At 66.4% G+C, this 50883-nt stretch carries 37 protein-coding genes and 4 pseudogenes; 26 read left to right on the top strand and 15 right to left on the bottom strand.

Features of this window, described 5'->3' with window-relative positions; all coding sequences use genetic code 11:
* Positions 1–337: 337 nt before the first annotated feature.
* The 3 genes from DIE06_RS32935 to DIE06_RS32925 all read left to right on the top strand — a co-directional run bounded on the left by DIE06_RS32935 (position 338) and on the right by DIE06_RS32925 (position 3856).
* Positions 338–847, top strand: a complete 510-nt coding sequence (locus tag DIE06_RS32935) for an Lrp/AsnC family transcriptional regulator (RefSeq protein ID WP_124665013.1) — start codon at positions 338–340, stop codon at positions 845–847.
* A gap of 22 nt (positions 848–869) precedes the next feature.
* A complete protein-coding gene (gene ribB, locus DIE06_RS32930; RefSeq protein ID WP_124665012.1) occupies positions 870–2018 on the top strand; it encodes a 3,4-dihydroxy-2-butanone-4-phosphate synthase in 1149 nt (382 codons plus the stop codon).
* Between the two features lie 200 nt (positions 2019–2218).
* A complete protein-coding gene (locus DIE06_RS32925; protein WP_124665011.1) occupies positions 2219–3856 on the top strand; it encodes an acyl-CoA synthetase in 1638 nt (545 codons plus the stop codon).
* 37 nt (positions 3857–3893) lie between these two features.
* Here the strand turns inward: DIE06_RS32925 and DIE06_RS32920 are convergent, their stop codons facing one another.
* Positions 3894–4715, bottom strand: a complete 822-nt coding sequence (locus DIE06_RS32920) for a helix-turn-helix domain-containing protein (RefSeq protein ID WP_124665016.1) — start codon at positions 4713–4715, stop codon at positions 3894–3896.
* A 218-nt stretch (positions 4716–4933) separates the two neighbouring features.
* Here DIE06_RS32920 and DIE06_RS32915 point away from each other — a divergent pair, with 218 nt between their 5' ends.
* The 7 genes and pseudogenes from DIE06_RS32915 (at position 4934) to DIE06_RS39655 (ending at position 13017) form a co-directional block, all read left to right on the top strand.
* Positions 4934–5698: an enoyl-CoA hydratase/isomerase family protein gene (locus tag DIE06_RS32915; RefSeq protein WP_124665010.1), complete on the top strand. Its 765-nt coding sequence runs from the start codon at positions 4934–4936 to the stop codon at positions 5696–5698.
* Positions 5699–5700: 2 nt separating this feature from the next.
* Complete coding sequence (locus tag DIE06_RS32910) at positions 5701–6480, top strand: creatininase family protein (protein WP_124665009.1); 780 nt, start codon at positions 5701–5703, stop codon at positions 6478–6480.
* Positions 6481–6648: 168 nt separating this feature from the next.
* A complete protein-coding gene (locus tag DIE06_RS32905) occupies positions 6649–7923 on the top strand; it encodes an LLM class flavin-dependent oxidoreductase (protein WP_260433855.1) in 1275 nt (424 codons plus the stop codon).
* A gap of 8 nt (positions 7924–7931) precedes the next feature.
* Positions 7932–8714, top strand: coding sequence for an enoyl-CoA hydratase/isomerase family protein (locus DIE06_RS32900; RefSeq protein ID WP_124665008.1), 783 nt, complete (start codon positions 7932–7934; stop codon positions 8712–8714).
* Positions 8715–8716: 2 nt separating this feature from the next.
* Positions 8717–10624 carry a long-chain fatty acid--CoA ligase gene (locus DIE06_RS32895; protein WP_124665007.1) on the top strand — a complete coding sequence of 636 codons (1908 nt, stop codon included), beginning with the start codon at positions 8717–8719 and terminating at the stop codon, positions 10622–10624.
* A 164-nt stretch (positions 10625–10788) separates the two neighbouring features.
* Complete coding sequence (locus tag DIE06_RS32890) at positions 10789–11295, top strand: flavin reductase family protein (RefSeq protein WP_260433854.1); 507 nt, start codon at positions 10789–10791, stop codon at positions 11293–11295.
* 402 nt (positions 11296–11697) lie between these two features.
* Positions 11698–13017, top strand: a pseudogene (locus DIE06_RS39655) (MFS transporter).
* Between the two features lie 166 nt (positions 13018–13183).
* Here the strand turns inward: DIE06_RS39655 and DIE06_RS32875 are convergent.
* From DIE06_RS32875 to DIE06_RS32870, 3 genes are all read right to left on the bottom strand, one after another.
* Positions 13184–15289: a TonB-dependent siderophore receptor gene (locus DIE06_RS32875; RefSeq protein ID WP_124665005.1), complete on the bottom strand. Its 2106-nt coding sequence runs from the start codon at positions 15287–15289 to the stop codon at positions 13184–13186.
* Between the two features lie 298 nt (positions 15290–15587).
* A complete protein-coding gene (locus DIE06_RS38550; protein WP_185733534.1) occupies positions 15588–15758 on the bottom strand; it encodes a hypothetical protein in 171 nt (56 codons plus the stop codon).
* A 61-nt stretch (positions 15759–15819) separates the two neighbouring features.
* The gene (locus DIE06_RS32870) at positions 15820–16755 is read right to left on the bottom strand and encodes a DUF72 domain-containing protein (RefSeq protein WP_260433857.1); all 936 of its coding nucleotides are present in this window, start codon (positions 16753–16755) and stop codon (positions 15820–15822) included.
* On the opposite strand from DIE06_RS32870, the gene DIE06_RS32865 reads away from it, so the two are divergent.
* The gene (locus tag DIE06_RS32865; protein WP_260433853.1) at positions 16741–17229 is read left to right on the top strand and encodes a substrate-binding domain-containing protein; all 489 of its coding nucleotides are present in this window, start codon (positions 16741–16743) and stop codon (positions 17227–17229) included. The genes DIE06_RS32870 and DIE06_RS32865 overlap by 15 nt on opposite strands.
* Positions 17230–17305: 76 nt before the next feature.
* On the opposite strand, the gene DIE06_RS32860 is transcribed toward DIE06_RS32865, so the two are convergent.
* The 7 genes from DIE06_RS32860 to DIE06_RS32830 all read right to left on the bottom strand — a co-directional run bounded on the left by DIE06_RS32860 (position 17306) and on the right by DIE06_RS32830 (position 26750).
* Positions 17306–19264 carry a phosphatase PAP2 family protein gene (locus tag DIE06_RS32860; protein ID WP_124665003.1) on the bottom strand — a complete coding sequence of 653 codons (1959 nt, stop codon included), beginning with the start codon at positions 19262–19264 and terminating at the stop codon, positions 17306–17308.
* Between the two features lie 236 nt (positions 19265–19500).
* A complete protein-coding gene (locus DIE06_RS32855) occupies positions 19501–21021 on the bottom strand; it encodes a GGDEF domain-containing protein (RefSeq protein WP_124665002.1) in 1521 nt (506 codons plus the stop codon).
* A 201-nt stretch (positions 21022–21222) separates the two neighbouring features.
* On the bottom strand, positions 21223–22695 hold the full coding sequence (locus DIE06_RS32850; protein WP_124665001.1) for an NAD-dependent succinate-semialdehyde dehydrogenase: 1473 nt from the start codon (positions 22693–22695) through the stop codon (positions 21223–21225).
* A gap of 109 nt (positions 22696–22804) precedes the next feature.
* Positions 22805–23296 (bottom strand): Lrp/AsnC family transcriptional regulator, encoded by a 492-nt coding sequence (locus tag DIE06_RS32845; RefSeq protein WP_006749694.1) that lies wholly within the window; start codon positions 23294–23296, stop codon positions 22805–22807.
* An 85-nt stretch (positions 23297–23381) separates the two neighbouring features.
* Complete coding sequence (locus DIE06_RS32840) at positions 23382–24782, bottom strand: aspartate aminotransferase family protein (protein WP_124665000.1); 1401 nt, start codon at positions 24780–24782, stop codon at positions 23382–23384.
* A gap of 168 nt (positions 24783–24950) precedes the next feature.
* Positions 24951–25877 carry a glyoxylate/hydroxypyruvate reductase A gene (locus DIE06_RS32835; protein ID WP_124664999.1) on the bottom strand — a complete coding sequence of 309 codons (927 nt, stop codon included), beginning with the start codon at positions 25875–25877 and terminating at the stop codon, positions 24951–24953.
* A 12-nt stretch (positions 25878–25889) separates the two neighbouring features.
* Positions 25890–26750 (bottom strand): GNAT family N-acetyltransferase, encoded by an 861-nt coding sequence (locus tag DIE06_RS32830; RefSeq protein WP_124664998.1) that lies wholly within the window; start codon positions 26748–26750, stop codon positions 25890–25892.
* 467 nt (positions 26751–27217) lie between these two features.
* Between DIE06_RS32830 and DIE06_RS32825 the strand changes: the two genes are divergently transcribed.
* The 10 genes from DIE06_RS32825 to DIE06_RS32775 all read left to right on the top strand — a co-directional run bounded on the left by DIE06_RS32825 (position 27218) and on the right by DIE06_RS32775 (position 39868).
* Positions 27218–27886: a haloacid dehalogenase type II gene (locus DIE06_RS32825; RefSeq protein ID WP_124648630.1), complete on the top strand. Its 669-nt coding sequence runs from the start codon at positions 27218–27220 to the stop codon at positions 27884–27886.
* 172 nt (positions 27887–28058) lie between these two features.
* Positions 28059–29597: a methyl-accepting chemotaxis protein gene (locus DIE06_RS32820; RefSeq protein WP_124664997.1), complete on the top strand. Its 1539-nt coding sequence runs from the start codon at positions 28059–28061 to the stop codon at positions 29595–29597.
* Between the two features lie 675 nt (positions 29598–30272).
* The gene (locus tag DIE06_RS32810) at positions 30273–31856 is read left to right on the top strand and encodes an ABC transporter substrate-binding protein (protein ID WP_124664996.1); all 1584 of its coding nucleotides are present in this window, start codon (positions 30273–30275) and stop codon (positions 31854–31856) included.
* A gap of 79 nt (positions 31857–31935) precedes the next feature.
* Positions 31936–32889, top strand: coding sequence for an ABC transporter permease (locus DIE06_RS32805; RefSeq protein WP_124664995.1), 954 nt, complete (start codon positions 31936–31938; stop codon positions 32887–32889).
* 30 nt (positions 32890–32919) lie between these two features.
* A complete protein-coding gene (locus DIE06_RS32800; RefSeq protein WP_124664994.1) occupies positions 32920–33876 on the top strand; it encodes an ABC transporter permease in 957 nt (318 codons plus the stop codon).
* Positions 33876–35756: an ABC transporter ATP-binding protein gene (locus tag DIE06_RS32795; protein WP_124664993.1), complete on the top strand. Its 1881-nt coding sequence runs from the start codon at positions 33876–33878 to the stop codon at positions 35754–35756. Before DIE06_RS32800 ends, DIE06_RS32795 begins: the two co-directional genes overlap by 1 nt.
* Before the next feature lie 139 nt (positions 35757–35895).
* Positions 35896–37230, top strand: a complete 1335-nt coding sequence (locus tag DIE06_RS32790; RefSeq protein WP_124664992.1) for an FAD-binding oxidoreductase — start codon at positions 35896–35898, stop codon at positions 37228–37230.
* Positions 37231–37253: 23 nt separating this feature from the next.
* Positions 37254–37685: a helix-turn-helix domain-containing protein gene (locus DIE06_RS32785; RefSeq protein ID WP_069250084.1), complete on the top strand. Its 432-nt coding sequence runs from the start codon at positions 37254–37256 to the stop codon at positions 37683–37685.
* 120 nt (positions 37686–37805) lie between these two features.
* Positions 37806–38540, top strand: a complete 735-nt coding sequence (locus DIE06_RS32780; RefSeq protein ID WP_124664991.1) for a cupin domain-containing protein — start codon at positions 37806–37808, stop codon at positions 38538–38540.
* A 2-nt stretch (positions 38541–38542) separates the two neighbouring features.
* On the top strand, positions 38543–39868 hold the full coding sequence (locus tag DIE06_RS32775; RefSeq protein WP_124664990.1) for an FAD-binding oxidoreductase: 1326 nt from the start codon (positions 38543–38545) through the stop codon (positions 39866–39868).
* Here DIE06_RS32775 and DIE06_RS38545 read toward each other — a convergent pair.
* On the bottom strand, positions 39865–40002 hold the full coding sequence (locus DIE06_RS38545) for a hypothetical protein (protein WP_185733533.1): 138 nt from the start codon (positions 40000–40002) through the stop codon (positions 39865–39867). The genes DIE06_RS32775 and DIE06_RS38545 overlap by 4 nt on opposite strands.
* Position 40003: 1 nt before the next feature.
* Here DIE06_RS38545 and DIE06_RS32770 point away from each other — a divergent pair, with 1 nt between their 5' ends.
* The 4 genes from DIE06_RS32770 to DIE06_RS32755 all read left to right on the top strand — a co-directional run bounded on the left by DIE06_RS32770 (position 40004) and on the right by DIE06_RS32755 (position 45186).
* The gene (locus DIE06_RS32770; protein ID WP_124664989.1) at positions 40004–41281 is read left to right on the top strand and encodes an FAD-binding oxidoreductase; all 1278 of its coding nucleotides are present in this window, start codon (positions 40004–40006) and stop codon (positions 41279–41281) included.
* The gene (locus DIE06_RS32765) at positions 41278–42747 is read left to right on the top strand and encodes an aldehyde dehydrogenase family protein (RefSeq protein ID WP_124664988.1); all 1470 of its coding nucleotides are present in this window, start codon (positions 41278–41280) and stop codon (positions 42745–42747) included. Before DIE06_RS32770 ends, DIE06_RS32765 begins: the two co-directional genes overlap by 4 nt.
* A gap of 76 nt (positions 42748–42823) precedes the next feature.
* On the top strand, positions 42824–44011 hold the full coding sequence (locus DIE06_RS32760; RefSeq protein WP_124665014.1) for a M20 aminoacylase family protein: 1188 nt from the start codon (positions 42824–42826) through the stop codon (positions 44009–44011).
* 272 nt (positions 44012–44283) lie between these two features.
* The gene (locus tag DIE06_RS32755) at positions 44284–45186 is read left to right on the top strand and encodes a GNAT family N-acetyltransferase (protein ID WP_124664987.1); all 903 of its coding nucleotides are present in this window, start codon (positions 44284–44286) and stop codon (positions 45184–45186) included.
* A 112-nt stretch (positions 45187–45298) separates the two neighbouring features.
* On the opposite strand, the pseudogene DIE06_RS32750 reads toward DIE06_RS32755, so the two are convergent.
* Positions 45299–46420 (bottom strand): annotated as a pseudogene (locus DIE06_RS32750) (LamG-like jellyroll fold domain-containing protein); the annotation flags it as partial.
* Between DIE06_RS32750 and DIE06_RS32745 the strand changes: the two are divergent.
* Positions 46416–47081: pseudogene (locus DIE06_RS32745) on the top strand (YadA family autotransporter adhesin); the annotation flags it as partial. The pseudogenes DIE06_RS32750 and DIE06_RS32745 overlap by 5 nt on opposite strands.
* 117 nt (positions 47082–47198) lie before the next feature.
* Here the strand turns inward: DIE06_RS32745 and DIE06_RS32740 are convergent.
* The gene (locus tag DIE06_RS32740; protein WP_124664986.1) at positions 47199–48572 is read right to left on the bottom strand and encodes a TolC family outer membrane protein; all 1374 of its coding nucleotides are present in this window, start codon (positions 48570–48572) and stop codon (positions 47199–47201) included.
* Positions 48573–48579: 7 nt separating this feature from the next.
* Positions 48580–50883, bottom strand: a pseudogene (locus DIE06_RS32735) (Ig-like domain-containing protein); the annotation flags it as partial.

The raw sequence follows: 50883 nt of genomic DNA, 5'->3' as shown, positions 1-50883 counted from the left end.
TCCGCACCCGACGCTCGGCGAATCGGTGGGCATGGCCGCCGAGCTGTACGAAGGTGTCTGTACGGACCTGCCGCCGCCCAGAAAGGCCTGATCGTCATCTCGGCTTACGTGTCGCAAGTATGACGAATACCGGGTTTTCCCGAGCGGGCGCGAGAATGGCTGTTTTTGGTGATAACTCGACTTTTTATCGGAATTTTCCGCGGAGTAGGCTGGCATAAACTCGTTCATCAGGTGATGTTGTTCGAATGCGTGCTGGAGCGGAAATCGATGTTCCGCTCGACAGCGAGCGTTCGAACCTCAGGGCACCGGAGCCTTAGGTAAAGAGGAGACCCAGGCCATGAACGTTGCGCTGGACAGAATAGACCTTAGCATCCTGAGTGAACTTCAGGAGGACTCAAGTTTGACGAATCTCGAACTGGCGGCTCGAGTCAACCTGTCGCCGTCTCCCTGTCTCGTCAGAGTCAGGAATCTCGAGCGTCTCGGTGTGATCAGCCGGCGCGTCGCGGTGCTCAATGCGTCCCTGCTCGGCCTGGGCGTGATGGCGATCGTCGAGATCAGTCTGGAGCGGCAGGGCATGCAGGCGCGGGAGAGTTTCGCCGATACGGTGAGAGGCATCACCGAAGTCATGGACTGTTTCATGATGACCGGACAAACCGACTATCTGCTGAGGGTGGTGGCGAGGGATCTCGTCGAACTGGAACACATCATCACGCACAAGCTGACGTCGCTTCCCGGCGTGGCCAGCGTTCGCTCGAACGTCGTCCTCAAACGGCTGGCCAACAAAACGACGCTGCCTATCGACAAGACACGGCCTATCCAGATTCACGGCATGGCGCAGGCGTCGTGATCACATCGCTCGAGGTGGTTTCATGAGTAACGCAACATCGATCCGCCAGCCGGTGGATTCGCGCGCCGACATCGCGACGGCGTCGGACATTATCGAAGAAGCACGCGCCGGCCGCATGTTCATCCTGGTCGACGACGAGGATCGCGAGAACGAAGGTGACCTTATCATTCCCGCGCAATTCGCCACGCCCGATGCCGTCAACTTCATGGCGACGCATGCGCGTGGCTTGATCTGCGTCGCGATGACACGCGCGCGCTGCGAATCGCTGGGCCTGCATCTGATGAGCCGGATCAACGGCTCGCGGCACGAGACGGCCTTCACGGTGTCGATCGAGGCGCGTGACGGCGTGAGCACGGGCATCTCGGCGGCCGACCGTTCCCGCACGATTTCGCTTGCGATCAATCCGGAAACGGGGCGCGACGAGCTCGTGTCCCCCGGGCATGTGTTTCCGCTCATGGCGCGCGACGGCGGCACGCTCGTGCGCGCGGGGCATACAGAGGCCGCGGTCGATATCGCCCGCCTGGCCGGGCTCGCGCCGGCCGGTGCGATCTGCGAAATCATGAACGACGACGGCACCATGGCGAGGCTGCCCGACCTCATCGCCTTTTCACGGCGACACAAGCTGAAGCTGGGCACGATCGCCGATCTCATCGCCTATCGCCGACGAACGGAAAGGCTCGTGGAGGCCGTCGAACACGGCAGCTTCACCGAGCCGAATGGAAGACATTGGCGGATCGTCGTCTACCGGAACCGGATCGATCAGGTCGAGCATATTGCGTTCGTCATGGGCGATCTTCGGGGCGCCGACCCCGTGCTCGTGCGCATGCATGCGATGGACACCATGAACGACGTCATGGGCGGTCACCACCTCGCGTCTCTACGCGGCGCCGCGCGTTTGCTGGCGGGCGAGAACCGCGGCGTGATCGTGGTGATCCGCGAGTCGCGTGCCACGGCCGTGTCGGAACGTGTGCGTTCGATGATGCATCCGAAGCCTGCCGAGCCGGAACTGCGCGACTACGGAATCGGCGCGCAAATCCTCACCGAACTCGGCGTGAAGAACATGATCCTGCTCTCCAATCACGAACGAACGATCGTGGGCCTGGAGGGCTACGGTTTGAACGTGGTGGAGCAGAGAAAAATAGAGCGTATCCACGACTATCAGGAAGTTTGACGCCATTCAACCGCGCCCCGTGCAGATCAAGAGATCGGGTGCTCTCGTTCGAGTCACGGTGGCGTCGTTCCGAATGAATTCGTGCCGCTCGTTTCAGAGCGTTTCGTGACCATAAAAGCAACTGGAGGAGAGATGAGATACGCAGAAAACCTGGGCATCTTCGGCGAGCGCGCGAGTGCCATAGCCATGGGGCGGCACGCATGAAAACGACGGCAGACAATCCCTATACGATCGGACTCGAGCGCGACCCGGCGAACTTCGTCGCGTTGTCGCCGCTGACGTTTCTCGAACGCGCGGCGTCCGTCTGGCCGGAGCGCACGGCTGTCGTGCATGGCGCGATTCGCCGCGACTGGGCCGAAACGTATCGGCGTTGCCGGCTACTCGCCGGTGCGCTGCTCGGGCGCGGCATCGGCAACGGCGATACGGTGGCGATGCTCGCGGCCAATACGCCGGAACTGTTCGAGGCGCACTTCGGTGTACCGCTTTGCGGCGCGGTACTGAACACCATCAACACGCGGCTCGATGCCGATACGATCGCGTTCATTCTCGACCACGGCAACGCGAAGCTGCTGATCACCGACCGCGAATTCTCGCCGACAGTGAAGAGGGCGCTGGCGCGTCTTGGCCGCGCCATTCAGGTGATCGACATTGACGATCCGCAGTTTGGACAGGGCGATCTGCTCGGCGAGAAAGACTACGAAGCGTTGCTGCAGGAGGCCGCGCACACGGAATTCTCTGTCGCGATGCCTGAAGACGAATGGCAGGCCATTGCGCTGAACTACACGTCGGGCACGACGGGCAATCCAAAAGGCGTGGTGTATCACCATCGAGGTGCATATCTGAACGCCGTGTCGAATGCACTATCGTGGCATCTGGACGAGCACACGACCTATTTGTGGACCTTGCCGATGTTTCATTGCAATGGCTGGTGCTTTCCGTGGACCATGGCGTTGGTGGCCGGCACGAGTGTCTTTCTGCGCCATACGCGGGCCGAGCGGATTCTCGACGCCATCCGCACCGAGGTGGTCACGCATTTCTGTGGCGCATCCGTGGTGTTGAACATGATCAACAACGCCGCGCCGGAGCTGAAAGCGGGCATTCGTCACGGCGTCAAGGTCATGACCGGCGGCGCGCCGCCGCCCGCTGCGGTGATCGCCGGCATGGAACGCATGGGCTGGGACGTGACGCATGCCTATGGGCTGACCGAATCTTACGGGCCGGTCGTGCAATGCGTGTGGCGCGAGTCGTGGAATGCGCTCGATCTCGATGCGAAAGCGCGACTCAAGGCCCGCCAGGGGGTACGCGGCCCGATTCTCGACGCAATGATGGTGGCACACCCGGATACGCTGGAGCCCGTTCCACAGGATGGGCAGACGCTCGGCGAGGTCATTCTGCGCGGCAACAACGTGATGAAGGGCTACCTGAAGAATCCGAATGCCACGGTCGACGCATTTGCCGGCGGGTGGTTTCATACGGGCGATCTCGGGGTGTGGCATGCCGATGGCTACCTGGAAATCAAGGATCGCTCGAAGGACATCATCATCTCGGGAGGCGAAAACATTTCGTCGATCGAGATCGAGGACATGCTGTATTCCCATCCCGCTGTTCTGGAGGCGGCAATCGTCGCGCGTCCCGACGACAAGTGGGGCGAGACACCTTGCGCGTTCATCACGCTCAAGGACGATGCGGTCGTGACCGAAGCGGACATCATCGCGTTTTGCCGCGAGCGGCTCGCACATTTCAAGGTGCCGAAGACCATTGTCTTCACGCCACTGCCGAAGACATCGACCGGCAAGATCCAGAAATTCATCTTGCGGGAGCGCGCGCGCGAGCTGTGAAAGACGCGGCGGTGTAGCGCCAGCCGCCGCGCTTCGTTCAACGCGAAGAAGCGTCCTTCTGGTCCACTCGAAATTTGCCGGGACTTTGTCCCATGGTCTTCTTGAACATGGTGATGAACGAATTGGGGCCTTCATAGCCGAGTTCGAGCGCGACGGCGTGAACCGACGCTCCCGCCGACAATCGCTGAAGCGCAATGATGATATGCAGACGCTCGCGCCAGCGCCCGAACGTCATGCCGGTTTCGCTGCGCACCAACCGCGCGAGCGTACGTTCGCTCATCGCATACCGGCGCCCCCATTCCGCGATCGTGCTGCGGTCGGCGGGATTGTCGAGCAACGCCGAAGCGATCTGTTGGAGCCGCGGATTGTCGGAGATCGGAAGAAAGACGTCGTCGGGCGCGAGTTGCGCAAGCTGATCCAGCAACACCCTGGCGAGCCGACCCACCGGGCCGTCCTTCGGATAATCGGGTGGAAATCTGGCCAGAGTACGGATCAGCTCGCGGATGAGCGGCGTGATCGTGAAGCTGCGGCAGTCGGTGGGCAGGCCGGCTTCGTCTGGTGCAATGAAGATGACGTATAGCTTCGCGAAGTCGGAAGCATGATTGCTGTGAGGAACGCCGCCCGGAATCCACACCGCGCCGTTGGGCGGGACGATCCACCATCCGCTCGGCGATCGGCACATGACCGACCCGCTCAACGCGACGACCATCTGCCCCTTGCGATGAACGTGCATCGGCAGCTCATCCTCTTTTCCACTCGTCTCCAGCAGGACGGAAATGACCGGCAAATCGACGGAGTCCGGATCGAACGGTTGATAGTTGATCTTCACGTCGTCGGTCATGGCTGGCGACGCGGACATACGGATTTCAGGCGTTTCGGGTTCCACGGTTCACTCGCTTTCTGCGCGTGCGCGGCCTCGGTGAGTTCACGAGTCGCCGCCGTCAGCGCAACATTCGGTGGGCCATCTGAGTGACGCGATTTTAATCCGCCGAATCAACGATGGCGCCGGCAAATCAAAATTAAATTTGGCCCCGCTGCACCTACACTGACCCAATCAAAAATGACGAGGCATCAGGTATGAAAACCGACGAACTGATTTGCACACACATCGATGCGGACCTTGTGCAGCTGACGATAAACCGGCCGCCGGCGAACGCGCTGAGCGAACCGCTCATCACTGCATTGATTTCGATCTTCAGCGACTTCGCGCAACAAAGCGTGCCACCGGGCATCGTGCTCACCGGGGCGGGAGAGAAGTTCTTTTGTGCCGGCGGCGATATCAATGAAGTGGCGGACCATGAACTCGCGCTGTCGCGCATGGAAGCGTTCCACGCGTTCCTGGAGCAACTCGAGCAGTATCCGAGCCCGCTCGTGTGCGCGGTCAACGGCTACGCGGTGGGCGCGGGATTCGAAATGGTGCTGCATGCCGATTACGTCGTCGCGTCCGCTAATTCCCGGCTGGGATTTCCCGAGATCAATCACGGCTTGTTGCCCGCGGCAAAAGGCATGCGCCACGCAGCGACGCTGCTCGGTCAACGTGCCGCGCGTTCGCTGCTGTTTTCAGGTGAACTGATCACCGCCGGCGATGCGCTCGCGATGGGCGCGGTGGACGCGATATCCACGCGTGACGAAGTGCTGCGAGACGCGCTTGCGAAATGCCGCGAGCTTTGCAGCAAGGAGCGGCAACTCTTCGCCGCGATCAAGAGAACGCTGCGCGAGAGCGCACGGATGAACGATGCAGCGCTGCTGCAGATGACGCTCGACGACCTGCGTGGATATCTCGGCAACGCGAACACCGCGGACGCGAGATCCCGATTTCTGACCCGCAACAGGAAGGCCTGATCGTGAGCAATCTCCAACCACCGAAAACACTGCATCTCGCGCGGATGACGTATGAGGACGTGGCGGCCGCATTGGCCACGCAGTTTGATCGCGTGATCATTCCCTGCGGCGCAATCGAGCAGCACGGCCCCCATCTGCCGCTGAGCATGGATGCCGATCATGCTGACGCGCTCGCCGTCGAAATCGCCACGTTGCTGGGGCGAACCCTGATCGCACCGACGATCCAGGTGGGATGCTCGAAGCACCACATGGCCTTCCCGGGCACGATCTCGTTGCAGAAGCACACGTATGCCGCGCTCTGCCACGATTACTGTGTGAGCCTCGCGACGCACGGATTCAAGTGCATCTACCTATTCTCCGCTCATGTCGGCAACTTCAATGCCCTTCATGCGATGTTGCCGGGCTTGCGAGAGGCTGTCGGGCCGGACGTCCAGGTGCTTGCCTATACGGATCATCAGGCGTGGCTGCGCGAATGGCGACTGGCGGTCGAGGCAGCCGGCGGCGATCCGGAATCCGTGGGCGGACACGCGGACATCGCCGAAACCTCGCTCATGATCCATCTTCGCCCCGACAGCGTTCGACACGATCAACTCGTGGCAGGCCATGTGGGCGCCATGACGACCGAGCAATTGAACCGGATGTGGAAGGAGGGCGTGGCGTCGATCTCGCGAAACGGCGTGCTCGGCGATGCGCGAGGATCGTCACGCGAGATCGGCGAGACGTGCCTGCGTGCCACGGCCAGACTTCTGGCGTCGGCATTTGCGGCCGAATCGTCGACGTAGAAGGGCCGGCGCGCCGGCAGCATGATCTGCCGGTATCGACGCAGTAGCGGCAGGAAATGAATAAAAAATGCTGCGACATCTGCGGCAATATTTATTCACGGAAACAACGAGGATTCAAAGCTGAAGCGGCAGACGAATCGATAAGTATCCCTATCGACTGTCGATGAGGTGTTTCGAAATCGAGCGCAAGGACGATGTTCATGGTTTTACGGCGAGACACTGGCCGAACCTGGGCAACCGTTCGCGCGCGCCGTGAATTTGCAAACTACGACTATCAAGGAAAAGAAAATGCCATTGAAAATCGGCTTTTGGTCCGAGCAGGAGACGCAGGTCGGGCATAGCTACTCGAACAGGCTTCGTGAACTGGTTCGCGAAGTGCTTTTCGCGGAGCAAATGGGTTTCGACTTCGTTGCGTTGTCGGAGCAACACTTTGCGCTTGGCGGCGTGTCGAGCTCGGCGCCTGAAGTGGTCTTTGGTTATCTCGCGGCCGTCACGTCGCGAATCAAGCTTCGTCCCGCCGTGGCGTTGATGCCCAAGGCCATCAATCACGCACTGCGTACCGCGGAACGGCTGGCGGCAACCGACATCCTCTCGAACGGGCGGATGGAGATGTATTGCGGTCGCGCCAACACCACGATCGCCATGCGCGCGTTCAACGTATCGCCGGAGGAAACCCTGCCGCAGATGGAAGAGGGCATGGCGTTGCTGCGCAAAGCGATGCGTGAAGACGTGTTCACCTTCGAAGGAAAGTATTACCAGGTGCCGCCGCGGTCGCTCGTGCCGAAGCCTTTGCAAAAACCGTATCCCGTGCTCGGCGTTGCCGCGACCAGCGCGAACAGCCACGCGTGGGCCGGCTCGGAAGGCCTTGCGGTGATGAGCCATGCGATTTATCAGGGATGGGAAAAGCAGAAGGGGCTGCTCGACACCTACTGGAACAGCTGGAAGCGCGACGAGACCGGGCCATTGCACAAGCCGCGCGCCGGCATGCCGCTGTTCATCGGCATCGGCAAGACCGACCAGGAAGCGAAGGACATTTACGCCGGCGCGATCATGAACTATGCGCGCATCTCGACCGATGCGTATCCGCGGCTCGCGAAACTCGCGGACAACTACGCATACATGGCCGAAAGCGTGCCCGCGATGCAACGCGCCGCGGAAGATTGGGACTACCTGCTGAACGAGTCCGCGACCACGGTGTGCGGAAGCCCCGATACCGTCATTCGTCAGCTGGAGCAATACGAGAAGCTCGGAATCGACGAGGTGCTGCTGCATATCGACTCGGTACCGCACGAGCAAATCATGTCGGCGATCGACATGGTGGGCCGTTACGTGATTCCGCATTTCAACGATCGGAACAATATCGTGCGCCCGACCGACGAGTTGCTCGAGAAGATTCGCGCCATGCGCCCGCAGGCCGCCAACCCGCAGCAAAGCCAAGGATGAACCTACGTATGAATACGTCTTCGCGCTATCAGTATCTGAATGTCGAACAACGGTCGTCCGGCGTCGCGATTGTCACGATGAATCGCCCGGAAATCCTGAACGCCATCAATTGGGACATGCACGACGAGCTGGAACAGGTATTCGTCGATCTGGATCACGACAAATCGGTCAAGGCGATCGTTTTGACCGGCGCCGGCCGCGGTTTCTGCTCGGGCGGCGACCAGAAGTCGATCGACAACGGCACTATCCCGTCGGCGACGCGTGGTGGCCGTCACCTCGTGAGAAACATGCTCGAGGTCGAGGTGCCGATCGTGGCGGCGGTCAATGGCGTGGCCGTGGGTCTGGGCGCCACGCTCGCGCTGTTCTGCGACATGATTTATGCGAGCCCGACCGCACGGTTCGCCGATACGCACGTCAATGCGGGTGTCGTCGCGGGCGACGGCGGTGCGGTGATCTGGCCGCTGCTTCTCGGGCCGGTCCGCGCTCGGCACTATCTGATGACGGGCGACTTCGTCAGCGCGGAAGAAGCGCTGGCGATGGGGATGATCAACAGGATCGTCGAAAGCGACAAACTGCTGGAGGCGACGATCGATTACGCGGAACTGCTCGCGAGCGGCCCGCGCGATGCGATCGTCTGGACGAAATACTGCGTCAACAAGATCGTCAAGCAGAATGCCCACCTGCTGCTCGATACGTCGATCGCGCTGGAAACGCTGACTTTCAACTCGCCCGAGCGCCGCGAAGCGGTGGCTTCGTTCGCCGAACGGCGCAAGCGCTTTGGAGACCACTGAAAATGAGCGCGGCACCGTGGACTTCCGGCAGTCAATTCGCCACCACCACCATTCCGGCGTTGCTGATCGAGCGGGTGAAGAACGACGCCGACACAAACGCGTTCTTCCAGAAGCGTGCCGGCGAGTGGATACCCACCACCTGGAAAGGCTATGCGAACGCAGTCTGTTCGGTGTCCGCGGCACTCCGGGAGGCCGGTGTGGCACGCGGCGAACGGGTTGCGATCATGGGCGACGTATCCTGCGAGTGGGTCATCGCCGATATGGCGACGATCTGCTCGGGGGCGGTGACGGTAGGCATCTATTTCACCGCATCGGTCGAAGAGGTCCGCTACTACCTGGAGGATTCAGGAGCGAGACTCGCTTTTGCCGGAAGTGCCGAACAGCTTCGGATCGTGGAAGCGGCCGATACGTCGCGCAGGCTCGTCAAAATCGTGGTGCTCGATCCGGGCTGGAAGCGCACGCCCGGTGAAATCGCCACCAATGTCGTTTCGCTCGCCGAGTTCGCGTCGGATTTTGCCGGCGACGAAGTCGCCTATCTGCTCGAGCAGTCGCAGCCTGCGAAGTCGACGGACCTGGTGAGCCTCGGTTACACGTCGGGAACCACGGGGGCGCCCAAAGGTGCGATGCTCACGCATCTGTCGATGCTGGCGGGTGCGTTCACGTGGCCCACCTTCTGTCCGACGATACTGTCCGAACCGCAGCGCATGGTGGTCCATCTGCCGCTGTCGCACACGGTCGCGCGCCTTCAGGGGACGACGCTGCCGTTGATCGCGAAGACGGTACCTTACTTCGTCGACGTGTCGGCCGATTTCGCGAAGTGCATTCAGGAAGTCAGGCCGACGTCCTACATGGCGCCGCCGCGCTTCTATCAGAAGTTCGCGACCCAGCTCATCAACCACGTGAACGGCAGCAGTGAAGTCGAGCAGAGAAACTACCAGCTCGCACTTGGCATCGCTCGGGAAGTACTCGCCGATCGACTGGACGCAGGCACGAGCGACCCGTTCAAGGAACAGCTCTACGCCACCTGCCGCGAGCTCGTTTTCAAGCCGTTGCTGGCCAGAATCGGTTTCGACGATTTGCGCTATCCGTATACGGCGTCCGCGCCGGTGCCGCCCGAGGTCGTCACGCTGTTCCAGTTGTGGGGCGTCAACCTGAAAGAGAATTACGGGCAAACGGAGATGGTCGGCGGAAATCTCGCGCAGGTCACTGACTGGTCGAGGCCCGGCAACTCCGGCGTGCCGATCGACGACCCCGCATGGGAAACACGCGTGTTGCCGGACGGCGAAATGATCGTGCGCGGGCCGGGACTGTTCATCGGCTACTGGAACAAGGAAGCCGAAACGAATGCCGCGTTGCGGGACGGCTGGCTGTATACCGGCGACATCGTCGACGTCGGTGCCGACGGTTCGTACAAGCTGATCGATCGAAAGAAGGAGCTCATCAACACCGCCGCCGGCAAAACGATCAGCCCGGTGCAGATCGAAAACGAACTTCGCCAGAGCCCGTACATCACGGAGGCACTGGTGATTGGCGAAGGGCGCAAGTATCTGACCGCGTTGATCGAAGTCGACGGCACGCTCACGATGGACTGGGCCAGGACGCGCGACCCTTCGATCACGCGCTACGCTGATCTGGCCACGTCGCCGATCGTGATCGACCTGATCCGCGAAGAAGTGGAAAAGGCCAACGCGAGGTTGGCGCGGGCAGAGCAGATCAAGGCGTTCAGGCTATTCCCCGAGGAGCTCACACCGGAAAACGGCGTGATGACCGCAACGCGCAAGAAACGCCGCAAGCCGCTGATGGCGCGTTACGAGCACATCATTGCCGGCCTTTACGACGATGCCGAAGAAGAGTTGATCAAAGAGCAGCTTGTCGGTGCGGGGCCCGCAGCTTCCGTTCACCCGCAATAACACGCGCCGGCAGCGCAACTGGCAGCGAGAACCCATTGACGGTGCGGCGCGGGCCATGACCGGTGCAACGCCACGGGCACTTCACCACGCTGCTTCGTGGAAGTACCTGTGGCGCTCCGCCATGAAGCCGCACCGCCATTCCGTCAACCGAGAGAGGTACCGCCGTGATAGCACTTTCCCCAGACCGCACGACCTTCCGCGAGGCCATGGCCCGTATCGGAGCCGCGGTAAATATCATCACCACCACGACACCGTCCGGCGATGTCGGCATGACGGTGTCCGCCGTGTGCTCCGTGACCGACGACCCGGCGACGGTGCTCGTTTGCATAGGCCGGTCGAGCCGCCAGTATGGCCACTTCAGCACGGCGGGCATCATCTGTATCAACGTGCTGTCCCACGAGCATGAGGAGCTTGCACCGATCTTCGCGGGCAAGGGCGATGTGCCGATGAGCGAGCGCTTCACGTATGGCGAGTGGCTCCGTCTCGTCACCGGCGCGCCGGTGCTGGCAACCGCGGCTGCGAGTCTCGACTGCACGGTGGAGCGCAGCATCGACGTCGGTACACATACGGTTTTCTTCTGCGCGGTACAGGCGGTGCATCTTGGTTCGGCGTGCTCGGGCCTCGTGTATCACGGGCGCGCTTATCATCGGCTGCCGCAGCAGCATGCGTGATGCGCGGCGCCGGATGCGTTGCCGGTATCCGGATACGAGCGCGGTCTGAGGGGATCATCGGCAAGCCGCTCGAAGCGCCGTATCGATCTGGCCGATCCGACCGCGGGATCACGCTTAAGTGCGACAAGCTTTGGAGGCTGATTGCCGGCGGGATCATGGAGAAGCTCCGGCGGAAAGGGGCCGCCTGCGCACGACGGGAGTCAGAACGAGCACAGGAGGGTAGCAATCAAAGGCGTATGTATCAAAAATAGTTATCGTTTGATAGAAAATCGTCAATCGACATTATCGCTGCCCACTCTCATGCTTCCTCCGAAGCAGGCGCCACGCCTGATCCGTGCAAAACCATAATCGTCGCCATCGGGCATTGGCCCGACCCGCGACACGCATTCGGAGACAGCTCACATGCGTTCCAGCCGGGGTGCCACGCCAACCTGCAATGCCGCAATCCGCAAGTGCCTCGTGCGCTTGTTGCCGTTCCTCGTGCTCATGTATGTGATCGCGTTCATCGATCGCGCCAACGTCGGCTTCGCCAAGGCGACCCTGCAGGCGGACACGGGTTTGTCGAACGCCGCATTCGCATTCGGTGCCGGCATCTTCTTCATCAGCTACGCGGTATTCGAGGTGCCGAGCAACCTCGCGCTGCACCGCTTCGGCGCGAGGCTTTGGATGTCTCGCATCATGGTGACCTGGGGGCTCGTGTCGGCGTCGATGGCGTTCACGCACGACGCCACCACGTTCTTCGCGCTGCGCGTGCTGCTCGGTGCAGCCGAGGCCGGCTTCTTTCCGGGCGTCATCCTCTATCTCACCTACTGGTTTCCCAGGCACGTGCGCTCGCAGGCAATGGGCATCTTTTACTTCGGCCTGCCGCTGGCACTGGTGCTGGGTGGCCCGCTGTCGGGGTTGCTGCTCGGGCTGCAGGCCCCGTTTGGCCTCAAACCGTGGTAGTGGATGTTCGTGGTCGAAGGGTTGCTCGCGTCGATCGTTGGCGTGGTTGCGTTCTTCTATCTGAGCGACGCTCCCGCGAAAGCCAAATGGCTCACCGACGCCGAGCGCCGCGCGCTGATCGATGCGTTGTCGCAGGAAGATGTCGCCAAGCTCGCCCACGGCCCGGCGAGCTTGCGCGACCTGTTGCGCAGCCCGTGGCTCGCGATGTTTTGTGTCGTGTACTTCACGGTCCAGATGAGCGTGTACGGCGTGGTCTTCTATTTGCCGACTCGCATTGCCGAACTTCACGGCGGCAAGGTCGATCTGACCGTAGGCCTGATCACCGCGATCCCGTGGCTGTGCGCACTGGCCGTGACCTGGTGGATCACGCGCTTCGCGGACCGTACCGGCTCGCATCGCGGGCTGGCCGCACTCATGCTCGTTTGCGCCGGCTGCGGCATCGCGGCGTCGGCGCTCTCTTCGAGCCTGGTTCCGGTGATCATCGCGTTCTGTTTCGCGGCCAGCGGCTTTGTTTCCGCGCAGCCGCTGTACTGGACGCTGCCGACCAACTACCTGGGCGGTGTCGCCGCGGCCGGTGGCATCGCACTGATCAATTCACTCGGTAATGTCGGCGGCTTCGTCGCGCCGAATCTGAAGAACTGGGCCGAGCAGACATTCTCCGACCCGCGCGCCGGCATGCTGAGTCTCGCCTGTATCGCGTTCGTTGGCGCCGCGATGCTCGCCCTGATGCGGCGCGCGTCGCACGTGCAGCCGCACGTGCAATCGGCTACCACGTGAACGCGGTGCGAGCTCGCGGCGTGGCAGTGCGGTGCTGTCTGTCGCTCGCTCGTCGTAGAACAAAAAAGTTGTCGCCGTTCCGCGGGGGGAGCGGCACCGCGACGTGCATATTCCGGCTCGTCACGATCCGGCGCGCGATGGACCCTGCCCAGCCGCGCCAGTCGTTCTAAAACGAGTACGTGAGCGATGCGAACAGGCTGCGCGGCGCGCCCGGCGTGACCCACAGGCTGTTGTACGAGCTGACGTACGTAGCGCGATTGAACAGGTTGTTCAGCACGACCGACGCACGCAGGTGCTTGTTGACCTGAAGGTAGCCGTTGAGCTGGACGGTCGCGTAGGCCGGCAGCTCGAAGCCGTCCTGCGTGTTCGCCGTGTTGCCGGCGCGGCGCCCGACGTAGATCACACCGGCGCCGGCGCCGGCCTTGTCCGCGAACGGCAGGGTGGTCTCGTACATCAGCAGCGCGCTGCCGCTCAGCCGCGGTACGTTGACGAGACGCGCACCGGGCGTCAGCACGGAATCGCGCGTGACCTCCGCGTCGACGTACGCGAAGTTCGCGATGCCGCGCAAGCCGTGACCGAGGTCGCCGCTCCATTCGAATTCGACGCCGCGGCTGCGTACTTCGCCGGCGGCGCGCGAGAAGCCGGCATTCGCCGGATCGGCGGTGAGCACGTTGCGCTTGGTCACGTAGAACGCCGAGACGGTCGTGAGCGAGCGCGCGCCGGCCCATTTCGCACCGGCTTCGTAGCCGTGACCCTTCTCGGGATCGAACGCGCGGCCGTCGATGTCGGCGCCGTTGTTCGGCCGGAACGAATACGCGGTGTTCGCATACAGCGACAACGCGGGGCTCATTTCATACACGACGCCGATGCGCGGGCTCAGCGCGGTCTGCAACTGGCTGGTGGTCACGCTCTTCAGGCGGTTGTCGATCGACTGGTGGAAGCGATCCCAGCGCAGCCCGGCCAGGATCTTCCAGTGCGGCCCGAACGCGAGCGTGTCCTGCGCGTAGACGCCTTGTCCGTTGTCGCGTTCGAGCAGATCGGTCGCGGTGCGCGGCGTCGGCGCGGGCTGGCCGTAGACCGGATCGAAGATGTCGATCGCATACGGCGCGGCGGCGCTCGGCGTGGAGCGCGCGACGAACTGATCGTAGTTGAAGCGATACGCATCGACGCCCATCACGAGCGTATGGCCGATGCCGCCCGTGCGAAACGTGCCGGTCGTCTCGACGCGGCCTTGCAGGTCGTTCGAATGAAACGCGACTTGCCGGTAGCGGCGCCACAGCGTGCGGCCGTCCGGCTGCAACGCGAAGGCTTCGGACGAGCGCCCCGACAGGTCGGTGTCGCGCTGTGCGACGCCGGCGTTGATCGACCAGCTCGAATCGATGCGATGCTCGAGCGTGAACTGGTGGCCCGTGTTGCGCACGTCGTAGTCGCCGTCGCGCGGCTCGCCGACAAAGCGCGACGCCGGAATCACGCCGAGCTGCCCGTTGACCGCCAGCACGCCGCGATCGAGCGGCGCGCGCTGACGCGCGCTCTCGAACTCGTAGTGAAGCGTGGTGTCCGCGCCGATGTCCCACGTGAACGACGGCGCGAACAGGTAGCGCTTGCTCGACACGGTATCGCGGAAGCTGCCGTTGTTCTCGTTCATCGCGACGAAGCGGTACGCCAGCGATTTCGTGACGGGGCCGGTCGAATCGAGGGTCTGGCGCAACGCGCCGTAGCTGCCGGCCGATACGCTGACGGTGTTCGAGCGTGCGAACTGCGGCTGCTTGGTCGTGTAGCTGATGATGCCGCCCGGGTCGCCGCGGCCGTACAGCGCGGACGCCGGCCCCTTGAGCACTTCCATCCGCTCGAGGTTGGCGGTGTCGCGCGGCACGCTCATCCCGCGATTCCACGAGAAGCCGTTGACGAGGTAGTCGGTGCCGGACGTGTTGCCGTCGCCGGCGAAGCCGCGCACCGCGTAGTTGTCCCACAGGCCGCCGAAGTTGTTCTGCCGCGACACGCCCGCGACCCAGTCGTAAAGGTCGTCGCCGCGTGTTGCGGCAATGGTCTGGACGAGTTTCGCATCGACGCTGCTGACCGCGAACGGAATCTCCATCACGTCCGAGTCGCTGCGCGTCGCGCTCGTCGATTCGCGCGTGCGAAACGGCGCAATCGCGCGTTGCGCGGACACCTCGATGGTGGGCAGCGACGTTTCCTGCGCGTCGGCAGCGCCCATGCCGGTCGTGCCGACGACGATGGCCACCGGTGCAGCCGCCCAGTTTTTCCTGCTCATACCCGTCCTTTGGTGTGGTTCGCGTTCGGGCACGGCGGACTGCTTCGCGCCGACGTATGTGATCCAAACAGTACATTTGCGCGGGAATTTAATGCAAATGAGACGTGTTTGCAATAGTAAGCTGAGCGCGTTGTATTTGAGTTGAAGTGCGGCTTGTGGAACGGGGGCGAGGGTGTTCAGGCCGCGGCGGTGCTGTCGATGCGCCGGCCGCGCGCGACGACTGCTCCCAGCCTGACCGGGGCGTATCGATCCAGCGCGGTGACAGCGCGCCGCTCACGCGGCGCGCGGCGCCGATCGCCTATGTCCGGTCGCGATTGCGTGCGCGTGTCGCGCCGGTGATCACGGCGATGCCGAGCAGAATGACGGCGACGATCTCGATGATGTGCTGCGACACGTGCAGCATCACCAGTCCCCACGCGACGCCGGCGATGAAAATGATCCAGCCGACCAGGTAGATAAGCAGCGTCATCGTTGTTCTCCTTGCGGTTCGGGTTAATCGTGCGGCCTGCGCGACACGGCGTGTCGCTTCCTCAGGCCGCGGCGTCGTGCGCGTCCACGTCGAGGCGTTCCATCAGGCGCTGCGCGTCGAACGGCGCGCGCGTTTTCACGTCGTTGTCGAAGTAACAGTACACGTCGCGCGTTCGCGCGTGCGGCGGCGCCAGATCCGGCGCGATCAGACGTGCGTCGGCAGGCTGTTCGCCGCGGCGCCACGACTCGATTTTGCGCGCCCAGTGCTCGAGCGATGCGTCCGAGTATTCGCCCGAATACTTCGTTTCGGTGCCGTGCAGCCGCATGTAGACGAAATCCGTGCTGAGGTCTTCGAACTGCGGCCACGGCTCGGTCGAATCCGATACGACGAGCGAGACTTTATGGCGGCGCAGCAGCTTTACGAACGCAGGATCGACGAAGCTTGCATGACGTACTTCGATCGCGTGCCGCAACGGGCGCTTGCGGTCAATCTCCAGATACGGCGTCTTGACCCGGCGGTCGTGCTGTTCCGCCAGTGCGACCGCGGCTTGCGTATCGTGCGGCAACAGGCTCAGGAATCGTTCCATGTGCTCGGGATCGAAGTGCAGCGACGCCGGAAATTGCCACAGGATCGGCCCGAGTTTGTCGTTGAGCGCGAGGAGCCCCTGGGCGAAGAAGTTCGCGCATGCGGCCGTTGCCGTTTCGTCGCGAAAGCGCAGCATGTGGGTCAGGTAGCGCGCGCCTTTCACGCTGAACGTGAAACCCGGCGGCGTGTCGTTGTACCAGCGCCGCCAGCTCGAGAGCGCTTGCAGGCTGTAATGCGTGCCGTTGATCTCGATCGTCTGCATCCGGCCGGATGCATAGCGCAATTCCGCGGCCTGCTTCAGGCCTTTCGGGTAGAAGGAGCCGCGCCAGCCGTCGTAGCGCCAGCCTGATATGCCGATGTGAATCGTGCCCGATTTTTCCGTCACGTCGATGCCCGGATGTCCGCTGAAGATCCGTCGCAGCGAGCAATGCGCGTGCCTGCTACCGGCGCGCGCATTGCTTCGGTCATCCGGTCATTCGATCTGAGCACGGTCGACGCGTTGCGCGACGCGCTATTGCATGCGAAATCGGTTGCGTTCTCGGAAGGCGCGAGCGGCACCTACATCGCCGGCACGCTGCTCGAGAAACTCGGCATCGCCGAGCAGATGAAATCGAAGAGCGTGCGCGTGCGCGGCAAGGAGCTGGTCGGCACCGCGCTCGCGCGTGGCGACGCCGAGCTCGGGCTGCAGCAGGTCAGCGAACTGATGGTCACGCCCGGCATTGATTTCGCGGAGCTGCTGCCGGCCGATGTGCAGCAGGTGAGCGTGATCTCGTCGGCGATCGCCGCGCAAGCGCGAGCGGCTGCAGCGTCGCGCGCGTTCGTCGCGTTCCTCAAGAGCGCACCGGCCGTTGCAGCCCTGCAACGCAGCGGCCTCGAGCCGCGTTGACACGGACTCGCACGGTGGCGCGGCGGGACGTTCGACGCGAACCGAAGCGATGAACGTCCCGCCGCGCAGCCCACGATTACGACGCCGACAATACGACCGACACGCCCGTCGCCGTATAAACCGGCGTCGCCTTGAACCCGTCGACCGTCACCGTCGAGAACTTCGCGGAAGCCGCCGCGCCGTCGATCAGCGCGATCGTGTCGCCGGCCTTCGGCGCATAGCCGTTCACGAACTTCACGTGCAGCGTGCCGCCCGCGACCGTGAGCGGGCCGCCCACGCGCAGCCGGCCGCCGCCGTTGCCGTCGATGTCGAGTTCGAGCGTCGTGTTGTCGAGCTGCGTGTAGCGGGTCGCGATCGTGACCGGCGCCGCGGCCGCGATCCTGACGCTGCCGCCCGAGCCGACATAGACGTCACCGGTGCCGAACGCGCTCGCCGATGCAGCGGCGAGCGTGCCGCCGCTCACCTGCGTGCCGCCGGTATAGCTGTTGTTGCCCGCGAGCGTCAGCGTGCCGCTGCCTTGCAACGTCAGCTTGCCGGCGCCGGCGATGTCGTTACGCCACAGATCCGCGGCATTGAGGCCGCCCTGCGACGCGTCCATCGACACGCTCACGTTGCCGTTGAACGCGCCGTAACCGTCGGCCGCCGCAAACAGGTTCAGCCGGCCCCAGCCCTCCGCATCGTCCATCACCGGATAGCCGGACTGCACTTCGGTGGTCTTCAGCACGACGCGCCGCTGATCCGCGCTCAGATACGGGAAGCGCGTCTGCAGCAGGATTTCCGCGCCCTTCGGCACCACGGGCGGCGCGTCGGTCGATTCGATCGTGCCGAAGCCGAACGTCATGCGGCGCAGGAACGCGGCCTTGTTCGCGGTGTAATCGGCGAACCGGTCGGTGGCCGTCGTGCCGGAGTGCGCGAATGCCGCGAACGTCGAGCTGGTCGTTCCCGTGAGCTGCTGCAGCGCCTGGTGCGCCTGACCGTACGCGGCCTGCGCGTCGCTCGCATACGCGCTCAGGTTCGCCGCGCTGATCGCGAGCGCAAGCATGCGGCCGCCGATCACGTCGAGCGGCGAATGCATGCCGGCGAGGATCCGGTTTTCGCCGAGTTCGAGGCCGCGGCTGACCATTTCCTGGAAGCGTTCCGGCACGAGCCACGCCATCGTCGTCGCGTCGCGCATCGCCTCGGACGTGTGGCCGCTGATGAAGCCGCCGTCGGTCGCGGGCGTCGTGCTTTCCGCCGGCACGAGCGTCGGCGCGACGACGACGCTCGTGCTCCAGCGGTACGGCCGCGCGTACTTGTAGAAACGCTTCGACGGTTCGGTCGACGCGTTGTTGCCCATTTCGTTGAGCAGGTCGACGACCTTGCCGAAGCTCGCGTTCGTGCTGCTGCCGACGCCGACGTTGTTGCCCGAATCGTTGTACAGCACCGTCGTCGCGTCGGCGGGCACGCTGGTGATGCTGGTCGTCTGCTGCGCCGCGGTGCGCCACGCGCTGGTGAGCGGGCCCATGCCGTCGGTCACGCTGTAGCCCTTGCCGCGCCGGTCGTCGAAGTAGGCGGCGTCGGCTTGCTGCTGCGTGCGTGCGGTCGTTGCGTTGACCACATATTGAACATTGGCGGTCAGCACCGTGTCGTTCAGGATCGTGCCGCAAGGCGTGCCGCTGCCGGGCAGGCCCGAGCAGGTCGACGGCGAGATCGCCGGAAACGCGCCGTTGGCGGGCGCGCTCACGCCGGCATCGACCAGCATCGTCGCCGGCTGCCACAGGTCGAGGAAGCGGCTCACCACGCGCACGGCGGCGTTGGTCGACAGCGTGGCATAGCGCGCGTCGCCGCGCTGGTTGGTCGCGATGTTGTCGACGAAGGCCGGCACGCTCGGCACGGGCGCGCTGTCGACGAAACCGGGGTCGGCCGGCGGTGCCGGCATGGCCGTGCTGGTCGCGGGGGGCGACGCGACGTCGTCGCCGCCGCCGCACGCGGCAAGAACGATCGCACTCGACAGCGCTGCGACGTGCAGCGGGAAACGGCTCCGTGACGCAAACATGCAAGACTCCATCCTGAGTGTCGAAGATGGCGGATTGTCGTGGTCGATCGTGACGCAGCCGTTAAGGATTTGTTTCGGGTCGAGGTCGATGCGCCCGAATGTTCACTATCTGGTGAATTCGTGATGCTGAACGTTTGCGGCCGGATCGATCCGGCCGTCGGCCGTTGTCCTGCAGCGGGCGGATGGGGGCCGGCGGTGTGTGCGTGGGTGTTGGAAAAAGACCGGAACCGGAACGGTCACGCCGGCTGGGCGAACGATTCCGCGTCGGCGCGGCACACGCGGTTTCTGCCCTGGCGCTTCGCCGCATAGAGCGCGAGGTCCGCCTGATGCGACAACGCATGCACGGACTTCGGATGCGCGCGGTGCCCGGTCGCGCAGCCGATACTGACCGTGAAAGCCGGAATCGTCGCGTCGAACCCGTCGAGCCGGTTGCTTTCCACGGCGTGGCGAATCGCTTCGGCGACCTGCGCGGCGCCGCCTTCGTCCGTATCGGGCAACACGGCGACGAATTCCTCGCCGCCGTAGCGCGCGGCGAGATCGCCGCGCCGTCGCGTATGCACGCGGATGCATTCGGCGAGAAAGCGCAGCGCGATGTCGCCTTGCGCATGGCCGTACCGGTCGTTGTACTGCTTGAAGTGATCGGCGTCGATGAACAGCACCGACAGGCTGCCGTCGCTGCCGCGCTGCAGCCGTTCCCATTCGTCGACGAGCGCGGCATCGAGCGCGCGACGGTTGTGCAGGCCCGTCAGCGGATCGGTGCGCGTCAGGTCCGTGAGCAGCGTCTGCTTGCGCAGGTTGTCCCGCAGCGCGAACGCGAGCAGCCACACCACCGCGCAGAACAGCGCGCCGATGATGCACGCCGACACGCCGACCGTCCACGACAGGCGCGTGATACCGGCCAGCACGTCGCGCTCGGCCGGCGCGACGACGGCGATCAGCGGCGTGCCCGGTACCCGCTGGTACGTGTACAGCCGCAGCGTTCCGTCGATGCTCGAGCGCGCCGCATAGAAACCCGATTCGCGGCTCGCCATCCGTTCGAACGACTTCGAGCGGCGCAGGCGGACCATCTGGTGAGCGCTCAACGGCGGGTTCCGCGCGAGGATCGTGCCGTCCGCGCGCAGGATCGCGCTGACGCCGTGCTGCCCGACGTTCAGGCGGGACAGCAGCCGATCGAAGTAGGCGAGGTCGACGGCGACCACCGCGATGCCGTCGAACGTGTGATCCGGCCGTTCGATGCGCCGCGACAGCGCGATCGATTCCGCGCCGCCGCGCGAACGCGCGCGGTACGCCTCGGATACGTACAGGCCGACGCTGTCCGAATCACGATGGACCTTGAAGTAGTCGCGATCGCTGAAATCCCAGTTGTGGGTCGAGCTGCAACACCCGTCGATCAGCCGCCCGTAGCGGTCCGTCACGCCCATTCCGGTCACGTATTGCGCGACCGTGCGCTCGAACAGCACGTCGTGACGCAGCCCGGCGTCCATGCGCGTGACGGCGGGGTTGCCGAGATCGGCGGCGAGCGCGACGAGCGCATTGTTGGACGTTTCGACGGTGCGCGAGATCTCGCTGACCAGGACGGCCGCGACATTGCGCGACGTCTCGTGCGCATGCTCGACGACTTCGCTTCGTGCGGCCCACAGCGTCGCCGCACTGATGCCGAGCGCCGCGAGCGACATCAGCGTGCCCAGCACGCCGACGATCAGGTGGTGGCGGCCGGCCCAGTCGGCAATTCTCTCGATCGAAGTGGATGCAGGCATTGCTCGCGCTCGTGCGGGGAGCCGGCTGCGACGGCAGCGGCGCTGGTCAAATCCGGGTTAACGGCACGGTTACCCGGAAATCGAGGCCGGCATGCGACGCGATGACTGCACGGAGGCCGCAAACGTGTGCGGCCGGGGCGCGCTGAACAACGAGCACGCAACGCGCACGCAACGGCGGCGGATGCGCCCGGCCGCGCGGGATCAGTCGAGCCCGCCCTGGCACAGATACTTGATCGACAGGTAATCGTCGAGGCCGTAGCGCGAGCCCTCACGGCCGTAGCCCGATTCCTTCACGCCGCCGAACGGCGCGGCTTCGCTCGCGAGCGCGCCTTCGTTGATGCCGACGATGCCCGTTTCGAGCCGCGCCGACACGCGCGCGATGCGCCGCACGTCCTGCGTGTAGAAATACGCGGCCAGCCCGAACGGCGTGTCGTTCGCGGCGTCGACGGCTTCGTCCTCGGTAGCGAACCGGAACAGCGCGGCGACCGGGCCGAAGGTTTCCTCGCAGGTCAGCTGCATGTCGGCGGTGGCGTCGGCGAGCACCGTCGGCGCGTAATAGTTCGGCCCGAGTTCAGTCAGGCGCTTGCCGCCCGTGAGCACGCGTGCGCCGCGCTCGATCGCGTCGCCGACGTGGCGTGCGATCTTGTCGACCGCGCGCGCGTTGATCATCGGGCCGATCTGCGCGGCCGGGTCGGTCGCCGGCGCGACCTTCAGCGCGGCGACGCGCGCGGCGAGCTTCGCGGCGAACGCGTCGTAGACGCCTGCCTGCACGTACACGCGATTCGGCGATACACAAGTCTGACCGCCGTTGCGGAACTTGGCGGCCATCAGCCCGTCGACCGCGGCGTCGAGCTCGGCATCGTCGAACACGATGAACGGCGCATTGCCGCCGAGCTCCAGCGACAGCTTCTTCAGCGTCGTCGCCGATTCGCGCGCGAGCAGCTTGCCGACGGCCGTCGATCCGGTGAACGTGATCTTGCGCACGCGACCGTCGGCGAGCCAGTCGGCCACCGCGTCGATACCGCGTTCGCGCGACGCGGCGATCAGGTTCAGCACGCCGGGCGGCACGCCGGCTTCCTGCGCGAGGAAGGCCAGCGCGAGCGCGGTGAGCGGCGTGTCCTCCGCCGGTTTCGCGACGACCGTGCAGCCGGCGGCGAGCGCGGGTGCGATCTTGCGCGCGATCATCGCGAGCGGGAAATTCCACGGCGTGACCGCGGCGACGATGCCGATCGGCTCCTTGACCGCACTCAGCCGCTTGCCGCGCTGCTGCTGCGGAATCAGGTCGCCGTAGGTGCGCGTCGCTTCCTCGGCGAACCACAGCACGTACGACGCACCGTAGGCGACTTCGCCGCGCGCTTCGGCGAGCGGCTTGCCCTGTTCGCGCGACATCAGCGTCGCGAGATTGTCGGTGTGCGCGACGATCGCCGCATGCCAGGCGCGCAGGATCGCGGCCCGTTCGCGAGCGGGCGTCGCGCGCCACGCGGGCAGCGCGCGTGCCGCTGCGTCGGTCGCGGCCCGCGCGTCGGCGGCGCCGCTGTCGGGTGCGTGGGCAACGATCTCGAGCGTCGCCGGATCGGTGACGTCGAAGCGGCGGCCGTCGAGCGCATCGCGCCAGGTGCCGTCGATCAGGTTGGCGGTGCGAACGAGTTCGGTTCGGGACAGCGTAAGCGGCATGACAGGTCCTTGGATGGGGCGATTCGGTGGACGACGGCGGCGGCGCGGGCGCGCGACTACCCCGCGCGGACGGCGGGCCGCCGCGTTCGTGGATGCCGCGCGCTGTCCGTCAGTGACGTTCGCCGAACAGCGATTCGAGCGGGTAGTGCCGTTTGACGAACGGCGACTTGATGATCACGTAACTGAAGTACTTCTCGATGCCGATGTTCTGCTCGAGCAGCCCTTCGACGATGGTCTGGTAATGGCTCACGCTGCGCGTGATGAACTTCAGCAGATAGTCGTAGCCGCCGCTCGCGAGGTGGCATTCGACGATCTCGTCGACGTTGCGGATCGCCGCGACGAAACGGTCGAAGTCCTCGCGCCGGTGGTCGGCCAGCGTGACCTCGGTAAATACGACCTGCACGTCGCCGAGTTTCTCGAGCTGGATGTGCGCGCCGTAGCCGCCGATGTAGCCGGCCTTCTCGAGCCGCTTCACGCGGATCAGGCAAGGACTGGGCGACAGCCCGACCGCATCGGCCAGTTCGACGTTGGTCATGCGGCCGCGCTTTTGCAACTGGGAGAGGATGCGCAGGTCGATGCGATCCAGCTTGCTGTCCGTCATGTTCACGTGAGAGGGAAAAAATGGAATGTCCGGTTACTTTAGAGTCGAACGATGGCCGCCACAAGCCCGGCTTTCCCTTGGCCGGTCAGGCCGGCTGCGCGTGCGCGGCGTCGAGCGCGCGCTGCACGCCCGCGTCGGCCAGCACGTCGTCGAGCGTCTTGCGCACGCGTTCGAACATCAGGTCGAACTCGCCCGCGCTGAAGCTCAGCGCCGGCGCGAAACCGAGCACGCCGTCGCCGAATGCGCGAAACACCACGCCGTTCGCGTACGCGGCCGCCGCGATCTTGTCGGGCACGTTCAGCGCCGCGTCGAAGCGCGTCTTGCGCGCCTTGTCGGACACGAGCTCGAGCGCGCCGAGCAGGCCGACCGAACGGGCGTCGCCGACGAGCGGATGCGCGCGCAGCGCATCGAGCCCCGCGGCGAAACGCGGTGCCATCGCCTGGCCGTTCGCGAGCAGCCCGCCTTCGTGATAGAGCTTCAGCACCTCGAGGCCGATCGCCGCGCTGACCGGGTGCGCGGAATACGTATACCCATGACCGACCGGTGCCGACTCCGCACGACTGCCCGCGATCCCTTCGTAGATTTCATCGGACATCAGCACCGCGCCCATCGGCGCGTAGCCGGCGGTCAGCCCCTTCGCGACGGTCATCAGGTCCGGATCGACCTGCTCGGTCTCGCACGCGAACAGCGGGCCCGTGCGGCCGAAGCCGGTGATCACCTCGTCGGCGACGAACAGGATGCCCAGGCGCCGACACGCGTCGCGCATCGCCTTCAGCCAGCCGGCCGGCGGCACGATCACGCCGCCCGAACCCTGCACGGGCTCGCAGAAGAAGGCCGCGACGTTGTCCGCGCCGAGCTCGGCGACTTTCGCCTCGAGCGCGGCGACCGACGCGGCGATCAGCGCCTGCGGATCGTCGCCGAGCGGGTGGCGATACGGGTAGGGCGACGGGATGTGATGCTGGTCCGCGCGCGGCAGGTCGAAGTGACGGTGGAACGCGGGCAGCGCGGTGAGGCCGGCGCCGATCGACGACGAGCCGTGATAGCCGCGCTCGAGCGCGATCATCTGCTTTTTCGACGGGCGGCCGGTCGAGTTGAAATAATGCGTGATGAAACGCACCGCGGAGTCGACCGCATCCGAGCCGCCGAGCGTGAAGTACACGCGGTTCAGCGACGGCGGCGCCAGCGCCGCGAGCCGTTCGGCCAGTTCGATCGCGGGTTGCGAGCCGAAATGGAAATAGCCGGTCGCGTAGGGCAGCTTCGCCATCTGCTCGGCGGCGGCCTGCACGATGCTGTCGCGGCCATAGCCGACGTTCACGCACCACAGGCCCGAGAACGCATCGAGCAGCGTATGGCCGTCGCCATCGCGCAGGAACACGCCGTCCGCGGATTCGAGCACGGTGACGCCGCGCGCCTCGTGCGCACGATAGTTGACGACAGGGTGGATCAGGTGTTGACGATCGGCTTCGATCAGCGCGGCTTGGTTCATGGCAGGGCGGGACTCTCGTCGGGTGTCAGCATGAGTTCATCCTACCGGGCGAGAATTCCGCACGCGTCTTCAATTTGCCGCGCGAAACGTATGGAAACGGCGTTTGCACGGGGCGCTTCGGCATTTTCTGCTGCGCGCCCCGCCGGGCCGGGCGCGCGCGTCGGCGCGTCAGTACCCGCGTGCGCGATCGACGACGCCGATCATCGGCTGGCCCGCGCGATGGCGCGCGAGGTTCGCGAGCACGGCGTCGACCGCGGTGTCGGGGCGCGTCGCGCTCGCAATGTGCGGCGTGATGCGAATGCGCGGATGCGTCCAGAACGGGTGGCCGGCCGGCAACGGCTCCGGGTCCGTCACGTCGAGGATCGCGCTGTCGAGGCGGCCGCTGTCGAGCGCGGCGAGCAGCGCGGCCGCATCGAGCTGCGGGCCGCGCCCGACCTGCACGAGCGACGCGCCGGCCGGCAGCGCGTCGAACACGCGCGCGCCGAGCAGGCCGCGCGTGCCGTCGGTGAGCGGCAGCAGGCAGATCAGGAGGTCGGTGCGGGCCAGGAACGCATCGAGCGCCGCGTCGCCCGCGTAGCAGTCGATGCCGTCGAGCGTGCGCGGCGTGCGGCTCCAGCCGGCGCACGGGAAACCGAAGCGCCGCAGCGTGTCGAGCACGGCCTGGCCGAGCGTGCCGAGGCCGAGCACGCCGATGCGCCGCGACGCGGCCGCGCGCACCGGCTTCTCGCGCCACACCTGCTCGCGCTGCTGCGCCGCATAGTCGAACAGGTCGCGATGGATCGTCAGCACGGCCTGCGTCACGTATTCGACCATCCCTTCGACGATGCCCGGCTCGATCATCCGCACGACCGGAATGTGCGCGGGCACGCGCGACAGGTCGAACTGATCGATGCCGGCGCCGACCGAAAACACGATCTCGAGATTCGGCAGCAGCGCGACCGGGTCGTCGGGCGGCTGCCATGCGGCGAGATAGCGGACGGCTTCAGGGTCGCCGAGGTCCGGCCAGATCCGGAACGGGAGGTCGGGCGCCTGTTGCGCGAAGCGCTGCGCCCATTGCGCGCCGCGCACCGGGTCGGCCTTGTAGAGAAAGCTCATCGTGCGTCCCGTTCAGCCGAGCGCCTGGTTCACGATCGCGAACGCGCGCAGTGCCGGGTCGCGCTCGGGCGTCGTGCCGCGCGCCATCGCGACGACGGTATCGACGCGCGGTAGCCCGAGCCCCTGCAGCCAGTCGGACAGCCCGCTATCGCCCGGCACGTCCAGCCGCACGAACATGCCTTCGTGCAGTGCGAGCCAGTGGCTGATCAGCGCTTGCGCGCGCAGCGCATCGGGCGCGACCACCGGGCCGATCACGTGGCCGCGGCCGAACCGGCGGAACAGGGCGAAACCGAGCAGTTCGCCGTCGCGGTCGAGCGCGATCCCGTTCGCGACGTCGAGCAGCGCATCGATGACCGCGCCGCGCGCGTAGCCTGCCGCGCGCGACGCGAGCGCCGCGAGACGCGGCCCGTCGTTCGTGCCGAGCGGGCGCAGGCGCTCGCCGGGCGGCAGCGAGATCAGCGGCGGCTGGAACGCGGCGCCCTGGTGCTGGTCGATCGTGCCGATCGCTTCGAAGCCGAACTTCACGTAGAGCGGCTCGCCGGACGGCGTCGCATGCAGGAAGATCGTGCGCGCGCCGAGACTGTCGACGACGCGCGCGAGCAGTTCGCGGCCGATGCCGCGGCCCTGGCGCTCGGGCGACACGATCACCATGCCGAGCGATGCGTGCGCGTCGTCGAAGCGCCAGCCGAGCGCGGTGCCGACGACGCCGGTTTCGTCCTCGGCGACGAAGCCGCTGCCGAGCTGGTAGGCGAAGCGCCAGTCGTCGAGCCGGTGCGGCCACTTGACCGCCTCCGACAGACGATGTGCGGCGGGCAGGTCGGTTTCGGCGAACGTGCGATAGGTAAGCGTGCTGGAAGGATTGAGGTCGGACACGCCGGACTCCGGATGGGTGGGAATGACGTATCGACTCTGCCAGCGCCGGTGCGGCGCGGATAGGACGATTCGCCTGTTTTCGGGCGGTGACGGGCGCGCCCGCGAGATCGACGCAAACCCGTTTGATCGACGCGGACGAACGCGCTGGTCGTGCCGGCGCGGCCGGTCGATCCGACGATTCGTGCTGTGGGAATGCAGCTACGATGAATGCACGGCGGCGGTTCCGCCTGCCAAGGGGCCGCACCGGCAGGCGAGCCCGCCGCGGTGGCGCGGCGCCCATCGGCCGGCTCCGCTGCGCCCCGCCCGATCGCGCCGCAGATCGTGCTGCATGTGCCGGGCAACACGCGGCGATTCTGCGTTTTGAGCGGCGCCGAACGATGCGCGAACGACTTTTTGCCCTGATTCAATTTCGTCAAACCCAGCCCATCCCCGGCCCTGCCGGGGCTTCACACCGACAGGACCTGACCATGATCCAGTTTGAACCGAAGTACATCACCTTCGACTGCTACGGCACGCTGACCCATTTCCGGATGGCCGAGACGGCGCGCGAAATCTATGCGGATCGGTTGTCGCCGGCCACGATGGAGGCCTTCGTGCGTGCGTTCGCCGCCTATCGGCTCGACGAGGTGCTCGGCGCGTGGAAGCCGTACCGCGACGTCGTCGTCAACGCGGTCCGCCGCACGTGCGCACGGGTCGGCGTGACGTTCGACGAAGCCGAGGCCGAGCTTTTCTATCATGCGGTGCCGACGTGGGGCCCGCACCCGGACGTGCCGGCCGGGCTGTCGCGGCTGGCGTCGAAGTACAAGCTGGTGATCCTGTCGAACGCGATGGACGAGCAGATCATGAGCAACGTCGACAAGCTCGGCGCGCCGTTCCATGCGGTGTTCACCGCGCAGCAGGCGCAATCGTACAAGCCGCGCATGCAGGGCTTCGAATACATGTTCGACAAGCTCGGCTGCAAGCCGGAGGACGTGCTGCACGTGTCGTCGAGCCTGCGCTACGACCTGATGACGGCCGAGGATCTCGGGATCAAGCACAAGGCGTTCGTGAACCGCGGCCACGAGCCGGGCACGCCGTTCTACAACTATTACGAAGTGTCGGACATCGGCCAACTGGCGACGCAGCTCGGGCTGTAAGCCGGCTGCGCCGGCCGATTCATCGAGCGCCGGGACGCGGCCGCGATGCCGTCGCGTCCCGTCGCGTTCGATCAGCGCACGAAACGAGGGTAATTACCGATATTGAGCGGTTCAAGGGGCGGCGTCGCGGGCCGATATATGTACCGAACGGTTAATATTTCGAGGCTCCCGCATGAAGTTGTCCACCAAACTGCTGATGCTCGTCGCCGCGGCGCTGCTCGGCGTCGTCCTGCTCGCCGCGTTGTCGCTGCACACGCTGCGCGACGCGCTGATCGACAGCCGGCGCGACGAGATCGTCATTCTGCTGACCAAGGCCGAGCATCTGGTCGATTCGTATCGCGCGATGCAGACCAACGGCACGCTCACGCAGGAGCAGGCGCAGCAGCAGGCCAAGGCCGCGCTGGCGGCGCTCAATGCGAATTCGAGGAGCTACTTCTGGGTCACGACGTCCGACGGCGTCAACCTCGTCCACCCGAACGCGCAGTTCATCGGCACGCGCGCGAAAGGCAACCGCACGACCAGCGGCCTGACCGACAGCGAGGCGTACCGCGCGGGGATGGCGCAGTCGCATTTCGCGCTCGTCGACGTGCTGATCAAGCGCAGCCCCGACGCGGACCTGGAGCCGAAGCTGCAGGGCGTGGTCGCGATTCCGGACTGGAACTGGTGGATCGGCACGGGATTTTTCTACGACGACATCAACGCGGCGTTTGCGCGGCTCGCGACGGTGCTGGGCGCCATCACGCTCGTCATCGCCGCGGCGCTCGCGGCCATCGCATGGGGCGTGCTGCGCAGCGTCAGGCGCACGCTGGGCGGCGAGCCCGCGCATGCGACGCAGATCGCCGCCCGCATCGCCGCCGGCGAACTGGACGTGCAGTTCGATACGGCGCACGCCGCGCCGGGCAGCCTGCTCGTCGCGCTGGGCGACATGAAGGCGCGGCTGACCGACACCATCGCCGAAATCCAGACCACGACCCACTCGATCGCCACCGGCACCGGCGAGATCGCCCAAGGCAACCTGGATCTGTCGCAGCGCACGGAGCAGCAGGCCGCGTCGCTGCAGGAAACGGCCGCGAGCATGGAGCAGATGACGTCCACGGTCAAACAGAACGCGGACAACGCACGCCAGGCGAATGCGCTCGTGGCCCAGGCGAAGGATGCGACCGAGCTTGGCGGCGCCGCCGTGCAGGCGGTCGTCGAAACGATGCGGCAGATTTCGGACGGGTCGGTGCGGATCGCCGACATTACCGTCGTCATCGAAAGCATCGCGTTCCAGACCAACATTCTCGCGCTCAACGCCGCGGTGGAAGCCGCGCGGGCCGGCGAGGAGGGGCGCGGGTTCGCCGTCGTCGCGTCGGAAGTCCGCTCGCTCGCGCAACGCAGCGCCGCAGCCGCGAAGGACATCAAGGGATTGATCGACGCGTCGGTCGAGCGCGCCGGCAGCGGCAGCCGGCTCGTCGAGACGGCCGGCGCGCGCATGACGGAGATCGTCCGGTCGATCGACCGGGTGGCCGACATCATGGGCGAGATTTCGGCGGCATCGGCCGAGCAAAGCACCGGCATCGAACAGATCGGGCTGGCGGTCGCGCAAATGGACGAAGTCACCCAGCAGAATGCCGCGCTCGTCGAGCAGGCGGCTGCGGCCGCTGCGTCGCTGGACGAGCAGGCGGCGCGCCTGCGGGCCGCCGTGTCGGTATTCCGGCTCGCTGCGTGACGGCTTCGTGCCGTCCGCTCGCGGCCGGCGTGTCACCCTGCCTCCTGGGCGTCGCGCCGGCGCCCGCCCGGCGTGCGCGCCGGCATGCCGGTGACGCACGCGTCACCTGACGGCTGCACGAGCCCGGTTTCCGGGCAGTCCCGCCATCTTCCCGTCTTCCCGCCAAGCCGTTCCGATCGAGCGGCATTCTTCTGAACTTTCCTGCGCGACGTCCCGTCGCGATCCCGATCGTCGACGTCCGTGCATACGGCGATCTGCCGCAACGTACCGCTCGTTTCGGTCGTCGTGGGCAGGCGCGCACGCATTCGACACAAACGTGCGGTTTGCGTGAGCCAAACGCGCGCCGGATGCCGAACGGGCAATTTTGTCGGCGCAATCTGCGGCGGCTGCGGCCTTACGATTTCCTGCATCGACACGGGTTCGGCAGCCGCCGCGACACGCCGCCGGGCACACGGCGACACGTGCGCGCACGCAGCTAATCATGCTGCGCAGGCCACCCAAAACGGTCGATTCGTATCGTGCGGGGCGCCCGAATCGCGACAAACCGCATTTTGGCGATGCTTAAATGAATTGCATGTGTACGACGTCGCGCCCGCCACCAGCAAGCGGGCGCGGCGGGACTGAACAACCACGCTGGACCCTTGGACCTACTTCCCACAGTCAGGAGCAGTTCGGATGAGCGACGATATCGACAATGGCGGCAAGGGCGGCATCACGCGCCGCGACATGATGAAGGTCATGGCGGCGGGCGGCATGATGGCCGCCGGCGCCGGCGGACTGCTGATGACCCCCGGCGCTGCATTCGCCGCGCCCGCGCCGAAGCGCGGCGGCAAGATCCGGGTCGCGAACGAAGCCGGCTCGACGGCCGATACGCTCGACCCGGCCAAGGGCTCGACGGGCGCGGACTACACGCGCTTCTTCATGTTCTACAGCGGCCTCACGCAGCTCGATGCGAGCCTGACGCCGCAGATGAACCTCGCCGAGTCGCTGCAGACGACCGATGCGAAGACCTGGATCATCAAGCTGCGCAAGGGCGTCACGTTCCACGACGGCAAGCCGGTCGGCCCGGCCGACGTGGTGTTTTCGCTGATGCGCCACAAGAACGCGGCCACCGCGTCGAAGGTCAAGACGCTTGCCGAACAGTTCACGGATGCGAAGGCGACCGGCCCCGACGAAGTCACATTGACGCTCGCCAGCGCGAACGCCGATCTGCCGGTGATCCTCGCGACGCCGCAGCTCGTGATCGTCAAGGACGGCACGACCGACTTCTCGACCGGTATCGGCTGCGGCCCGTACAAGCTGAAGTCGTTCAAGCCGGGCGTGTCGACCGTCGGCGTGCGCAACGACAGCTACTTCAAGCCGGGCAAGCCGTATCTCGACGAGATCGAGCTGATCGGCATCAGCGACAGCGCCGCGCGCCTGAACGCGCTGCTGTCGGGCGACGTGCACCTGATCAACGCGATCGATCCGCGCTCGACGCAGCGGGTCTCGTCGACGCCGGGCTACGCACTGAAGGAAACCAAGTCGGGCCTCTATACCGACCTGATCATGCGCAGCGACAACCCGATCGTCTCAAGTCCCGACTTCGTCGAAGGGATGAAGTACCTGTTCGATCGCGAGCAGCTCCGCACGGCGGTGTTCCGCGGCTACTCGGTGATCGGCAACGACCAGCCGATTCCGCCGGGGCACCGCTACTTCAACGCGTCGCTGCCGCAGCGGGCGCACGATCCGGACAAGGCGAAGTTCCTGCTCCAGAAGGCGGGCGCGCTCGGCGCCACGTTGCCGCCGATCTATGCGACGTCCGACGCGAACGGGTCGATCGAGATGGCCGTGCTGCTGCAGCAGGCCGGCCAGAAGATCGGGCTGAACCTGCAGGTCAACCGCGCGTCGCCCGACGGCTACTGGTCGAACCACTGGATGAAGCACCCGCTCACCTTCGGCAACATCAACCCGCGCTCGAGCGCCGACGTGCTGTTCACGCAGTTCTTCAAGTCGGATGCGCCGTGGAACGAGTCGGGCTGGAAGAACGCAAAGTTCGACCAGCTGCTGCTCGCCGCGCGCTCGGAAACCGACGACGCGAAGCGCAAGCAGATGTACGGCGACATGCAGGTGATCGTCGCGCAGCAGGGCCGGGTCGGCATTCCGGCGTTCATCAGCTTCCTCGACGGCTACGACAAGCGGCTCGCGGGCCTCGGCTCGATCCCCACCGGGCCGATGATGGGCTTCACGTTCGCCGAGAACGTGTGGTGGAACGCATGACGTTGTGGCTGGCCGCCGTCGCGCGGCCGGTGCGGACCACCGCGCCGGCCACGCGCGGTTTTTTCGGGAGTGCCGCACCATGAACCGAATTCTCATCGGCCTGATCGGCCGGCGCATCGCGGTCACCGCGCTGACGCTGCTGATCGTGTCCGCGATCATCTTCACGATCACGAACCTGCTGCCGGGCGACGCCGCGCAGGCCGCGCTCGGCCAGTCGGCGACGCCGGAGACGGTCGCCGCGCTGCGCCAGCAGTTCGGTCTCGACATGCCGGCGCACGTGCGTTACGTGCACTGGCTCACCGGCCTGCTGCACGGCGATTTCGGCCGGTCGCTGTCCGGCGACATGCCGGTGTCGGAGCTGATCGGCGGACGCCTGCCGAAGTCGCTCACGCTGGCGGCGATCACGACCGCCGTGTCGGTGCCGATCGCATTGCTGCTCGGGATCCTCGCGGCGGTCAAGCGCGAGTCGGTGATCGATCGCGTGATCAGCCTCGGCACGCTGTCGCTCGTCGCGACGCCTGAATTCCTGATCGCGACGGTCGCCGTGCTCGTGTTCGCGGTGAAGCTGCACTGGCTGTCCGCGCTGTCGTACAGCGGCCCGATCGAAAGCCTGCACGACTTCCTGCGCGCGTATGCGATGCCGGTGCTGACGCTGTGCGCCGTCGTGATCGCGCAGATGGCGCGGATGACGCGCGCCGCGGTGATCGAGCAGTTGAGCGCGTCGTACGTCGAGATGGCCGTGCTCAAGGGCGCGAGCCAGGCTCGCGTCGTGCTGCGCCATGCGCTGCCGAACGCGATCGGCCCGATCGCCAATGCGATCGCGCTGAGCCTGTCGTATCTGCTCGGCGGCGTGATCGTCGTCGAGACGATCTTCAACTATCCGGGCCTCGCGAGCCTGATGGTCGACGCCGTCAGCAACCGCGATTTCCCGTTGGTCCAGGCGTGCACGCTGCTCTTCTGCGTCGCTTACCTGACGCTCGTGCTGTTCGCCGACCTGTGCTCGATCGTGTCGAACCCGCGACTGCGCACCTGAGTATTTCGTCTTTTTTCCGAGATGTCGCCCATGCAACCGATCGAACCCGTACAACGCAGCAGCGCGCTGCCGCCCTCCGGCGATCCGCCCGTGGGGCGGGGCAGTGTGCCGCCTGCCGCGCCTGCTCCCGACCAGCCGCGCAAGCGCCGCGCCGCGCGCATCGCCTTGACGACCGGCGGCCGCGTCGGCCTGTCGATGGTCGGCCTGATGCTGTTCGTCGCGGTGTTCGGGCCGCTGATCGCGCCGCATGACGTCGGCGCGATCGTCACGCCCGACGTGTTCGCGTCGTTCAGCGCGAAGCTGCCGTTCGGCTCCGACTTCCTCGGCCGCGACATGCTGAGCCGGATCCTGTACGGCACGCGGCTGACCGTGCTGCTCGCGCTGGCCGCGGTGCTGCTCGCCGCGGTGACCGGCACGACGCTCGGGCTGCTCGCGACCGTGTCGGGCCGCGCGGTCGACGAGACCATGAGCCGGCTGCTCGACGCGCTCACGTCGATTCCGTCGAAGATGTTCGCGCTGATGCTCGTCGCCGCGTTCGGCTCGTCGCTGCCGCTGCTGGTGCTCACCGCCGCGGTCAGCTACATGCCCGGCTCGTACCGGATCGCGCGTGCGCTGGCCGTCAACATCAGCACGCTCGAATTCGTGCAGGTGGCGAAGGCGCGCGGCGAAAGCGCGCTGTACATCGCGTGCGTCGAGATGCTGCCGAACATGATCCACCCGATGCTGGCGGACACCGGGCTGCGCTTCACGTTCGTCGTGCTGCTGCTGAGCGGCCTGAGCTTTCTCGGGCTCGGCGTGCAGCCGCCGTACGCGGACCTCGGATCGCTCGTGCGCGAGAACATCGCGAGCCTCGGCGACGGCTCGGCCGTCGCGATCATGCCCGCGGTCGCGATCGCGATCCTGACGGTGGGCGTCAACCTGATGATCGACGGCTTGCCGCATCGCGGCCGCCGCAAGGGCGCGGCCGGCGCCGCCGGAGGACACTGATGCGACACGAATCGAACCCGCTCGTCGAGGTGCGCGGGCTGCGCGTGGTCGGCGGCCGGCCGGGCGGCGAGGAAACGACGATCGTCCACGGCGTCGACTTCGAGATCGGGCGCGGCGAGGTGCTCGCGCTGATCGGCGAATCGGGCTCCGGCAAGACGACGATCGCGTTGTCGCTGATGGGCCATGCGCGCACCGGATGCCGGATCGCCGGCGGCTCGGTGAAGATCGGCGGCACGGACGTGTGCACGCTGTCCGCGCAGGCGCTGACCGCATTGCGCGGCCGCAAGGTCGCGTACATCGCGCAGAGCGCCGCTGCCGCGTTCAACCCGTCGCGCACGATTCTCGACCAGGTGATCGAGAGCGCGCTGATCCACAAGACGATGACGAAGCGCGACGCGCAGGCGAAGGCGATCGAGCTGTTTCGCGCACTCGCGCTGCCGGAGCCGGAGACGATCGGCAAGCGCTATCCGCACCAGGTGTCGGGCGGTCAACTGCAGCGGCTGATGGCCGCGATGGCGCTGATCACCGACCCGGAGCTGGTGATCCTCGACGAGCCGACCACCGCGCTCGACGTGACCACGCAGATCGACGTGCTGCAGGCGTTCAAGAGCGTGATCCGGCGCTACCGGATGAGTGCGGTGTACGTGTCGCACGACCTGGCCGTGGTCGCGCAGATGGCCGACCGGATCGTCGTGCTGAGCGACGGCGTGATCCGCGAGGCGGGCGACACCGAACAGATCCTGCATGCGCCGACGCATCCATACACGCAGAGCCTGATCGCGGCGGTCACGCCGAACGATGTCGAACGCGACGCGCAGGCGCAAGCACAAGCACAGGAGCCGGCTGCGCCGGCGCCGCTGCTCGACGTGCGTGGCGCGATCGCGGGCTACGGCGGGCGCACCGCGAACGGCTGGCCCGCGAAGGTGATCCTGCATGAAGTCGACCTGCGCATCGGGCGCGGACAGACGGTCGGCGTGATCGGCGAATCGGGCTCCGGCAAGACGACGCTCGCGAAGGTGATCGCGGGCCTCGTGCCGGCGACCGGCGGCGCGATCCTGCTCGACGGCGAGCCGCTCGCGCGCGATATCGCCAAACGGACGAAGGAGCAGCACCGCCGCGTGCAGATCGTGTTCCAGAACGCCGATACGGCGCTCAACCCGGTGCATACCGTCGAGCGCACGCTCGCGCGGCCGCTCGCGTTCTACCACGGGATCAAGGGCGCGCGTGCACGCCAGCGCGTCGCGGAGCTGCTCGAACTCGTGCGGTTGCCGCCGGCGGTCGCCGCGCGGCGCACCGGCGAGCTGTCGGGCGGCCAGAAGCAGCGCGTGAACCTCGCGCGCGCGCTCGCGGCCGAGCCCGACCTGATCCTGTGCGACGAGGTCACGTCGGCGCTCGACACGGTGGTCGGCGCCGCGATCATCGAGCTGCTGCGCGACCTGCAGGCGAAGCTCGGCGTGTCGTACGTGTTCATCACGCACGACATCGCGAAGGTGCGCGCGATCAGCGACGACATCGTCGTGCTGTATGCGGGCCGCCGCGTGGAGACGGGCAGCCGCGACGCGCTGTGCGCGCCGCCTTATCACCCGTATTCGCATCTGCTGGTGTCGTCGGCGCCGGAGTTGCGCGCGGGCTGGCTCGACGATGCGGCCGAGCGTTGCCATCGGCCGCTGGTGCCGATCGGCGCGCGCGAGAACGAGGCCGAGCTGTGTCCGTTCCTGTCGCGCTGCGCGATGCGCGTGGACGGCGTGTGCAACCGGACGGCCCCGTCGCTGCGCACGCTCGGCAACGGCGCGCAGGTGCTGTGCCATCGCAGCGAGGAGGATCTCGCGCGCTTCCAGGCCGAGCCGATTGCCGCCGGTGTCACGCCGGTGCAGCTGTAGTGCGTCGCGCGCGAACCGTGCATCGCGCGGTGCGATGAACGGCCCGCCGCATAGTCTGCTGCGGCGGTCGCGCAAAACGACAATTTGTATGCGTGCCGCGCGCGAATACGCGGCAACTGCGGTTTTTGACGGTGATTAAATGATTCTCATTGAACGGTCGCCGATCGTCGCTGCCGGCATGCACAAGAAGGACCCAATGAAACTGGAATCGTACTGGCTGGATACCCGTCCCGCGTTTCACGCCGGAAGCGAAGGGCCGGTCGAAGGGCGGGCCGACGTCGTGGTGATCGGCGGCGGTTTCACCGGCTTGTCGGCAGCACTCGCGCTCGCGCAGCGCGGCGTCTCGGTGGTTGTGCTCGAAGCCGCGCAGGTTGCCGGCGAAGCGTCCGGCCGCAACGGCGGCCAGTGCAATACGGGCGTCGCGCAGGACTACGCGTCGCTGGCCGCGCGCATCGGCGCCGCGCAGGCGAAGCAGTTCTATCGCGCGTACGAAAGCGCGGTGAAGAGCGTCGAGACGATCGTGACCGAACAGGCGATCGATTGCGATTTCCGGCGCGCCGGCAAACTGAAGCTCGCCGCGAAACCGCAGCATTTCGCGGGGCTTGAAAAGACCTTCAACGCGTTGCGGCGCGACGTCGATCCGGACATCGAGCTGATCGACCCGTCGCACATCCGCGACGAAGTCGGCTCCGACGGTTTCTACGGTGGACTCCTGCAGCGCAACGGCGCGCAGATGCACATGGGCAAGTTCGGCGTCGGGCTCGCGCAAGCGGCCGTGCGGGCCGGCGCACGCGTGTATGAACACGCGGCCGTCACGCAGCTCGACCGGCTCGACGGCGAGCGCCACAGAATTACCTGCGCCCGCGGCACGATCGTCGCCGACCGCGTGCTGGTCGCGACCGGCGCATCGCAGCACGGCCCGTTCGCGTGGTTCCGGCGGCGCATTGCGCCGGTCGGCAGCTTCATCGTCGTGACCGAGCCGCTGCCCGACGCGCAGCTGAACCGGTTGTTCCCGCATCGCCGTGCATACGTGACGTCGCGCCAGATCGGCAACTACTTTCGCGTGACGCCCGACAACCGGTTGCTGTTCGGCGGCCGCGCGCGCTTCGCGATGTCGAGCCCGCGCTCCGACGCGAAGAGCGGCGACATCCTGCGCGCCGGCATGGCCGGCTATTTCCCGGAACTGGCCAACGTGCGGCTCGATTACTGCTGGGGCGGCCTCGTCGACATCACCGCCGACCGGCTGCCGCGCGCGGGCCAGCACGACGGACTCTATTACTCGATGGGCTACAGCGGCCACGGCGTGCAGATGTCGGTGCACATGGGCCGCGTGATGGCCGACGTGCTGTATGGGGCGGCCGCGTCGAACCCGTGGCGCGAGCTCGAATGGCCGGCGATACCGGGCCATTTCGGGCACGCGTGGTTCTTGCCGCTCGTCGGCGCGTATTACCGGATGCAGGATTTCCTGCATTGAAGCGAGCGCCGGGAGAATTCGACATGACAGTGCAATTCGTTGGCTCGCCGCGTGTCGCGCGGCCGGTCTCGCCGGCGATCGGCGACGTGCTGCGCACGATCGACGCGTCGTTCGCGCAGCCGCTGAACCTCGATACGCTCGCGGCAGTGGCCGGGTTGAGCGTGTCGCGTTTCACCGCGCGTTTTCGCAGCGAAACCGGGCTGTCGCCGCACCGGTATCTGTGTCTCGTGCGGATACGGCGGGCGCAGGACCTGTTGCGCGCCGGTCTCGCACCGTCGGTCGTCGCGACCGACGTCGGCTTCTTCGATCAGAGCCATCTGTGCCGGCATTTCCGGCGCGTGCTCGGGATCACGCCGCGCGATTACGTGGTCGCCCGAACGGGCGGCGCGCCGGTGCGAACGCCATCGACGCGCCTGCGCGCCGAACGCCGCGAAGCATCGTGTCACGCGGCGTAAGCGCACGCATGGACGACATGCCCCGCTGAGGATGTCCGGCAGAAGAGCCGGCGAACGACGATTTCCGATATCGCGTGACGGCTTTTGAACCAGTCCGCCGCGCACTGCACAGGAGCAGAAATGACCGCAGTTTTCGTGTTGCACCGGGCCGACGGCGCACCGTCTTCCACCGCATTCCGCACGCAGGCGTTCGGCGCGAGCGATCCTTTCGCGTCGCATCGCGAGATTGCGTGGGAAGGCCCCGACGCGATGGCCGCGGGGCGGATCGTTTTCGTCGGCGAACTGGACGTGCCGAGCTTTCCGCACATCGAAACCGTCGTCGTCGTCCAAGGCGAGCTGACGCTCGAAGCGGCCGGGGCCGCGCCGCTGGTGCTCGGCCCGGGGCAAGGCGCCGTCATTGGCGGCGGCACCGCACTGCGCATCGCCGCGCAATCGCCGGTGCTGCTGATGTTCTGCGCGACAGCGTGCGCGCAACCGACGAAACGCGGCCTCTTCGAGCTGCGCGCCGGCGCGGACTTCAAGCCGTCCGCCACGCTGCCGGCCGAGGTGCTGCTCGGCCCCGCGCCGCAATGCCGCAGCGATAACGTGTTCACCGACGACGGCGCCGGATACTGCGCGGGCACGTGGGATTCGACGCCGTATCACCGGATCGTCCGGCCGCATCGCGCGAACGAGTTCATGTTCCTGCTGGACGGCGGCGTCCGGTTCGCGGCGCCCGACGGCAGCGTGCAGTCGCTCGGTACCGGCGATGCGCTGTTCGTGCCGCGCGGCGCGTCGATCGGGTGGGAAAGCAGCGAACGCGTGGCGAAGTTCTACGTGATGCAGAACGTCAAACCCTCCACCGAACGAGACTGAACATGTCCCCTCCGCTGCGCCATATCGAAACTTCGCCCACGCTGCCGGCTTCGGCCGACGTCGTCGTGATCGGCGGCGGCATCATCGGCGTCTTCACCGCGTACTACCTGGCCCGGCGCGGGGTGTCGGTCGCGCTGGTCGAGAAGGGGCGGATCGGCGCCGAGCAGTCGAGCCGCAACTGGGGCTGGTGCCGGCAGCAGAACCGCGACGAGCGCGAATTGCCGATGGCAAGCAAGAGCATCGATCTGTGGGAACGATTCGCCGCCGAATCCGGCGAGGACACGGGCTTTCATCGCTGCGGGCTGCTGTATCTGAGCAATGACGAGGCCGAGCTGTCCCGCTGGGCCAGCTGGGGCGAATTCGCGAAGACCGCGGGCGTGACCACGTACATGCTCGACAGCAAGCAGGCCGCCGAACGCGGACGGGCCACCGGGCGGCAGTGGAAGGGCGGCGTCTTCTCGCCGACCGACGGCACGGCCGATCCAGGCAAGGCCGCGCCGGCCGTGGCCGCCGCGCTGATCAAGCTGGGCGGCAGTGTCCACCAGCACTGCGCGGCGCGCGGCATCGAACTCGAAGGCGGCCGCGTCGCGGGCGTCGTCACCGAGGCCGGCGTCATCAAGACCCGAACGGTCGTGATGGCCGGCGGCGCATGGGCGTCGTCGTTCTGCCGCCAGCTCGGCATCCGGTTTCCGCAGGCGTCGATCCGTCAGTCGATCCTGAGCGTGTCGCCCGTCGAAACGCCGCTGCCGGATGCGATGTACACGTCCGGCGTGTCCATCACGCGCCGCAGCGATGGACGCTACGCATTGGCGATCAGCGGCCGCGCGCGCGTGGACCTGACGCCGCAGTTCCTGCGATTCGCGCCGCAATTCGTGCCGATGTTCGCGAAGCGCTGGCGCAATCTTCTGCCGGGCGGCTTCGAAGGCGTGCGCGGCGGTCATGAAACGCTGAAGCGCTGGCGCCTCGATGCACCGACGCCGATGGAAGCCGTACGCATCCTGGATCCGAAGCCCGACATGCCGACGGTCACCGAAACGTACCGCCGTGCGGTCGAACTGCTGCCCGAGCTTCGCGAAGCGACGATCACGCATGCATGGGCCGGCTTCGTCGACAGCACGCCGGACGGCGTGCCGGGCATCGGCGAAGTGCCGGGCGTGCCGGGGTTGATTCTCGCGGCGGGCTTTTCGGGTCATGGCTTCGGGATCGGCCCCGGTGCCGGTCACTTGATCGCGGATCTCGCGACCGGTGCGCAACCGCTGGTCGATCCGGTGCCGTATCAGCCCGGCCGGTTCGCCGATTCCGCATGGGGCAAGGTTGCCGATTTCTAGGTCGGAGCCGTCACGCGCACGACGGTGGCGGCCTCGGGACGATGCGTTTCGATCCGGACCGCGCGCGCGGCCGGATCGGTGTGGTGAAGGCGTGCCGCGCTTTGCAGCCCGGTGCTGCCGACAGGGGAGTGCATGATGCGTTTCGGTTCCTACTGGCTCGATACGTCCGAGCCATTCGTGAGCCGCTCGCCGCAGCGGCCTGACGGGAGTTGCGACGTGGTGGTGGTGGGCGGCGGGATTACGGGTTCGGCGGCCGCACTGGCGCTGGCGAAGAAGGGCGCACGGGTCGTCGTCTGCGAAGCGGGCACCATTGGGCAGGCGGCATCGGGACGCAACGGCGGCATGTGCAACAACGGCTTCGCACAGGATTACGCGTTCCTGTCGAGGCGCATCGGCACGGAACTGGCGAACCGGCTGTATCTCGCGTTCGATGCGGGTGTCGACACGGTCGAGCGGCTGGTCCGGGAGGAGTCGATCGCTTGCGATTTCGTGCGGCGCGGCAAGCTCAAGCTCGCGGCGAAGCCCGAGCACTACGACAAGCTCGTGCGGAGCCAGGCGCTGCTCGCCGCGAGCGTGGACCCTGACACGCGCGTGGTGACGAAGGCGGAGCTGCGCGACGAGATCGGTTCGAACCGTTATCACGGCGGGCTGATCTTCGAGAAGAGCGCCGGGATGCACGTCGGCCGCTATGTGCGCGGCCTGGCGAACGCCGCGCAGGCGCGCGGCGCGCATATTCTCGAGCATGCGCCGGTACTCGGCATGACGAGGCAGGCGGGCGGCGCATACGCGGTACGCACGCCGCTCGGCGAGATCCGTACGCGCCAGGTGCTGCTTGCAAGCGGCATCTCGCAGGTGGGCCCGTTCGGCTGGATCCGGCGCAGGATCGTGCCGGTCGGCGCGTTCATCATCGTCACCGAGCCGTTGCCGCGCGAGCTGCTCGACCGGTTGCTGCCGACGCGCCGGATGGTCACCGACACGAAGAACTTCGTCAATTTCTTTCGCGTCACGCCCGACAACCGGATGCTGTTCGGCGGGCGGGCGCGTTTCGCCACGTCGAATCCGCGTTCGGACGAAAAGAGCGGGCTGATCCTGCGACAGCAGATGGCCACCGTGTTTCCCGAACTGGCCGGCGTGCGCATCGACTATTGCTGGGGCGGGATGGTCGACATGACGGCCAACCGCCTGCCGCGCGCGGGCCAGCGCGACGGCGTGTATTACTCGATGGGCTATAGCGGCCACGGCACGCACATGGCGACGCTGATGGGCACGCTGATGGCGGAGATCATGGATGGACGCGCCGATCTCAATCCGTGGAAATGCTTCGACTGGCCCGCGATTCCCGGCCACTTCGGCAAACCGTGGTTTTTGCCGTTCGTCGGCGCATGGTATCGACTCAAGGACACTTTGCAATGAATTCACCCGTCAACTCACCGGTTCGTCACCTGATGGAAGCCGGCAGGCTCGATCGCTTCTTCATCGACGGCGACTGGGTCTTGCCCGATGGCGGCGACCGGTTCGCGGTCGTCTGCCCGTCGACTGAAGACACGCTGTGCGAAATCCCGCTCGGCAACGCGCACGACGCCGATCGTGCGGTGCAGGCCGCGCGCAACGCGTTCGAGCATTGGTCCACGACTTCGCCGCAGCAACGCGCCGCACTGCTCGACCGCGTGCACGCGTTGATGCTCGAGCGCGCCGAACGGTTCGCCATGGCGCTCGCGCTGGAAATGGGCGCGCCGATCAGCTACGCACGCGGCGCCCATGTGCCGCTCGCGGCCGAACACATCCGGGTCGCGCGCGACAATCTGGCCGGCTATCCGTTCGTCACCCGGCGAGGGACGACCGCCGTTGTGCGCGAGCCGATCGGTGTGTGCGCGCTGATCACGCCGTGGAACTGGCCGATCTATCAGATCACCGCGAAGGTCGGGCCCGCGCTCGCGGCAGGCTGCACGGTGGTGCTGAAACCCAGCGAGCTGTCGCCGCTCAGCGCGTTGCTGTTTGCGGAAGTGATCGCCGATGCGGGCGTGCCCGCCGGCGTATTCAACCTGGTGAGCGGCAGCGGTGCGGAGGTGGGCGCCGCGCTTTCGTCGCACCCGCAGGTCGACATGGTGTCGATCACCGGGTCGACGCGTGCCGGCGTGCTGGTCGCGCAGGCCGCGGCCCCGACCGTCAAGCGCGTCGCGCAGGAGTTGGGCGGCAAGTCGCCGAACATCGTGTTGCCCGATGCCGACCTGTCGCGTGCGATCGCGCCGGGCGTGGCCGCCGCGTTCCGCAACATGGGCCAGTCGTGCAGCGCACCGACCCGCATGATCGTGCCGCGCAACGTGCTCGGTGAGGTCGAGGCGCTGGTCGTCGCGGCAGCGCAGCAGCTCGTCGTCGGCGATCCGTTCGTCGACGCGACGACGCATGGCCCGCTGGCCAATCGCGCGCAGTTCGGTCGCGTCGCGCAGATGATCGACGCGGGCATCGACGAACGGGCGAAGCTGATCGCCGGCGGTCCCGGGCGGCCCGCTGGATTCGACCGCGGCTTTTATGCGCGGCCGACGATTTTTTCCGACGTCCGCACCGACATGGCGATCGCGCAGCAGGAGATCTTTGGTCCGGTCCTCGCGATCCTGCCTTACGACACCGTCGACGAAGCCGTCGCGATCGCGAACGACACGGTCTATGGGCTCGGCGCGCACGTGCAGGGCACCGACCGGGAACACGCACGCGCGGTGGCCGCGCGCATTCGCTCGGGGCAGGTGCACCTGAACTACCCGGCATGGGATCCTCAGGCGCCGTTCGGCGGTTACAAGCAGTCGGGCAATGGCCGCGAGTACGGGATCGAAGGGATGGAAGAGTACATGGAAGTCAAGTCGATCCTCGGCTTTTACGACTGAAGCAGCGGCTGCGTGCGAACGCGGCGGCAGGACAGAATGCAGAATGGAAGCCGTCTATTTCCCGAAGGTGCCCGAATTGGACAACCCCGTCATCTCCGAAGCGTCTTTGAGCGCGCATTGCGCGCACTGGGCGACATTGCGGCGCGATCTGCATGCGCATCCCGAGTTGCGGTTCGAGGAACACAGGACGGCCGACGTCGTCGCCCGCGAGCTCGAAACGCTCGGTTATGCGGTATCGCGCGGGCTGGGCGGTACGGGCGTCGTCGCGAGCCTGCCCGGCGCGGATCCGGGCCGGGGAATCGTGCTGCGCGCCGATCTGGACGCGTTGCCGATCCACGAAGCGAATGACTTCGCGCATGCATCGTGCACGCACGGGATCATGCATGCGTGCGGACACGACGGCCATACCGTCATGTTGCTCGGCGCGGCGCGCATCCTGAAGGAATTGCCGCAGTTGCCGGGCACCGTGCATTTCGTGTTTCAGCCTGGCGAAGAGGGCGGTGCGGGCGCGCGCAAGATGATCGACGACGGGTTGTTCGAGCAATGTCCGACGGAAGCGGTGTTCGGCATGCACAACTGGCCCGGTTTGCCGGCCGGGCATTTCGGGTTGCGCACCGGCCCGATCATGGCCGCCGGCTCGCGGTTCCGGATTACCGTGACCGGCAAGGGCGCGCACGCGGCGCAGCCGCATCTCGGCATCGATCCCGTCCCGCTCGCGTGTTCGATGGTGCTGCAGTGCCAGACCATCGCCGCGCGGCACAAGGATCCCGTCGATCCCGCCGTCATTTCCGTCTGCATGTTCCATGCGGGAACGACGGACAACGTCATTCCGGACAGCGCCGAGCTGCGCGGGACGATCCGCACGCTGTCGTCCGCATTGCAGCAGAAGCTGCAGCATGACGTCCGGCTCACGTGCGAGGGGCTGGCGCACGCCTATGGCGCGCAGGTCGACGTCGAGTTCTTTCAGTACTACCCCGCGACGGTCAACACGCCGGCCGAGACGGCGTTCTGCGAAGCGGTCATGCGCGAGACGTTCGGCGAAGAACGGGTTGACCGCGACGTGCCGCCGAACATGACGTCGGAAGACTTCGGCTTCATGCTGGAGGAGCGCCCCGGCGCCTACGTGCTGATCGGCAATGCACCGACCGGCACGGCCTCGCCGGCGCTGCATCATCCGAAATACGATTTCAACGACGACATCATTCCGGCCGGCGTCCGGTATTGGGTCGCGCTGGCACAGCAGTATTTCGCGCGATTCCCGTGAACGTGTGCGCGATCGCGAACGAGTCGGCATCCGGGCTGCGTTGAATGGTCATGTGCGTCCCGGGCATTAAGTTTTCGTTAATGAACGATTTATAGGTCATTAGGCACGGGAAAATCATTCCTTTTTATAGTGGGTTCCATGCGCTTGCCGGTGTCGTGAGCAGGCCGCCACCGCACGGCGCAGATGCCGGCTCGGCGAACATCCGGTGCGACCGGCGCGCGCCGTCGATCGCGTCGGGGCATGAACCGGCGTCATTTCCACTGGATGACTTGATGAAGGATGAACACGTGATGAACGCTTCCGGCTCCGCGACGGCACTTCACTATCGCAGGTTTGGCACGGCCGATGTCCCCGCGGCCCACGCACTCTCCATGGCGCTACGCTGGCCGTTCAGGGCGGAAGACTGGCAGTTTTCCGCGGACACGTCGATCGCGTTCGCGGCCGAGGAGAACGGGGTCGTCATCGGGACGGCGATGTGCTGGAAGTACGGTACCGACCGCGCTGCCATCGGGCACGTGATCGTGTCGTCCGAGCATCAGGGCCGGGGCATCGGCCGCGCGCTGATGGAAACCCTCGTCGACGAACTGGGGCCGCGCATCACGTTCCTGCATGCGACGCCGGCCGGCCAGCCGCTCTATGAAAAGCTCGGGTTCGCCGTGTGCGGATCGCTGGATCAATATCAGGGGAACGTGAGTCGGCCCGCGGCGGTTGCGCTGTCCGATGGCGAGCGACTGCGCGCCGGGACGCCCGCCGATCTGAGCCGCCTCGTCGAACTGGACGCGCGTGCTTCCGGCCTCGAGCGCGACGTGCTGCTGGCGGCATTGCTGAAGCGGGGCGAATGCGTCGTGCTCGAACGCGATGGCGAGATCGCGGGATTTTCAGTGCTGCGCCGCTTCGGTCGCGGTTACGTGATCGGCCCGGTCGCCGCACCGCGTTCGAGCGACGACGCGCAGGCGAAGGCGCTGATCAGTCATTGGCTCAGCGGACGCGAGAATGAATTCGTCCGCATCGACGTCCCGTCGGGAACGAGCTTGCCGCACTGGCTCGACGCGCAGGGATTGAAACGCGTCGACACCTGCTCGAAGATGGTTCGCAATGCGCCTGCCGCGGCGCACGGCAGCGCGCCTGATCCCGTGTTCGGACTGTACGGGTTGATCAGTCAGGCGATGTTGTAGGCGCCGGTCGCGCGGCCGGGCGGCGGCAAGCGTCACGCATGCCGCGCCCATTGTCCCGCCGGCAGTGACTCGTTGCCGTCGCTCGCACGCTCGGCATGTCCGGCATTGGGCATCACGCGCCCTGCGCGAGCGCCTTCACCTGTTCGGCCGACATCGCGCCGCGATGGATGCGGAAGTCGTCGATCGCGCCATTGAAGAACGGGTCGCCCGGATACTGCGAACGCCCGATCCAGTTCTGCGCGGTTTTCCCGATCCGCCAGGGCGCGAAGATGACGTCGCTTGCCGAGCCGATCGCGTCGCCGTTCAGATAAAGCGTCGCGGTCGCGGCCGACAGCGTGACCGCGACGTGCGCCCATTGTCCGGCCGGCAGCGCGGCGTTGCCGTCGACCGTGCGCTCGCCATGTCCGCCGTTGGTCGTGATCGCGAAGCGCATCGTCCCGCGTGGGCCCTTCGGCGTGACGAACAGATAGCGCCCGGTGCCCGAGCCGAAATCGAAGATGCGTGCCCACGTCTGCCCGCCGCGCCAGTTCACCCACGCCGCGATCGTGACATCCGACACGTCGGCGACGATGTCGTTCGGCAGCGCGACGTAGCCGCTGGCGCCGTCGAGCGACACCGCGTTGCCGAGCGTGCCCGTTACGCGCGATGCGCCGCCGACGAGCGTGCCCGCATGGCCGTTGCCGCTCGCGTCCGCGGCGCTCGTGCCGCTTGTCTCGTCGAACGACAGCAGCGTATGCAGCTGCAGCGCCGTCGATGCGACGACTTCCAACGAATGCCCGGATTCGCCCGCTGCGCTCTGCGCACTGATCACGTAGTGCCACACGCCTGCCGCGGGATTGTCCGTGTAGGTCAGCGGATCGACGATGCCGGTCGCGATGGTCGTGTACGGCCCGCCGGCGCTGGCGGCACGCTTCACGTTGTAGCTCGCCGCGTTCGCGACACCCCACCACGACAGCGCGACCTGTCCGGCAGCCGGCCACGCAATCAGCGCGCTCGGTGCGGTTGTGGGCGCAACGGGATCGCGCGTGCAGGTCAGCGTGCCGTAGCCGAGCTGATCGTAGCCGCCGCTCGTTTCGCCGTAGTTGCCGCCGCCGCCTTCAGGCTGAATCGCGCGCGCGAACTTCGCGGACCACGGTGCGGCCAGCCCCTTGCGGTTCACGTAGTGGTTGTAGACGAGCGCCCAGCACGGACGGATCGTGCCCTGGCTGGCGGTCGAGAACTGCGCTTGCGGCACGGCGGGCGACCGCGTGCTGACGGGTGTCGCGGCCGGCGTGAACGCCAACGACGCGGTCAACATGGCCCAGTTCAACGACGCGCTGAAGACGGCGGCGGCGAAAGACCAGGTCCGCGCGGCGGCAACCGATGCGAACGCGACGTGGATCGCGCGTGCCGATGCGGGCTCGATCGGCTCGACGGCGACAGCAACCGGCAAGAATGCGGTGGCGGTCGGCCAGGGTTCGGTTGCGGACCGCGACAACTCGTTCTCGGTCGGCGCGAAGGGCAGCGAGCGGCAGGTCACGAACGTGGCCGCCGGCACGGCGCCGACCGACGCGGTGAACGTGCAGCAGCTGAACGACAACCTCAATGCCGCGTCGACGCAGACGAAGGGCTACACCGACCAGCGGATCGGGCAGGTGTACAACGCGTTCAACAACCTGAAGAAGGACATGTACGGCGGCGTGGCGTCGGCGATGGCGGTGGCCGGTTTGCCGCAGCCGACGGGGGCCGGGCGCTCGATGGTGTCGGCGGCGACCTCGAATTATCACGGGCAGCAAGGGTTCGCGGCCGGGTATTCGTACGTGACGGAGAGCAATCGCTGGGTCGTCAAGGCGTCGGTGACGGGGAATGCGCGGTCGGACTTCGGCGCGGTGGTCGGTGCGGGGTATCAGTTCTGATGCGACGCGACGTGCGTTGACCGTCGGGGGCGTCGGGCATGCGGATGATGCCCGACGCCTCAGGCAACTTCGGCGACGACAGGGCCCCGGGGCGGAATGCCGAATCCCGGGGTCCTGTCATTTGCCGGGATCGGATGCGCGCCGGTCGAAGGCCATTGCCGGCTGCACGGCGCCGGCGCCCCATGCCTGCGCCGGCCGCGCGACGTGAAGCGTGTCGAGCAGCTGCCCCATCCCGGCGAACACGCGGTACGCGCTCGCCACTTCCGCATATTGACCGCTGATGTAATCGATGCGGGCACTGTAATACTCGTTCTCGGCGTTGAGCAGGTCGAGCAGCGAACGTTGACCGATGCCGAACTGCAACTGATAGGCCTCACGCGTCGACGCGCTTGAATCCATGTACTGCTTGAGCACGACCAACCGGTCGCGGGCGGTGACGTACGCGTTGTAGGCGTGCGACTCGCTTTCCGCGATCTCGAGGCGCGTGCGGTTGCGGTCTTCCTCGGCTTCCCGGATCTGCGCATGCGCCTCGCCGATTCGAGCCTTGTCGGCGCCGCCCTGGAACAGGTTGTAGCGCAGCCGCAGCATCACGCGGCGGTCATTCGTCGGGCCGAGCACGCCGTCGCGATCGTGGCTCGCGCTGAGCTCCAGGTCGAGGCGCGGCCATAGTGCGGCCTTCGCCGCGTCATATTGCGCATTGGCCTGGGCGACGTCCGCATCGGCGCCCGCGAGGGACGGGTGGTTTGCCAGCGCCGTATCCAGTGCGAGTCGTTCGGTCGGCGGGAGCGCGGCCTCCGGCGCGACCGGCTTGACGAGCACATCCGGCGGCACGCCCACCAGCCGCGCGTAGGCCACTTCGGCGTCTTTCAGGTTGCTTTGCTCGGACCGCAAGTTGTCCTGGGCGAGCGCCAGCCGGCTTTCCGCCTGGTACAGATCGGCGCGCCGGCCGACGCCGCGGTCGCTGCGCAGCTTGATCTGATCGTGGATCCGGCGGTGGGATTCCAGATTGTCGGTGGCGGCGACGACCGTTTCCTGGCGCCGCAGGACTTCCAGGTACGCGCCCACCACGCGTAGCGCCACATCCTCCGACGTGGACGCGACGCGATTCGCGGATGAGTCGATGCGTGCCCGTTGCCGTGCCACTTCGCTCCTGACCGCGAAACCGTCGAACAGCATTTGCGACAACGTCACGTTGGCCGTCCGGTGCGTGAACGTCGTACGGTTCAGCCCGAGCAGACGCGTTTCGACGTCGTCGCGCTGCTCCTTGCCGATCGATGCGTCGACGTCCACGCGGGGCAGGTAGCCGGCCCGCGCCTGCTTCAGTCCCTGATCCGCCGCTTCGCGGTTGTATGTCGTGGCAAGGATCTCGGGGTTGGTCCGGATCGCCTGTTCGACCGCTTCCTGCAGGCTTTGCGCGTCGGCGGGCGCGGCGGGGCCCGCGAGCGCCGACGCGAATGCGAGGAGTGCAAGCAGAGGACGCTTCTTGTTCATGATCGGCTCAAACATCCTGCACGTGCGGCAGCGGCGGCGGGACGTAAGTGACCACGGTGCCGCTGCCCTGATCGTGTGCGAGCTGGAAGCTGCCGCCCGACAGATTGCCCTGAAGCGCGACCTGTGCGGTGTGGACGCCGTCGCTGACTGTCAGCGTGCCGCCCGTTCCCGCGTCGTTGGCCGTGAAGCTCAGCGTCGTGTGATCGCCGAACAGAACGTCGGTCAGGTCGAGCGAGTCGCCGGCGCCGAAGCCGCTGACCGTACCGGTGAAGCCCGCGGACTGATCCAGCTTGAGCGTCCCCGCGGCACCATCGGCGAACGTCGTGTTTTCCGCGGACGCACCGCCGAACTCCAGCGTTGCGGCGCCGCTGATCGTCGCGCTTCCGGCGCCTGTCACGTCGCCGTGGATCGTCAGGTTGCCGTTGTTGGCCCACAGGTTGCCCGTATTGGTCACCGCGCTTTCGATCACGAGGCCGCCGCCGCCCGTCGCCTCGAGCGTGCCGGCGTTGGCGACGGCGTGCGCGCCCGTGTCGATGACGAGCGCGTTGGCGCCGTCGGCGACGATCGTTCCTTCGTTGACGAGCGTCAGTTGGCCGGCGCCGAGCTGGCCGGCGCCCGAGATCGTGTTGTCGACGTTCACGAGCGCTGCATCCGGCGTGCTGCCGAACACGACGTTGTGGCTGTCGTCGGACAATGTCACGTGCCCGCCGCCTTCCAGGGTCGCGCTTTTCGCGAGGATTTCGAACCGGGTGATGTCGCCGGTCGAGCCGAGTGCGATCGTTCCCGTATTCTCCACGATTCCGCCGATCGGCAGCATCGCGCCGTCGTTCACAGTCATGACGCCGGCGTTCTGCACGACCGGTTCCTGGTCGAACACGAAGTTGTCGCTGGTGAGGTCGGCCGAATGAACGCCCGTCACCGTGATGGTGGCGCCGTCGCCCAGCGTGAGCACCGCATTGCCGTTGGCGTCGTCTGCCAGGTGCGTCTGGACGTCGCTGAAGCTCGCGATGCCCGTGAAGCCCACGAGATCGATCTTGTCGGCGGCGAGGTCGAACGTGTGCAGCGTGTCGTTGCCGATCGGCTGCGAGACGACGAACAGGTCGTGGCCGGCGGATCCCGTCAGCTGGTCGTCGCCCGACCACGCGAAGATCGGTGCGTTGGCCGCGTATGCTTCGACGTTGTCCGTGATCGTGGCGGCTGCGTGACTGCCGTCCGCGGCGGTCCACGTTTCGCTCACCGTGAGCACGGTGGCGCCGGTGAAGGAAGCGGGCGGCGTGACGGTGAGCGTGCCGAGGTCGTTCGTCGGCACGAGCCACGCGCCGTTGCCGAGGTCGGTGCCGGCATTCAGCGTCCAGCCGGACGGGATGCCGGCGATCGTCACCGCGAGATCGGACGCGTGGCCGGACGGATCGGCGAGCGCCAGGTTGATCTCGGATCCGGCGACTCCGGCGGGCGCCACATGTGTGGACGAGCGCGAGTTTCCCGCGGTGTCCCACTCGGTCACGGTGACGGAGTCCTTGTTGAGATTGAGGCTCTGTTGCGAGACGGTCCAGGTTCCGGCGGTTTGTTGCGTTGCGGTGTAATCGGCGTTGGTCGTGTTGTCGTGGACCAGGACTTTCCATACATCCGACGTGTCGGTGGTGGCGGTCAGTGTGTGGCCGGTGAATTGCCATGACAGCGTCGACGGCGCCGTGGCGTCGAGCGTGAAACTCAAGCTCGTGGCGTTCGAGATATTGCCCGCGATGTCGATCTGACGGACTTGCACGTTGTTCACGCCTTCGACGGCGCTGAATGTGGTGTTCCAGTGTGCGCCGTTGTCGATGCTGTATTGCACGGTGGCGCCGGTTTCGATGCCGGTGACGTTGAGCGTGCCGACGTTGGTGATGTGGTCGGTGGCGCTGCTACCGGAGTCGGTGGTCAGCGCGACGCTGGGTGCAGCAGCCGAGGTGTCGAGGGTGAAACCGAACGACGTGGCCGATGACGTGTTGCCAGCGGCATCGATCTGGCGGACCTGCACGTTGTTCAGTCCTTCGACGGCGCTGAAGCTCGTGCTCCAATGCGAACCGTTGTCGACGCTGTACTGCACGGTGGCACCCGTTTCGACGCCAGTGACATTGAGCGTCCCGATATTGGTGACGTGGTCGGTGGCGCTGCTGCCGGAGTCGGTGGTCAGCGCGACGCTGGGTGCAGCAGCAGCGGTGTCGAGCGTGAAGCTGAACGACGTGGCCGATGACGTATTGCCCGCGACGTCGACCTGCCGGACCTGCACATTGTTCAACCCTTCAACCGCGCTGAAGCTGGTGTTCCAATG

Origin of the sequence: Burkholderia sp. Bp8998, assembly GCF_003854235.1 — a bacterium.
Taxonomy (GTDB): Bacteria; Pseudomonadota; Gammaproteobacteria; order Burkholderiales; family Burkholderiaceae; genus Burkholderia.
Note: the sequence above shows the minus strand (reverse complement) of the source record. Positions and strands in the feature narration are given on the sequence as shown.

What these genes read in the sequence shown, in the direction of transcription:
- DIE06_RS32740 (WP_124664986.1), bottom strand. Translation starts at nt 48,572, where the DNA reads ATGAACAAGAAGCGTCCTCTGCTTGCACTCCTCGCATTCGCGTCGGCG.
- DIE06_RS32865 (WP_260433853.1), top strand. Translation starts at nt 16,741, where the DNA reads ATGTCCGCTGAAGATCCGTCGCAGCGAGCAATGCGCGTGCCTGCTACC.
- DIE06_RS32860 (WP_124665003.1), bottom strand. Translation starts at nt 19,264, where the DNA reads ATGTTTGCGTCACGGAGCCGTTTCCCGCTGCACGTCGCAGCGCTGTCG.
- DIE06_RS32850 (WP_124665001.1), bottom strand. Translation starts at nt 22,695, where the DNA reads ATGCCGCTTACGCTGTCCCGAACCGAACTCGTTCGCACCGCCAACCTG.
- DIE06_RS32780 (WP_124664991.1), top strand. Translation starts at nt 37,806, where the DNA reads ATGACCGCAGTTTTCGTGTTGCACCGGGCCGACGGCGCACCGTCTTCC.
- DIE06_RS32770 (WP_124664989.1), top strand. Translation starts at nt 40,004, where the DNA reads ATGCGTTTCGGTTCCTACTGGCTCGATACGTCCGAGCCATTCGTGAGC.
- DIE06_RS32900 (WP_124665008.1), top strand. Translation starts at nt 7,932, where the DNA reads ATGAATACGTCTTCGCGCTATCAGTATCTGAATGTCGAACAACGGTCG.
- DIE06_RS32820 (WP_124664997.1), top strand. Translation starts at nt 28,059, where the DNA reads ATGAAGTTGTCCACCAAACTGCTGATGCTCGTCGCCGCGGCGCTGCTC.
- DIE06_RS32935 (WP_124665013.1), top strand. Translation starts at nt 338, where the DNA reads ATGAACGTTGCGCTGGACAGAATAGACCTTAGCATCCTGAGTGAACTT.
- DIE06_RS32845 (WP_006749694.1), bottom strand. Translation starts at nt 23,296, where the DNA reads ATGACGGACAGCAAGCTGGATCGCATCGACCTGCGCATCCTCTCCCAG.
- DIE06_RS32785 (WP_069250084.1), top strand. Translation starts at nt 37,254, where the DNA reads ATGACAGTGCAATTCGTTGGCTCGCCGCGTGTCGCGCGGCCGGTCTCG.
- DIE06_RS32920 (WP_124665016.1), bottom strand. Translation starts at nt 4,715, where the DNA reads ATGTCCGCGTCGCCAGCCATGACCGACGACGTGAAGATCAACTATCAA.
- DIE06_RS32765 (WP_124664988.1), top strand. Translation starts at nt 41,278, where the DNA reads ATGAATTCACCCGTCAACTCACCGGTTCGTCACCTGATGGAAGCCGGC.
- DIE06_RS32790 (WP_124664992.1), top strand. Translation starts at nt 35,896, where the DNA reads ATGATTCTCATTGAACGGTCGCCGATCGTCGCTGCCGGCATGCACAAG.
- DIE06_RS32875 (WP_124665005.1), bottom strand. Translation starts at nt 15,289, where the DNA reads ATGAGCAGGAAAAACTGGGCGGCTGCACCGGTGGCCATCGTCGTCGGC.
- ribB (WP_124665012.1), top strand. Translation starts at nt 870, where the DNA reads ATGAGTAACGCAACATCGATCCGCCAGCCGGTGGATTCGCGCGCCGAC.
- DIE06_RS32835 (WP_124664999.1), bottom strand. Translation starts at nt 25,877, where the DNA reads ATGAGCTTTCTCTACAAGGCCGACCCGGTGCGCGGCGCGCAATGGGCG.
- DIE06_RS32840 (WP_124665000.1), bottom strand. Translation starts at nt 24,782, where the DNA reads ATGAACCAAGCCGCGCTGATCGAAGCCGATCGTCAACACCTGATCCAC.
- DIE06_RS38550 (WP_185733534.1), bottom strand. Translation starts at nt 15,758, where the DNA reads ATGACGCTGCTTATCTACCTGGTCGGCTGGATCATTTTCATCGCCGGC.
- DIE06_RS32805 (WP_124664995.1), top strand. Translation starts at nt 31,936, where the DNA reads ATGAACCGAATTCTCATCGGCCTGATCGGCCGGCGCATCGCGGTCACC.
- DIE06_RS32855 (WP_124665002.1), bottom strand. Translation starts at nt 21,021, where the DNA reads ATGCCTGCATCCACTTCGATCGAGAGAATTGCCGACTGGGCCGGCCGC.
- DIE06_RS32795 (WP_124664993.1), top strand. Translation starts at nt 33,876, where the DNA reads ATGCGACACGAATCGAACCCGCTCGTCGAGGTGCGCGGGCTGCGCGTG.
- DIE06_RS32915 (WP_124665010.1), top strand. Translation starts at nt 4,934, where the DNA reads ATGAAAACCGACGAACTGATTTGCACACACATCGATGCGGACCTTGTG.
- DIE06_RS32825 (WP_124648630.1), top strand. Translation starts at nt 27,218, where the DNA reads ATGATCCAGTTTGAACCGAAGTACATCACCTTCGACTGCTACGGCACG.
- DIE06_RS32925 (WP_124665011.1), top strand. Translation starts at nt 2,219, where the DNA reads ATGAAAACGACGGCAGACAATCCCTATACGATCGGACTCGAGCGCGAC.
- DIE06_RS32895 (WP_124665007.1), top strand. Translation starts at nt 8,717, where the DNA reads ATGAGCGCGGCACCGTGGACTTCCGGCAGTCAATTCGCCACCACCACC.
- DIE06_RS32800 (WP_124664994.1), top strand. Translation starts at nt 32,920, where the DNA reads ATGCAACCGATCGAACCCGTACAACGCAGCAGCGCGCTGCCGCCCTCC.
- DIE06_RS32755 (WP_124664987.1), top strand. Translation starts at nt 44,284, where the DNA reads ATGAAGGATGAACACGTGATGAACGCTTCCGGCTCCGCGACGGCACTT.
- DIE06_RS38545 (WP_185733533.1), bottom strand. Translation starts at nt 40,002, where the DNA reads ATGCACTCCCCTGTCGGCAGCACCGGGCTGCAAAGCGCGGCACGCCTT.
- DIE06_RS32775 (WP_124664990.1), top strand. Translation starts at nt 38,543, where the DNA reads ATGTCCCCTCCGCTGCGCCATATCGAAACTTCGCCCACGCTGCCGGCT.
- DIE06_RS32810 (WP_124664996.1), top strand. Translation starts at nt 30,273, where the DNA reads ATGAGCGACGATATCGACAATGGCGGCAAGGGCGGCATCACGCGCCGC.